This window comes from Pseudomonas sp. SDO5522_S412 (genome assembly GCF_054071215.1).
The window spans coordinates 1-55,360 of sequence record NZ_JBSVWQ010000014.1; the positions used below are offsets into that span (position 1 = coordinate 1).

Here is a 55,360-nt window from a genome sequence, read left to right on the forward strand (position 1 = left end):
GTGGTTCAGTCGGGGTGTTTGGTGACTGTTACACCGCTTTCGCGAGCAAGCCCGCTCCCACATGGGTTTTGCAGTGATTGCGAGACTTCAGCCAGCCTTGGTGGCGGCACTTTCGTCCTTGATCTCGGCGAAGTCTTCCTTGCGCAGCTCAGGCAGATCCTTGGCGCAGTAGCTGCTGCCGAGGTCTTTCAGGGCACCGCACATACCGTCCAGCTTGCCGTCCACCGCTTGCAGGTGATCCAGCAACTGACCGATGGCACGCGCTACCGGGTCAGGCATGTCTTCGCTGACGCCATAGGCATCGAAGCCGATCTTCTCGGCCATGGCCTTGCGCTTGGCCTCCTGCTCATCACCCACTTCCGGCTTGACGATGATCCGCCCCGGAATACCGACAACCGTTGCGCCAGGCGGTACAGCCTTGGTCACCACAGCATTGGAGCCGACCTTGGCGCCCGCACCCACGGTAAACGGACCGAGCACCTTCGCGCCCGCCCCTACTACAACGCCATCTTCCAGCGTAGGGTGGCGCTTGCCTTTGTTCCAGGTTGTGCCACCCAGGGTCACGCCCTGGTACAGGGTCACGTCATCACCAATCTCGGCGGTCTCGCCAATAACGATGCCCATCCCGTGGTCGATAAAAAAGCGGCGGCCGACCTTGGCGCCCGGATGAATCTCAATCCCGGTCAACCAACGGCCGAAGTTCGACACCAGCCGCGCCAGCCATTTCCAGCCCATGCCCCACAAGGCGCCGGACAGGCGATGGATCCAGATCGCATGCATGCCCGGGTAGCAGGTCAGCACTTCAAAGGCGTTGCGCGCCGCCGGGTCACGGTGGAAAACACTCTGGATATCTTCTCGCAAACGCTCGAACATTTTTAATCCTTCCGTTTAAGAAGCTCGCCACGGGCCGCTTTCTGGGTTTCCGTGAGGATGCCACGCAATATATTCATTTCTGCCCGGCTGACCGAGCTGCGTCCGTACAACCGACGCAGGCGCGCCATCAAGTGCCGCGGTTTTTCCGGATCGAGGAACTCGATGGCCACCAGGGTTTGCTCCAGGTGCTCATAGAATCGCTCCAGCTCGTCCATGGTGGCCAGTTCGCCACTCTTGGTCGAAGCAACCTCATCCTTTTCAACCTTGCTTGGCTGGCCTTCAGCGGCCAGCCAGGCCATGCGCACTTCATAACTCAACACCTGCACCGCTGCCCCGAGGTTCAGCGAACTGAACTCAGGGTCTGATGGAATGTGCACGTGATAATGACATCGCTGCAGCTCTTCATTGGTCAGGCCGGAGTCTTCACGGCCGAATACCAAGGCGATTTCAGCGCCGCCGGCGGCCTCTTCCACGACTTTGGTCCCGCATTCGCGAGGATCCAGCAGCGGCCAGGGGATGCGACGGTCGCGAGCGCTGGTGCCGAGCACCAGGTTGCAGCCGACCAGCGCGTCTTCCAGAGTGGCAACGACCTGGGCTTTTTCGAGGATGTCATTGGCGCCGGACGCGCGCGCATCGGCCTCGTGGTGCGGGAACACACGCGGCTCCACCAGCACCAGGCGCGTCAGCCCCATGTTCTTCATGGCTCGCGCCACGCCGCCGATATTGCCGGGATGACTGGTATTGACGAGGACGACACGGATGTTTTGCAGCAAGGGAGGCGCTCTCGGACACGGGAAAGGGGAGCAAATCTTACAGAACAGCCTAAGGTTATGCCATGAAAGGTAACGTCGTCCTTCACCTGAAGAAAGTTTCTGCTAGAATGCTCGGCTTTCTTTAACAACCTTAGGTGACACATCCATGCAGCCCATGCTGAATATCGCGCTGCGCGCCGCCCGCAGCGCCAGTGAATTGATCTTCCGCTCCATCGAGCGCCTGGATACCATCAAGGTCGACGAAAAAGACGCCAAGGATTACGTATCCGAGGTGGATCGCGCCGCCGAGCAGAAAATCATCGACGCGCTGCGCAAGGCCTACCCTACCCACGGCATCCTCGGTGAAGAAACCGGCCTGCACAAAGGTAGCGGCGAAGGCGAAGACTACCTGTGGATCATCGACCCACTGGATGGCACCACCAACTTCCTGCGCGGTATCCCGCACTTTGCCGTGAGCATTGCCTGCAAATACCGTGGCCGCCTGGAACACGCCGTTGTGCTGGACCCGGTTCGCCAGGAAGAATTCACCGCCAGCCGTGGCCGTGGCGCCCAGTTGAACGGTCGCCGCCTGCGCGTCAGCGGTCGCACCAGCCTCGACGGCGCCCTGCTGGGTACCGGCTTCCCATTCCGTGACGACCAGATGGACAACCTGGAAAACTACCTGGGCATGTTCCGCGCCCTGGTTGGCCAGACCGCCGGCATCCGTCGCGCCGGCGCAGCCAGCCTGGACCTGGCGTATGTCGCTGCCGGTCGTTTTGATGCGTTCTGGGAGTCGGGCCTGTCCGAGTGGGACATGGCTGCAGGCGCACTGCTGATTCAAGAAGCGGGCGGCCTGGTGAGCGACTTCACCGGTGGTCACGACTTCCTGGAGAAGGGTCACGTGGTTGCCGGCAACACCAAATGCTTCAAGGCAGTCCTGACGGCGATCCAGCCGCATCTGCCGGCTTCGCTGAAGCGCTAAGCGAGCGAGCACAAAAAAGCACCCCTCGGGGTGCTTTTTTTATACCTGGGATTACTGCTGCGGCTGGTTCTGACCGATAACCAGGCGCCCTTCCTTGTCGACGGGGATCTGGTTGCCCGGATCACGATCCATGCGCACGGAGCCTTCCTTGCCGTCCAGGGTGTAACGTACGTCGTACCCGACAACCTTGTCGCTGATGTCATTAACGGTATTACAACGAGTTTGCGTGGTGGTGTAGGTATCGCGGTTCTGCATGCCTTCCTGAACCTTGTTACCAGCGTAACCGCCACCGACCGCACCGGCCACGGTGGCCAGCTTCTTGCCATTACCGCCGCCGACCTGATTACCCAACAGGCCGCCCGCCAGCGCACCGACCACCGTACCAACGATCTGATGCTGATCCTGCACAGGTTTCTGCCGGGTTACGGCAACATCCTTGCAGACTTCACGCGGGGTTTTAATCTGGGTTTTCACCGGCTGCACCGCCAGCACTTGCGCATACTCAGGGCCGCTTTTTACCAGGCTGTAGGTGGCAACAGCACCCCCGGCAGTCACACCGACAGCACCCAATACCGCACCAACCAGTAACGACTTGTTCACGTGAACCTCCTGACCATCACAAACGGACCGAACGATCCGCGCTATACCCAGCCTTGGAGCAAAAAAAAAGGCGCGAGTTCAATACTCGCGCCTTATTTGTAACAGCAGATCAACAATCACCCATCAAGGGCGGTCGTCGACCTCCTTGCCGGTGCTGGCAGGAGGGATCAAGTCTTCGCTGTTGAGGTTCAGCCAGATCAGTACCACGTTGGCGATGTAGATCGACGAGTAGGTACCCGCCAGCACGCCGATGAACAGCGACAGCGAGAAGCCCCACAGGTTGTCGCCACCGAACACCATCAGTGCGGCAATCGCCAGCAAGGTGGAGATCGACGTCGCCATGGTGCGCAGCAGGGTCTGGGTGGTGGAGATGTTGATGTTCTCGATCAACGTCGCCTTGCGCAGCACCCGGAAGTTCTCACGAACCCGGTCGAATACCACGATGGTGTCGTTGAGGGAGTAGCCAATGATTGCCAGCACCGCCGCCAATACCGTCAGATCGAAGGTGATCTGGAAGTAGGCCAGGATGCCCACGGTCACGATCACGTCGTGGATCAGCGACACAATGGCGCCGACACCGAACTTCCACTGAAAGCGGAAAGCCAGGTAGATCATGATGCCGACCAGCGCCATCAGCATGCCGAGGCCGCCCTGGTCGCGCAGTTCTTCACCCACTTGCGGGCCCACGAACTCGACGCGCTTGACCGACGCCGGGTTGTCGCCGCCGACCTTCTGCAAGGCCTCGGCTACCTGGTGACCCAGTTGCGGGTCTTCGCCGGGCATACGCACCAGCAGGTCGGTGGTTGCACCAAAGCTCTGCACGATAGCTTCGTGATAGCCGGCCTTGACCAGCTCGTTGCGCACCAGGCTAACGTCGGCCGGCTTCTCGTAGGTCAGCTCGATGAGCGTACCGCCGGTGAAGTCCAGACCGTAGTTCAGGCCCTTATGGAACCAGCTGAACAACGCCAGAACGGTAAGGAGCATGGTGAAGCCGAACGCAACGTTGCGAACGCCCATGAAGTTGATTGTACGTAACATGGCAGCCCCTTAAATCCACAACTTCTTGAAGTCACGTCCGCCAAAGATCAGGTTGACCATTGCGCGGGTCACCATGATGGCCGTGAACATCGAGGTAAAGATACCGAGGGACATGGTCACCGCAAAACCTTTGACCGGGCCGGTGCCCATGGCAAAGAGAATCCCGCCGACCAACAGGGTGGTCAGGTTGGAGTCGAGAATTGCAGTAAATGCCCGGCCGAAGCCTTCGTTGATTGCCCGTTGCACGGTCATGCCCGCAGCAATCTCTTCACGAATCCGCGAGAAGATCAGTACGTTGGCGTCAACCGCCATACCCATGGTGAGTACGATACCGGCGATACCTGGCAGGGTCAGCGTTGCACCCAGCAGCGACATCAGGGCCAGCAGCATCACCATGTTGCCCGCCAGCGCGACGGTGGCGATGACGCCGAAGAAGCGATAGATGGCGATGATGAACAGGGAGACGAACAGCATGCCCCACAGTGCAGCGTCGATACCCTTGGTGATGTTGTCAGCACCCAGGCTCGGGCCGATGGTACGTTCTTCAGCGAAGTACATCGGGGCGGCCAAGCCACCGGCACGCAGCAGCAGCGCCAGTTCGGACGACTCACCCTGGCCGTTCAGGCCGGTGATGCGGAATTGAGCACCCAGCGGCGACTGGATGGTCGCCAGGCTGATGATCTTCTTCTCTTCTTTAAAGGTCTGTACCGGTACGTCTTTCTCGACGCCGTCAACCACTTGCTTGGTGTAGGTGGTGACAGGACGCTGCTCGATGAAGATCACCGCCATGCTGCGACCGACGTTGCTGCGGGTTGCGCGGCTCATCAGTTCGCCGCCGTGGCCATCCAGGCGGATGTTCACTTCAGGCGTACCGTGCTCGCCGAAACCAGCCTTGGCGTCGGTCACCTGGTCACCCGTAATGATCAAGCCACGCTCGATCAGTGCAGGAGGACGATTGCCTTCACGGAACTCGAACTCTTCTGCAGTAGCACGGGTAGCACCCGGCTCAGCCGCCAGGCGGAATTCCAGGTTGGCTGTTTTACCCAGGATACGCTTGGCTTCAGCGGTGTCCTGCACGCCCGGCAGTTCAACCACGATGCGGTTGGCACCCTGGCGCTGAACGATCGGCTCGGCCACACCCAGTTCGTTGACGCGGTTACGTACCGTGGTCAAGTTCTGCTTGATCGAGTATTCACGGATTTCCGCCAGCTTGGCCGGGGTCATCGCCAGACGCAGTACCGCCTGACCATTGAGGTCGGCCGGAACAATGTCGAAATCGTTGAAGTTCTTGCGGATCAGCGCACGGGCCTGTTCGCGGGTTGCTTCGTCAGCAAAGCCCAGTTGGATGGCACCGTTGAGCTGCGGCAGGCTGCGATAACGCAGGCGCTCTTTACGCAGCAGGCTCTTCACATCGCCTTCGTAGACTTTCAGGCGAGCGTCGAGGGCCTTGTCCATGTCCACTTCCAGCAGGAAGTGCACACCACCGGACAAGTCCAGACCCAGCTTCATCGGGTGTGCGCCGATCGCGCGCAGCCATTTTGGCGTGGTCTGTGCCAGGTTCAGTGCGACGACGTAGTCATCACCCATGACCTTGCGCACAACGTCTTTTGCCGGCAATTGGTCTTCTTGCTTGGTCAGGCGCAACAAGCCGCCCTTCGCATCAGCAGCCAAACTTGCCGCTTTAACCTGGATACCCGCGTCGGTGAGCGCTTTGCTCGCACGGTCCAGATCAGCCTGATTGACCTGCAGCGCAGTGCTGGCGCCAGTGATCTGGATAGCCGGGTCATCAGGATAGAGATTGGGAGCGGAATAAATAAAACCGATCGCCAGCACCGCCAGGATCAGTACGTATTTCCACAGAGGGTATTTGTTCAGCATCACGCCGCCCGCTTATAACGCGGGGCGCCTTGCGCGCCCCGTCGATTGGTAAAGGTTGTTACTTAGATCGCTTTGAGCGTGCCTTTTGGCAGCGTGGCAGCGATGGCGCCCTTCTGGAACTTCATTTCTACGGTGTCGGAGACTTCCAGAACCACGAAAGCGTCGGACACTTTAGTGATCTTGCCGGCGATGCCGCCAGTGGTCACAACTTCGTCGCCTTTCTGCAAGCTGCCCAGCAGGTTCTTCTGCTCTTTGGCGCGCTTGGCCTGTGGACGCCAGATCATCAGGTAGAAGATGACCAGGAAGCCGACCAGGAAAATCCACTCAAAACCACCGCCCATAGGACCGGCAGCGGCCGGTGCAGCGGCATCAGCCATGGCATTAGAGATAAAAAAGCTCATTTAGCACTCCAGTTGCAAATAGTGAATCTTAGGGTCGGAAAACTCAGTCCAAGGGCGGCACAGGCAGCCCGCGCTTGGCATAGAAGGCATCGACGAAGGCGGCCAATGTACCCTGTTGAATAGCCTCGCGCAAACCAGCCATCAGGACTTGGTAGTGACGCAAATTGTGGATGGTATTCAACATGCTACCCAGCATTTCCCCACACTTGTCCAGATGGTGCAGATAAGCGCGCGAGAAGTTCTGGCAGGTGTAGCAGTCACAGGTAGGATCCAGCGGCGATTCATCATGGCGATGGAACGCGTTACGGATCTTCAGCACGCCTGTATCGATGAACAGATGCCCATTGCGGGCATTACGGGTTGGCATCACGCAATCGAACATGTCCACACCGCGGCGCACACCCTCTACGAGATCCTCCGGTTTGCCAACGCCCATAAGGTAACGAGGTTTGTCAGCCGGCATCAGGCCCGGCAGGTAATCCAGCACCTTGATCATCTCGTGCTTGGGCTCGCCCACCGACAGGCCGCCGATGGCCAGGCCGTCGAAGCCGATCTTGTCCAGGCCTTCCAGCGAGCGCTTGCGCAAGCTTTCATGCATGCCGCCCTGCACGATACCGAACAGGGCAGCGGTGTTATCGCCATGGGCGTTTTTCGAGCGCTGGGCCCAACGCAACGACAGTTCCATGGAAATCCGCGCGACGTCTTCATCGGCCGGGTACGGCGTGCACTCGTCGAAAATCATCACGATGTCGGAGCCCAGGTCACGTTGCACCTGCATCGACTCTTCCGGGCCCATGAACACTTTGGCGCCGTCCACCGGGGAGGCGAAGGTCACGCCCTCCTCCTTGATCTTGCGCATGGCGCCCAGGCTGAACACCTGGAAACCACCGGAGTCAGTGAGGATCGGGCCTTGCCACTTCATGAAGTCATGCAGGTCGCCATGCTTCTTGATCACTTCGGTGCCCGGGCGCAGCCACAGGTGGAAGGTGTTGCCGAGGATGATCTCGGCGCCCGTGGCGACGATGTCACGCGGCAGCATGCCTTTTACCGTGCCGTAGGTACCGACCGGCATAAAAGCCGGGGTCTCGACGGTACCGCGAGGGAAAGTCAAACGGCCGCGGCGAGCTTTACCATCCGTGGCCAGCAATTCAAACGACATACGACTCATGATTGTTCCTCTGGGCCGCGCGGCGCCGGATTACGGGTGATAAACATCGCATCACCGTAGCTGAAAAAACGGTATCCGTTATCGATGGCGGCTTGATAAGCGGCCATGGTCTCGGGATAACCGGCAAATGCCGACACCAGCATCAACAGCGTGGATTCCGGCAAATGGAAATTGGTCACCAGAGCATCGACCACATGAAACGGCCGGCCCGGGTAGATAAAGATGTCTGTGTCGCCACTGAACGGCTTGAGCACGCCATCGCGCGCCGCGCTTTCCAGCGAGCGCACGCTGGTCGTACCGACCGCCACCACCCGCCCGCCGCGCGCCTTGCACGCTTCAACCGCATCCACGACGTCCTGGCTGACTTCCAGCCACTCGCTGTGCATATGGTGGTCTTCGATGTTATCCACACGCACCGGCTGAAACGTGCCGGCCCCCACGTGCAGGGTCACATAGGCCGTTTCAACGCCTTTGGCGGCAATCGCATCCAGCAGCGGCTGGTCGAAATGCAGCCCCGCCGTCGGTGCAGCCACCGCGCCCAGTCGCTGGGAATACACCGTCTGATAACGCTCGCGGTCCGAGTCTTCATCCGGACGGTCTATATAAGGAGGCAACGGCATATGGCCGACGCGTTCCAGCAGCGGCAACACTTCCTCGGCAAACCCAAGCTCGAACAACGCATCATGACGGGCCAGCATTTCTGCTTCGCCACCGCCATCGATAAGGATCTTCGAACCCGGTTTCGGCGACTTGCTGGAGCGCACGTGGGCCAGCACGCGATGGCTGTCCAGCACCCGCTCCACCAGAATTTCCAGCTTGCCGCCGGATGCTTTCTGGCCAAAAAGGCGAGCCGGAATCACCCGGGTATTGTTGAAAACCATCAAGTCGCCTGGGCTTAAATGCTCAAGCAAATCAGTGAATTGACGGTGTGCGAGGGCACCGCTGACCCCGTCCAGGGTCAGCAGTCGACTGGCGCGACGCTCGGCCAAAGGATGGCGAGCGATCAGCGAATCAGGGAGCTCAAAAGTAAAGTCAGCAACGCGCATGATGGGGTTCGTCTAGCAGGGCCGGGAAGTCTAGCGGAAATAGTGAAAATTGACCATGAAACGTGATTGACCAACGGTAATCTCATCTCTATACTTCGCCGCCATTGAGCCCTGATGGCGGAATTGGTAGACGCGGCGGATTCAAAATCCGTTTTCGAAAGGAGTGGGAGTTCGAGTCTCCCTCGGGGCACCATCTTAAAAAAAGACCTTGAAATTCAAGGTCTTTTTTTTCGCCTGCAGGAAAGTGATGATGGGCGGGCGAACGCGAGAAAAGAGGAACCTTGGCCATGGAACAGACGCTGGAAGCTGTAGCGCTTTTTGCGCTCAAGCTGGTGCATGAGACCGAAGGCGCGAGCCCGATTCTGCGGGACGACCTGGTCATGGACGGCTATGAGCGGGAGGTGTTTGGCTTGCTGGTGCGCAAGGGCGATATCAACGTCATCCAGCATAAGATCGACGAGTGCCTGGCATTGGCCCTCGAATCCCTGGGCGGTGCACACACCGTGATGGGCCGCGAGCTGCAACGGCTTGCGGTGGATGCGCGCCAAGCGACGACACTCGAAGAACTCAATGCCCCGCTCAACGCACTCAAGGATTACCTGAAGGCGATCCTTTAACGCCTGCCTTCGACCGCCATGCGTACAGCCAGGCCCATCAGCACCGAGCCCATCAACCAGCGCTGTACGGTTTGCCAGACCGGTTTGCGGATGAAGAACCCCGCGATCGAGCCCGCCATCAGAGCGATCAGCCCGTTGACGCTCACGCTGATCATGATCTGCGTAAAGCCCAGTACCAGCGATTGCGACAGCACACTGGCGTGCCCGTTGGGGTCGATAAACTGGGGCAGCAACGACAGATACATCACTGCCACTTTGGGATTCAGCAGGTTGGTGACAAAGCCCATCATGAACAGCTTGCGCGGGCTGTCCTTGGGCAAGTCCCGCACCTGGAAGGGCGACCGGCCACCCGGCTTCACCGCCTGCCAGGCCAGGTAAACCAGATACAGCGCCCCGCCGAGCCGCAGCGCGTCGTAGGCATAGGGAACCGCCATCACCAACGCGGTGATACCCAATGCCGCGCAGAACATATAGACGACAAAACCCATCGCAACGCCGCCCAGGGAAATCAGCCCGGCCAATCGCCCCTGGCAGATCGACCGCGAAATGAGGTAAATCATGTTCGGGCCGGGCGTCAGTACCATGCCGAGCGAGATCAGGCCGTAGGCAAGCAGGCTGGAGAGTTCGGGCATGGTGTGGCTCCTTGACGACGTAAAACCTTGTGATGGCCGGCGGGTTGTTGGCGCCATGGTAGGTCGATAAAAGGAACACCGTTAGATACAGATCCGCGAGCAAAACGTCATACACCGGTACCGGCATCTGCTGCACCACTCACCCAAGGAAAGGCACATGATCGACTTCAACAACAAAGGCTTCTTCAAGCTCAAGCAGAACAACGAATACGCCGAGCGCGTTTCGTCATTGCTGCTGGATGATGAGCAGGTCATCGATTCCTATAAGGCCATGCGCGATGGGGTGGTGTTCACCACCAAGCGCATCATCGCCGTGAACGTGCAAGGGATTACCGGCAGCAAAAAAGACTTCACGTCCCTGCCGTACAAAAACATCGTCGCGTATTCGGTGGAAACCTCCGGGACGTTCGATCTGGATTCGGAGCTGGAGATTTACTTTTCGGCGGTGGGGAAAGTGAAGTTTGAATTCACGGGAAAGACGTCGATTGTTGAGATATCGAGGGTGATTTCCAGGCATGTGCTTTGAACCGTTACGAAAACTCCGCTTTTAAGGATTTCCCACTATGGGCCCAAAAACCGCAGAGCTAATCGATGTGCTTGAGGAACTTGCCATCCTGCTGGAAAGCGATGGGGACAATCACTGGAGCCGATGGATGCGTAAGGCCAAAACCTTATTGCAAGCATCCGATTACTCCGGAATCACCTATTTGCGCTCTGCATACGGCGGAATGGGCTCGTTCAATGACCTCGTTCTTGGACAAAGCAGCGAAGGCGGCGTTTTTTTCTGGAAGCCTGGATACAAGGAGTTGAACGACCGGTTGGACGGGTTACGTAATAAAGCCGCGCAGTTGGGCGCGCAGATACAGCGCTCTCAGGCAGAGTAAACGTGCTTGAATCAATGTAGCGATTGCTAAAGTGACTTTTCCCACACCTCCCATCGAACAACGAGAATTTCAGGTTCTTCTCCGCTCTCATAGGCTCGCTTCCTTGCACAGGGAAGTGAGCAGCCATGACAGAGCGCGCGTATCCAATTACCGAAGAAGAGCAGCTGAAGCGGCGAATCCTGACGCCGCAGCCTAAGCAGATTCCGTATTCACCGTTCATTGATTTGTATGAAGCCCCTCCCGCGCCCACGCCTGAACCCGCGAGAATTCCAGGTCATGTATTCGCCAAGTCGTGCCAACTGCCCGACGGGATCATCAGCTACAACAACCCCACCGGTTATGTGCCGCTTGAGCTGATCAAGGATTACGGCCACTTCACGCTGTTAGGCGGACGGGAAGTGGACAGCCAAGGCGGCGTATCCCTCAGGAAAATCAGCGGTAGTGCCCTACCCGTTGGGCTTGGCCAGCTTGTGCTGCGTACATCCGCGTTGGAGTCCGCGGCTGCGGCGGTCGGTGCCGCCGCTGGGGGTTTGCTTGCAGGGCTGGTGGCGCTGGCCTGGCCGTCGGAGCTTGGCGACAGTGCGCTCTATAGCGAAGAGCAGCTTCGTCACCTGCAAAAAGCCCGTTCGCGGATGCGGTTGCATATCGAGCAACGCGCCGATGGGACGCTGAAGGGATATGGGTTTTACACCGGTAAAAATACCGACTGGCAGATGATCGATGTGGTGCAGTTTCAGCGTCGTGACAGTCAGTTCGTGGCGGATCTTGGCGAGGGTGTGGAGCTGATTTGGACGCCGGCCATTGATCCTGGCGACACCCTTGGCATACCGGCATTGGAGGCTGCACCACAAGCGCCGGTGATGTGGATTTATCCGCCGACGGAGGCGGCCAAACAGATGCTGGTGAACCCGATTTATCCGCCGGAGTATCGGGATTTTATTCTGGTTTTTTCGGTGGAGTCGGGGGTTCGGCCGCTGTATGTGGTGGTTAACGAACCACGAAAGGGGCTTAAAAACCCGGACCATGATTATTTCCCGGCCCCCAACGCTGCAGACATAACAGGCTTTCCAGGTCTGATAGACCAAAGACCCGTGACACCTAGAAAAGGCGGTAGCGGCTTACGCGAGCGCTGGATAGATGCCAAAGGGAGGAAAATATTTGAGTGGGATTCCAAGAAAGGCGAATTAGAAGTCTATCGAAACAGTGACCTTGCCCACCTAGACGCATTCGATCCCTACACCGGTGAGCGCCGAGGTCGAGCAAAACCCGAACGCCGCATATACAGATAAGTGGAAAACACATCATGGTTATGAAAGTCAGATTGCGTTGGTACGACAAGCAAAGCAATTACGTGAAGGCAGATGAATACTCGGCAGATTTTGATGATGCGGAGAGCTTTTTTGAAAGCCTCGGGTTGAGTCAAGAAACAGCCATATACGCGGACGTGTTCAATGTTCTCCCAGGCTGGATGGCGATTATCCAACCGCATTTCAAACACATAATTGAACCCGCGAACTTCGATTACCAAATCTCTTTCAGCTACCAAGGCACATGGCCGCCCCAATCCTCCAAGAAACCATAAAGGAATCCAATGAAAAAGCCCCCTCTCTACCGCTCAGTCAACACCCGCACGCACAACGTGCGTCACGGCAGTTGCCGCACCTACAGGCAACAACGCCATAGTAAAAGTGAAAAGAATTCCATGCTCAGCCGTGGATCAATGCATAGCCATCACCGGCACGGTCTCGATTACACGCCACTATTTCAGTTTCTTCTGTCCAAGGTCGGCCATCATTGGGATGGTGTGTTCAGCGAAGCCAACGCCCGCCTGGACCGCCCGGAACCTGTGTTCTGGATGGTTGCTCTGCATGAAAGCGACAAAAAAGAGTACGTACGAACGGACGAATCCAGTTACTACAGCGGCTTGTATGTCGACGAGGCTGGCCTGCTGCAAAAGGTTAACCCACAACTGACACCCGCGTTCATGAAGCCGTTTTGCGACTGCTGCACCCACACCTTCAACGGTGTGGTATTCCCACCGGTTCCACCCCACAGGCGCTAAAACTCAACCGCGCACACAACCCACCCACCTCCCGGTTATACAACTCCAACCGCCCCCCAATCTTCCCCACGATCATCTGCACAATCGCCAACCCCAACCCCGCCCCATTCGCATTCCCACGACTATAAAACCGCTCGAACAACCGCCCAATCTCCCCTTCATCAATCCCCGGCCCCGCATCCTCCACACACAGCTGCACCACGCCCGAATCCTCCTCCCGCACCACCACCCTCACCTCACTCCCCGCCGGCGAGAAATTCAGCGCATTGGTCACCAGGTTCTGCAGCGCAATCGCCAACGCTATCGGGTCCGTTTCAATCCAGCATTCCTCATCCCCTTCCAGCACCAACTCAACGCCTTTCTCCATCGCCAGGGGCGTCAGTTCCGCAAGTTCTTCGCGCACCAACTCCGTCAACGGCACACGCACTCGTACGGTGTTGTTCAACTGCGGCTCGATGCGCGCCATGGTCAGCAGTTGGCTGCCAATGCGCGTCGCCCGGTCCACGCCATTCACCAAGAAGTCCAACGCCTCTCGCCGCTCCTCCCCGGTACCCGCGCTCTGGGCGTTCTGCGCGTGAATGCGCAATATCGCCAACGGCGTGCGCAGTTCATGCGCCGCGTCCGCGATAAACCGACGCTCCCGCTCCAGCAGGTCATCCACCTGCACCAGCAGGCGGTTCAGCGCGGTTTGCATCGGTTCCAGGTCCGTGGGCAATGGCTCAAGTTGCAGCGGTCGCAACGTATTGCTGTCCCGCCCGCGAATGGCCTGGGCCATGGCGCGCAGGGGCTTGAGGCCCCAGCCGATGGTCAGCCAGATCAACAACGCCAGCAGCGGCACGCCAATCAGGATGGGCCAGAGGGTGTGGCGGATGATGCGCTGGATCACGTCCTGGCGAATGTCGTCGCGCTCGCCCACCCAGATCAGCAGGCCTTGTTGCATGTCGGCGAGCATGAACGCGCACCAGTCATTGCCGTTTTCCATCAGGTCGTGAGGCCCGAGGGTGGTGGGCGGTGCGTTGAGGATCGGCGCGTCGGTGGAGCGCACCAGCAGTTGGCCGTCGGCGCGCCATACCTGGAAGGTCAGGCGGGTTTCGTAGGGGTGCGCGGCGCCGTCTTCGCCGACACGGCTCATGGCTTGATCGAAAGCCTGGTAGAGGCGGTCCCAGTCGGCATCGCCGGGATCGCGCTGGCGCAGTACGCCTTGCAGCAAACGGGCGCTTTGGGCGAGTTGGGCGTCGTAGACTTCTTCGATTTCGTGGTGGCTGTCCCGCAGCACGAGCCAACTGATCAGGCCATCACCCAGCAGGATCAGCACCAGTACCGGAATGAGGATGCGCGCGCGGACCGAATTCATGGTTTGAGTTCCACCATGTAGCCCACGCCACGCACGGTGCGGATCAGTTCGGTGGAGAGTTTTTTGCGCAGGTTGTGGATAAGGACTTCGAGGGTGTTGCTTTCGACGCGGTCCTGCCAGCCGTACAGCGCGCGGGACAGACGTTCGCGGGTGACGACTTTGCCGGGGCGCACCATCAGTTGGTGCAGCAGTTGGTATTCCATCGGCGTGACCACAACGTCCTCGCCTTGATAACTGACCTGTTGGGTCACCGGGTCCAGGCTCACGCCCGCATGTTCCAGCAATGGTTGCGCGCGGCCCTGGCTGCGGCGCAACAGGGCGCGCACACGGGCCTTGAACTCTTCGACGTCGAAGGGTTTGACCAGGTAGTCGTCGGCGCCGGCGTCCAGGCCGGCGATGCGCTCGGCGGTGCCGTCGCGGGCGGTAAGGATCAGCACCGGCAGGTCGTATTGCTCGGCGCGCAGGGTTTGCAGGAGTGTGAGGCCGTCAAGGCGCGGCAGGCCGAGGTCGAGCAGCAGCAGGTCGAAGCTTTCGGTGCGCAACGCGTGCAAGGCGCTGACGCCATCCTGCAACCAGTCCAGGGTGTAGCCTTCGGCGCCCAGGGCCACGCGGATCCCTTGGCCAAGGGCACGATCATCTTCGACAAGGAGCAGGCGCATAACTGATTCTCTGGAGTAATCGGCGGCATGATGCCGTGTAACCGTCGAGGCTATTTCGGGAAAGATGTTACGGGCCGTTGCCAACTAAGCTTTCGCTAAGGTTGGTTTTGCACAGTGAAATCTCCCACATCTGCTGAGAGTGCTTCCATGCGCAAAATTCTCTTGCTGTCGCTGATTATCGCCAGCCCCATGGCCTTCGCCGGCCCGCAATGCACCACTGCCGAGCGCTCGCAATGGCAGGACCAGAAGGCCTTTCAGGAGCAACTCAAGGCCCAGGGCTACGAGATCAGCAAGTTCAAGGTTACTGACGGCAACTGCTACGAGATCTATGGCTTTGACAAGGACAAGCGCAAGGTCGAGATCTACCACGATCCAGTCACCGGAAAGGCCGTGAAGACAGAGATCAAGGGCTGATGCCAGCCACCTCCCTGCGCCTCTGGGACCCGGTGGTGAGGGTGTTTCACCTCTCCATCGCCGGCGTCTTTGTGGCCAATTACTTCTTCAACGAAGCAGGCGACGACTGGCACGTATGGCTGGGCTATTACGCCATGGCCTGGTTGCTGGTGCGGTTGGTGTGGGGATTTGTCGGTCCGCGCAGCGCGCGCTGGGCGGACTTCTGGCCAACGCCGGAACGGCTCATGGGCCATGTGCGTTCACTGCTCAACCGCCGGCCGCAGCACCGCCTGAGCCATTCGCCCATTGGCGCGCTGGTGATGATTCTGATGTTGCTGGCGCTGCTGGCTATCGGTGCCAGTGGCTTTTTGATGCAGGAAGTCGACGCCCTGTGGGGCGCCGATTGGCCGCTGCTGTTGCACGAAACTGCCGCCAATGTACTGGCCGGCCTGGTAGGCGTGCATGTGCTGGCGGCGTTGTTTGAAAGTATCCAGGTGCGGGACAACCTGCCGTTATCCATGCTCACCGGCCGCAGGAGGCGCCTGCCGGATGACCGTGCGCAGTAATCCTTTTTCCCGACAGGTTCTCTATGCGCCCGCTTTTAATGATCTGCAGTCTGCTGGTGGTGTTTTTCGCTGCCTGGCAAAGTCATCCGCCCCACGTATTGGCGCCGTTTGCCCAAGGCCCCAAGGACAGCTCGCCAACAGAGGCCGCCCCGCAATACAGCAGCCGCTTTGTCTCCTCGCAGCTCAATGACTTTGTGCATTCCTCCTCGGTCACCGCCCTGCCCGGCGGCGACCTGATGGCCGTGTGGTTTGCCGGGTCCCGCGAGGGCGCCGCCGATGTGCAGGTGCGCACCGCGCGCTTTGACGCGAAAAGCGCCGAGTGGGGCCCGGAGCACGTATTGGCCACCCGTGAAAGCACCCGCGACGGCACGCACCGCTACATCCGTAAACTGGGCAACCCGGTGATCGCCCTGGCACCGGACAATCGCCTGTGGATGTTCTACGTTTCGGTGTCGGTAGGCGGCTGGGCCACCAGCGCGATCAACGTGATGGTCTCGGATGACCTGGGGACGAACTGGTCGGCCCCTCGGCAACTGATCACCTCGCCTTTCTTCAATATCAGCACGCTGGTGCGCGCCGCACCGGTATTCCACGCCGACGGTTCCATCGGCGTGCCGGTGTACCACGAGTTCATGGGCAAATTCGCCGAGTACCTGTACTTGAGCCCCGACGGTGCGGTGGTCGACAAATTCCGTATCAGCCGTGGGAAGAACTCGCTGCAGCCGACCATCGTCCCGCAGGACGGCCAACGCGCCATCGCCATGCTGCGTTACGCCGGCGAAACCCATCACCGAGTCCTCGCCAGCCGCACCGAAGACGCCGGCCAAACCTGGAGCGAGCCTTACCCATTGGAACCGTCCAATCCCAACTCCTCGCTGGCAGCCGTCAGCACTGAAGGCGACGGTTTGCTCGTGGCCCTCAACGACCTGCAGGACGGCCGCTTCAAGCTCAGCCTGTACGGCACCGATGCCAAGCTCAATCAGTGGCGCACCGTGGTGGAACTGGATCAATCCCCCGACCCCTTGGGCCAACCGTTCTCCCCCGAGGCCTACAAGGAAATCATCGGCGAAGGCTTCCGCGCCTCCAGCGGCGCCCTGCGCCTGCCGCTGGAACAACGCTTCCTCAGCAACCTGGACTACCGGGTGTGCAAGCCCCGTGGCTGCGATTTCGAATACGAGTACCCGTACTTCAGCCGCAGCCCGGACGGCATGTACCACCTGGTGTACTCGTGGAATAACACCTTTATCAAACATGTCAGCTTCAACGAAGCCTGGCTGTCGGAGCGCCTGTGATGGTTTCTGTATGGCAAGCGCATTTGAGTTTTGTGCTGTTGGGTTTTGTGCTGCTCAGCCTGTTGCGCGTCACAACACCCTGGCGCCCCTGGCTGCTGCCGGTGTTGGTGGTGGTGAGTTTTATCCCGGTCAACGAACTGCCGTTGGCGGCGTATGTGCGCAGCTTCACCGATGACCTGGCCATCAGCACCCTGGTGTTGTTGGTGTGGGTCAGCCTGTGCCGGTTGGGCGTGGTGCAGCCGCTCCAGCGCCCGCAGAAGGTCCAGGTGCTGCTGCTGTTTGGCATCCTGAGCCTGGTGCTGTACCCGGCAACGATGGGCCTGACGTATTTCGACCCCTACCGCTGGGGTTTCAACCCTCGGCCGATGATCGTGCTGATAGGCGCGGCAGCACTGTTGATGCTCTGGCTGCGTAATACGCTGGCGGTGTGGATGCTCGCGGCGGGCACCCTGGCGTTCGCACTACGGCTCAAGGCCTCGGAAAACTACTGGGACTATCTGATCGACCCACTGCTGACGGGCTACTGCCTGGTGGCCGGGTTGTGGATGCTGGCGATGGCTGCCTGGCGCCCTCTTTTAAAATTGCACAGAGGTCAATGATGGGATGGTTGCACTCGCGCCGCCTGCGCTACGGCGTGGGCGCGATCGGTTTGGTATTTGCGTTACTGGCGGCACTGCGGCTGGTGTTTGTATGGGGATTTTCCGGGGTCGACCTAAGGGACCCCGCACTGCTGGAAACCGTGGGCATCGGCCTGCGTTTCGACCTGCGCCTGGCGGTGCTGATCCTGTTGCCCCTGGCACTGCTCGCCTGGCTGCCACGCTGGAACCTGGTGACTGTCCCCGCCCTGCGCTGGCTGGCACGGGGTTATCTACTGCTGGCGCTGGCCATCGTCGGGCTGGTGTACATCATCGATTTCGGCCACTACGCCTACCTCGGTGTGCGCATCAACGCCACGGTGCTGCGTTACCTGGAAGACGCGCAGATTTCACAACAGATGGTGTGGGAAACCTACCCGGTGCTGTGGATAACCTTGAGCTGGCTTGCCGCCGTCGGCCTATGGACCTACGCCCTGGTTCGCCTTGAACGCATCACCCTGGATGGCGAACGCAAACCCATTGGCAAGTTGGCCATCGCATCCGTGGCCACCGTCGGCGTGATCGCGGTATTGCTGGCCCTGCTCGGCCGCGTCGCCAACCTCAATATCGAAAACCCGGTGCCCCTGCGCTGGAGCGACGCGTTCTTTTCCGGCAACAACCAGATCGCCGCCGCGGGCCTCAACCCGGTGCTGTTTCTGTACGACACCCTCAAGGTCGGCCAGTCGCAATTCGATGAGGCGCGGGTGCGAGAGCATTACCCGCAAGTCGCGAATTATCTGGGGGTCAGCCAGCCCGACCCCGAGCAGTTGAACTTCGCCCGTGAACAAGCCGTGCAGCCTTATCGGCTCAAGGGCGAGCGCCCGCCGAACGTGATCTTCGTGATGCTCGAGTCCCTCGGCACCAGCGCCGTGGGCGCCTATGGCAACCCGCTGAACCCCACGCCGAACCTCGACAAGCTGGCGAAGGAAAGCTGGTTCTTCAAACACTTCTACGTGCCCGTCACCGGCACCGCCAAAACCGTGTGGGCGAGCATCACCGGCGTGCCCGACGTTACCCGCCAGGAGACGGCGACCCGCAACCCGCTGATCACCCGGCAACACACCTTGATCAATGCGTTCGAGGACTACCAGAAGCTCTACATGATCGGCGGCAATGCCGGCTGGGCGAATATCAACGCCTTGATCCGCCAGAGCATCGACGGCGTGAAGCTGTATGACGAAAGCCACTGGCGCTCGCCACGGGTGGACGTGTGGGGCGTTTCGGATCTGGACCTGTTCAAGGAAGGCGACGAACTGCTGCGGGCCATCCCCAAGGACCAACCGTTCTTCGCCTACCTGCAAACCTCCGGCAATCACCGCCCGTTCACCATCCCCAAGACCAACGATGGCTTCAAGGTGCATGACCTCACCGTGGAACAAGTCCAGGCCGCAGGCAGCCGCAGCGTCGAGCAGTACAACGCCGTGCGCCTGCTGGACTTCAACATCGGCCGCCTGATGGAAATCGCCAAGGCTGGCGGTTACTACGACAACACCATCTTCGTGTTTTTCGGCGACCACAACACCCGAATCAGCCAGATTCCGCACATGGCGCCGGCATTCGAGCAGCTTGGGCTGGAAAGCAACAACGTGCCGATGATGATCCACGCGCCCGGCCTGCAACCCCGGGTGATCGAAGAAGCCGTCGGCCTGGCGGACCTGCTGCCGACCGTGGCCGGCATGGCGGGCATACCGTTCCGCAATGGCGCGATGGGCCGGGATATCCAGCAACCTGCGCCGGAAGGCGAGCGCGTGGTGCCGCTGGTATTGCGCGAGGGCACGTTCCCGCTGATCGGCGGCGTGACCAAGGACTTCCTGCTGCAAATGGAGCACGACGGCAGCTCGCCGACCCTGCATGACCTGGCGTCGCAAACGCCGAGGGACAATGTGGCTCAGCAGTATCCCGAGGAGTTTGAGCGGTTGCAGGGGCTGACCCGTGGCCTGCATGAGAGTGCGCGATTGATGTTGTTCCGGAACGTGCGCTGAAGTCACCTGACGGTCGGGCTGTACTATCGGCCCAGCCAATCCATCCCCACAATCTATCGATTTGAGGTCCACCTCACCCTCCCCGACTATGGCGGCACTTCCAATAACAAAAACCAGGAACCCGCCATGACTGCCCGCTTCCACAACCCGGTAGACACCCGCTTCGGCTGGGGCTGCCTGCAAGAACTCGCCGCTCTTACCGAAGGCCAGAGCGTCGCCCTCGTGACCTTTCCCGAAGCCCGCGGGCTCGGTTTGGTAGACCGCATCCAGGACCTGCTGGGTGAGCGCCTGGTGTACGTCATTGAAGACGTACAGCCCAACCCTGACGTGGCCCAACTGCGCGACACCTACGAGCGTTTCTGGCTGCAGGCCGGTGACTGCCAGGTGGTGGTCGCCGTCGGCGGTGGCAGTGCAATTGATACGGCAAAGGCCCTGATCGTCGGGACCGAGTCCGGGGATTTCGACGAGCTGCTGGCGTTGCTGGCCACCGGTAAACCTTTCGCGCCGGCCCGCCACAAGCTGTTGATTGCCGCACCGACCACCGCCGGCACCGGCAGCGAAGTCACGCCATGGGCGACGATCTGGGACTCCGCCAGCCTCAAGAAGTATTCGCTGCACCTGGACTGCACCTGGCCGACAGTGGCGATCATCGACCCGCAGTTGATGCTGACGGTGCCGGCCGGGGTCACGGTGTCCACCGGGCTGGATGCCTTGTCCCATGCGCTGGAATCGATCTGGAACGTCAACGCCAACCCGGTCTCGGACACCTTCGCCATCTCCGCCATCGAAGACATCCTGGAATGCCTGCCGCGCTTGCGGCGTGACCTCGGCAACCAGGAATTGCGCTCGCGCATGGCCTTGGCGGCGCTGAAAGCCGGCCTGGCTTTTTCCAACACCAAGACCGCCCTCGCCCACTCCATCTCTTATGAGATGACTCTGCACCACGGCCTGCCCCATGGCATCGCCTGTTCCTTCACTTTGCCGCTGGTACTGGGCCTGGCATGGGGGCACGACGCCGCGCGGGACCGCACTCTGCAACGGGTATTCGGCACCGACCTGCAGCAGGCCCAGGCGCAGTTGCGCGACTTCCTCCACAGCCTGGACGTGAAGACCGAATTTGCCGACTACGGCGTGAATGCCACCGAGGCCGAGGCGATGATCCGCTTCGCCCTGCAAGGCGCACGCGGCAAGAATTTCATCGGCGCGCAAGCGGCCTAGACTCACCGTAATTCAGTCGTTTCCTGTTGCACCTATCAAGAGTGCCCCCCAGCGGCTGCGGTCGCCGGGGCGAATAACAATAAGGAAAACATCATGAATCGTGCACACGTGCTGCCTGTTCCTGCCGTCCGTACCTCATCGTTTCGCGTAGCCCAGTGGCGCATGCTGCTGGCGGCGATGTTTTGTTATCTGTTTTTCTACACCGGCCGTCAGACCTTCGGCTTTGCCATCCCCGGGATCCAGGCCGAGTTCGGCCTGACCAAGGAAACCCTCGGCTGGGCCTCCGCGGCGATGCTTTGGGCCTACGCGATTGGCCAGGCGATCAACGGCAACCTCGCCGACAAGTTCGGCGGCCGCCGCATCATGACCCTGGGCGCGGTGCTGTCCTGCGCGGCCAACTGGGTCACCAGTTTCGCCAGCGGCTTTGCCGGGCTGATCCTGCCGTGGGGCATCAACGGTTACTTCCAGGCCCTCGGCTGGGCACCCGGCAGCCGGTTGATTTCCAATTGGTGGAGCGCCGGCGAGCGCGGCAAGGTGTATGGCTTTTATGTGTTCGCCGCTGGGTGCGCCTCGGTCCTGTCGTACGTCACCTCCATCGTGGTGCTGGAAGTGTTCCAACTGGAATGGCGCTGGATCTTCCGCCTGCCGGTGCTGTTGATGTTGGCGGGCGGCATTATTTTCTACCTGGTGGCCCGCGAGCGGCCTCAAGACATGGGCTTCGAGCCCCTGGCCGATACTGGCGTGGCGAATGCCGAAGACAAGAATCATGAAGTGGCCCACGGCGAAGTCGAATCCTCGGCGCAGCGCTACAAGGCGGTGCTGAAAAATCCGCGGCTGATCATCGCCGCGATCTCCCTGGGTTTCCAGAACGCCGCCCGCTACGGCCTGATCGTCTGGGTGCCGGTGCACTTCCTCGGGGCCAACTGGAAAAGCGGCGACAGCATGATCGACCCCAAGTGGATCACCGTGGCCCTGCCGGTGGGCATGGCCATCGGCGCCCTGAGCAACGGCTGGGTCTCGGACAAGCTGTTCGGCTCCAAACGCTACCTGGCGATCATGCTCTACATGTTCCTCGGCGCCGCCACCAGCCTGTGGATGTGGAGTTTGCCGCCCCACAGCGCAATCGGCCTGGTAGCGTTGTTCCTCTGCGGGTTCTTCGTGTATGGCCCGGCGTCGAGTTTCTGGGCGCTGTGCCCGGACCTGGTCGGCGCCAAGCGTGCGGGTACGGCCACGGGCGTGATGAATTTCTCATCCTATCTGTTCGCCGGCCTGGCGGAACCGCTGATCGGCAGTATGCTCGACAGTACCGGCAATACCTCGCTGATCTTCATCGTCGTGACCTCGGCCTGCCTGTGCAGCGCAGCGGTGGCGTTGTTTATCCGACGTTGATGACCGGCCCGGCGGACCTCAGGAACAGGACTCGTTATGTACCAGTACCACAAGTGGCTGCGCTCGTTTCATGCGGTGGCGAAGACCGGCAGTTTCACCCTCGCCGCCGAATACCTGAGCGTCGGCCAGCCGACGGTCAGCGAGCAGGTCAACGGGCTGGAGAAGCAGTTCTCGGTGGAGCTGTTCCACCGTCGCGGGCGGTTTATCGAGATGAGTGCCGCCGGGCACGCCCTTTACGGGATCACCCAGGGGCTGTTCGGCCAGGAGGATGAAGCCATGCAACTGTTGCAGAGTTTCAAGCAGCGCAAGACCGGGCTGCTGCGCCTGGGCGCGGTGTCGCCGCCGATCGCGATGAACCTGACCTACGAGCTGATGCAGCGCCACCCGGACATCGAACTGGAAACCTCGTTTTCCCCGGAAAAGGAAACCCTGGACCGGCTCTTCAACTTCGATATCGACGTGGCGATCCTGGCCCTTTCGGAGTTCGACCAGCGCTTCGATACCCAGCTGTACCGGCGCTATCCGATTATTGCGGTGGTGCGCGATGACCACCCGTGGGCCCGGCAGAAAGAGGTGCACGTGGAACAGATCAGCCGCGAAAAGTGGGTGATGCGCGAGAAAAGCTCACGCACCCGGCAACTGGTGGAAGAAAGCTGCAAGCGCCAGGGCATCGCCGTGAACTGCGTGATGCAGCTGAACAGTCGCGAAGCCATTGTGCACGCGATCACCAAGGGCATCGGCATCGGCTTTGTGTCTGCCGTGGAATACGCCGAAACCCCGGGCACCACGCCGATCACCTTCGTCGACCATCCGTTTTTCATCGACTACCACTTGTGTTGCCTGGGCATCCGCCGCAACCGACCGATGATCGCCGAGCTATTCGAGGCCAGCCCGATCCCGGCCACCTGATCGTCTTGACCGTTTAAACCCTCACCAGGCGCTTACCTCTTCTTTGAGAGAGGGACGGCCTGCTCACACCTGAAAATGGAGACTTGCCATGCACTACCAACAACCTTCCAAGCTGCAAGCCGTGGTCCTGGACTGGGCCGGCACCGTCGTCGACTTCGGTTCCTTCGCCCCCACGCAGATTTTTGTCGAGGCGTTCGGCGAGTTCGGCGTCGCCGTTTCCCTGGAGGAAGCCCGCGGCCCGATGGGCATGGGCAAGTGGGATCACATCCGCACCTTGTGCAACCTGCCGCAGATTGCCGAGCGTTATCGGGCGGTGTTTGATCGCTTGCCGACTGACGAGGATGTCACCGCACTGTATGAACGCTTCATGCCGTTGCAGATCGAGAAAATCGCGCTGCACTCGGCGGTCATTCCCGGCGCCCTTGAGGCGATCAACACCCTGCGCGGGCAGGGCTTGAAGATTGGCTCCTGCTCCGGGTACCCGGCGGTGGTGATGGCCAAGGTGGTCGAGCTGGCGCGACAGAACGGCTACGTCGCCGACCATGTGGTGGCGACCGACGAAGTGCCCAACGGGCGCCCGCATCCGGCGCAGGCACTGGCCAACGTGATTGCCCTGGGGGTCAGCGATGTGGCCGCGTGCGTGAAGGTCGACGACACCTGGCCGGGGATCCTGGAAGGCCGTAGCGCCGGCATGTGGACGGTGGCGTTGACCTGTTCCGGCAACGCACTGGGTTTGACCTACGAGCAATACAAGGCCCTGCCTGCTGCTGAGCTGGCGCTGGAGCGTGCGCGCATTACACAGATGTTCGAGGGCTCGCGGCCGCATTACCTGATCGACACCATCGTCGAACTGTCGGCGGTGATCGACGATATCAATGCGCGTTTGGCGCGCGGAGAAACGCCGCAGGGTTCTTGATGGGCCGATGGGGTCAGTGAGCTGACCCCACACTGCGGCCTATCGCCCTGCGACAAGCTGCTCGCTAAGTATCCACAGCCGCTGCGCCAACCCGGTATCCACCGCCCACGGCCTGACACCCAACTGCTCTTCCGATTCCGCACTCACTGCCGCCGCCACATCACAGTTCTCGCAATAGACCCCGCCCATTCCCGCCAACTGCCCACTCACCGCGCACCACACACTGGTGGCCGCGCCTTGCTCCGGGGTTTTCATGTTCCGCTCAGGGTCGATCACCGGTTTCCCGTGCTCGTCGACATAGCCTGATGCCTGCAAGACTTCAGGCTTCATGTGCCGCACCAGATCGGTAATGATTCCACCGGGATGCACCGCAAAAGCCTTTACCCCACTCGCCGCACCGAGCGTATCCAGATGCACGGCGAACAGCGCATTGGCAGTCTTGGACTGACCGTAGGCCCTCCATGGATCGTAGGCCTGGCGCTCGAAATTCCAGTCGTCAAAGTCGACGGCGCCGTGCACATGCCCCCGTGAGGACAGCGTCACCACCCGTGCACCTTCGGCGCGCTGCAAGGCCGGCCACAGGCGCTGGGTAAGCAGGAAATGCCCGAGATGGTTGGTCGCAAACTGAGATTCGTAGCCCTGGGCATTGCGGCTCAACGGCGGCGCCATGATGCCCGCGTTATTGATCAGCAGGTGCAGCGGGCAGCCTGTCGCCAGAAAGCGCTCGGCAAACTGTTCGATGGACTGGGCGTCCATCAAGTCCAGGGGTTCAAGTTGCAGCTGTGGGTAAGGTTTGAGTGCGGCGCGTGCCTTGGCCAGGTCACGGGCCGGGATGATCACGCGGGCGCCCGCGGCAGCCAGGGTACGGGCGGTGACCAGGCCAATGCCGGAGTAGCCGCCCGTGACAATCGCCACCTTGCCCGAGAGATCGACGCCCCGGATGACTTCGGCGGCGGTGGTTGCTGCTCCATAGCCGCTGTGGATCGGTTTTTGTACTGTGGGCATGACAGAGTCTCCATTGGACGTGTGGTTAACACGCTACCCCTCGAAAGCCGTACTCTGAATACTCGATTATCCCATTTACATGCGTAAAAGTACGAGTATGCCCAGCGACCCGTTTTCCGAGATTCTCACGTTCGTGAATGCCCAATCGGTTATGACCGGCGGCTTCAGCGCGGGCGGCGCCTGGGCCCTGCGTTTTCCCGCGCCGGACAAGATCAAGTTTTTCGGGGTGGTGAAGGGGCAGTGCTGGTTGTGGATGGATGGCGAACTGGCGCCGGTGTTGATTGAGGCGGGCGATGTGTTCCTGCTGTGTGCGCAACGCTCGTTTGTGCTTGCAGGCGATGTGTCGGTCGCGCCTTTGGAAGCGCGGCAATTATTCGCTGACGCCGGCCGCTTCCCGCAAATCGGTGACGGCCAGGGCTGTGTGCAAATCGGCGGCTACGTGCAACTGGACCCGGAGAGTGGCGGCCTGCTGGCCAACGCGCTGCCACCCCTGATCCACGTGCGGGCCACGTCGCCGCAAGCGACAATTGTGCAATGGCTACTCGGCCAGTTGGCACATGAGGGGCAAGCCAATTTGCTCGGGGCAAGCTTGGCGTCGGCGCAACTGGCGCAGTTGATGTTTATCCAGATCCTGCGGGCCTATGTCGAGACCTCGGGCGTATTACCCGAAGGCTGGCTGCGCACGGTCAGCGACAAGCGCCTGGCCCCCGCGCTGCGCTTGATACACAGCGAGCCGGGGCGTGCCTGGACACTGGAAGACCTGGCTACGGCGGCTGCGATGTCGCGCACCACCTTTTCGCACTACTTCAAGAGCGTTGCCGGGGTACCACCGTTGGCGTACCTGACCGAGTGGCGCATGCGCCTTGCGCAACGAGCGTTGCGCGAGGGGAATCTGTCAGTGGGCGTGTTAGCGCAGTCGTTGGGGTACGGTTCTGAAAGTGCGTTCAGCAACGCCTTCAAGCGAGTGACAGGAAAGGCCCCGAGGCATTATCGGGACGCGTGCCGTCAATCCAGTAGCGCGGCGCCCTTGAGCAGCGCGTAAAGCCCTTCCGGTACCAGTGGCGACTGCGCGGTGAAGCTTGAGCTGCCCTTCCAACTCACCTTGAACGCAAAACCGTTGCTTTCAGCACCGTCAAGATACGGCTGCTCGTATAGGCTCTGATCCGCAAATTGACCATCGTAGACCTGGACGATCTCGTGTCCGGGGTGGCCGTCGTAGGTAAAGATGCTTTCAAGCGTGCCGAGCAGGCGCAGGCTGTGAATCGGCTGCGCCAGTTCCTCCTGGACTTCTCGCACGATGGCCTCGGCGCTGTGTTCACCGAATTCGATGCCGCCACCGATGGGGCGAAAGACTGTCTGCTGTTTCACCGCATCCTGGAATTCGTGAACCAGAATTCGACCGTTGCGGTGAAAGATACAAAGGGCAAGCGCCCGGATACGCGGTGCGACCATGGAGTGAAATCCTTGTCTTGGGATCGGTGTTTATTGCGCCTGAAATGTCGCAAGGTACGCCAGCAAGTTGTCGATTTTCTCCTGATCGCTGATCCCCCAGAAAATCATCCGGGTGCCGCTCACCACCTTTTTCGGCGCCTCGATATAGGCGGCCAGCTTGTCCCGCGTCCAGACCACGCCTGAATTTTTCATCGCATCTGAATACTGATAGTCAGTGGTGGTGCCAGCCGGTCGACCAATGATGCCGTTGAGTTGCGGCCCGAAACCGCCCCGTGCATTTTCGCCGACGCTATGGCAACCGCCACAGGTTTTACTGAACAGCTTTTCACCGGCTTGGGCATCGCCTTCTGCGAGAGCCTGGAGACTGAAGGCCCCACCGATCAAGGCAATGGCCAGTAAAGCGGCGTATTTCATGAATGAGTCCCCACAGGTCGTTCGCCCAACCGCTGCACCAGACGCACCAGGTAGCCGTCCGGGTCTTGCACGATGAACTGCCGCTGCCCCGCTTCCACCTCACCCGCCCGGTACCAAGCGTCCTCAACGTCGCGGAACAGCGGCCAGCCGATGGCAGCCAGACGCTGCAGAACAGGCGCCACGGCAGGCACATCGATTTGCAGGTTAATGCCTCGTCCCAAGGGTTTTTCCAAGGGTGCGGTCAGCCACTGGCCGGCATCCGGATCGTATTGCTCCAGCATGATTTGCGCGCCTTGCAGGTCGAGGTAGGCAAAGCCTTCTTCGGAGCGCTGATAACCAATGTCGAATCCCAACTGGGTGACCCAGAAGTCGAGGCTGCTCGTGAGGGCCGTCACGATGAGTTCGGGGACGAGGGGGTTTCGGATAAACATGAGAATCCTTGGGGTGCCTTTACTTACCGCGCTACGACCTGCCATGACATGGCACAGCGACTGCCCGGCGCAAAACCGTGACGATACTCCTCACGCAGAGCCTCTGCCAAACGATGATCCGGCGCCAGCGAATGTGCTTGCTCAAATCCCAGCCGCTGATAAAACGGGCTGTTCCAGGGCACGTCGCAAAATGTGGTCAAGGTGACTGCCCGCAACCGGCGCGAGCGAGCCTCATTCATCACGGCCTCAAGCAATTGCCGCCCTGCGCCACGGCCCTGCATGACCTGCGCCACCGACAGTTCATGGATGTGCAGGTCGTCATCAAGCATCTGTGCACTGAGAAAACCCTGGACCTGGCCAGCAGCATCCACCGCCACCCAACACGTACCCCACGCGATCAACTGCAGATGACGTTCAACACTCATGACCTCGGCATCGGCCAGCCAGCTCAAGGATTCGATCGCACGAAAGGACTGGGCCGCACTGCGCTCTATTGCAGGTAAACACACTGCGTCGGGTGCGGCGGCAAGTCGGATAACAGTCAGCATGAGGCAACCCGGGATCGTTGAAACACCTGAGATTAACATCTGGAAACAGCCACTCAATTGATATCACCCCACCACTCTGCTTGCATGCCCGCTCCTCTCGGCACAGCGGTTCAGGAGACAAGCGATGAAAACCATGGTGGTCGGTGCAAGCAAAGGATTGGGCAGGGCCTTGATGGAAGGGCTGGGCGGGGTTGGGGATACGCTGATCGGGGTGTCCCGCAGTCGCCCTGATCCCTTGATGTGCAGCACTGGCGCCGAGGTGCGCTGGGTGGAAGCAGACCTTGGCGTGCCTGGCCAAGCGGCGCACGTCATCGAGCAGGCGGTGGCGGCAGGCGGGCTGGACACACTGATCTATAACCTGGGCATCTGGGAGGCGCGGGCGTTTGATCCGGCGTACAGCTATCTCACCGACGAGGACACGCAACTGGAAGCCATCGTCAGTTGCAACATCACCGCACCGCTGTTGTTGATCAAGCGGCTGCTGCCGGTGTTATTGAAGAGCCCACAGCCGCGCATCATCCTCACAGGCTCGACCTCGGGACTGCCCCAGAGCGGCCGGCCCGAAGTGGCGTTCGGCGCCTCGAAATTCGCCTTGCGCGGCATCGCCGATGCGCTGCGTGAAGGCTATCGCCAGCAACGCCTGGGTGTCACTTGCCTGAACCTGGGCTATCTGAATACCGAAGATTCCTTGAGCACCTCACGCACCCAGGCCGAACAGCGCGGTGAGGGCCAATTGATTCCGGTGCATGACGTGGTGCAGGTGGTGCGTATGGTCTTGAGCCTGTCCGGCGCCAGTTTCGTCAAGGAGCTGACGTTGCCGGCGCTGCTGGATGAACGCTTCTAGCAGGTTTCGCCAGTGGAGCGCCCTGCCCTGACGCAATTCAAAGACAACCAAATGACCACCCATCGCAAAAAAAACATCCAATCGAACCTAATCGACGGCGCCCCACTCCACCTTACTTAACCCGGATGGTGGAGTAAGGATCATGGCTCAGCCATCGATATTGGTGCTGGAAGACGACGAAATCATTCGCTCGTTGATGGTAGATGTACTGGAGGATTTCGGCGCGGTGGTGACCTCGTTCCCGTCCGCAGACGAAGGAATGATTTTTCTTGAACGAGCCAGTGATCCGGTAGACTTGATTGTCAGCGATATCCAGATGCCCGGCCTGCTCAATGGCTACGACTTGAGCAAAGTAGTCGCCCATCGCTGGCCGACGCTGCCGGTGGTGCTGACCTCGGGCAACACCGCAATGGCCTCGCAGTTGGGCAGCACCGTGCGGTTCCTGCCCAAGCCGTGGACCACCAAGCGCCTGATCGACTGCGTGCAGTCGGCCCTGGTGCAGGGTTCGCCCATGCACTGATAGCATCGCGATATCAGCCAAGGCGAACTTCACGGCGACTCCTGCGGTCAGTTATTAAGCAACCTTACATGGCCAGCAGGCCCCCAGTTCGAGTTTACTGAATGCATTCACAGGCCCATGACGTTGGTGCGCCCCCTGTACTTGAAGCCCTGCGCTCGGGTACCGCTTTACTGCACGTCGCCCTGGAAAAGCGCTTGCCGTTTTTCTCCCCGCAGCTCGATCACACTCGGTATAAACGCCTGCTCCAGGCCTATTACGGGTTCTACAACCCTCTGGAAACGACGCTGAACGACAGCGGCTTGATCCCCGTGGGGTTTGATCAGGTGCTGCGTCGCAAAACTCCCACCTTGCTGACGGATCTTCACGCTCTGGGCCTGGACGCCCGAGCCATCGCCGCCCTTCCCCATTGCCTGTCGCTACCGCTCCTCGACACGCCGGCCGCCTGCCTGGGCGCGCTGTATGTGTTGGAAGGCGCCACCCTGGGCGGGCAAATCCTGCGCCGGGAAATGGCCCAGCGCCTGGGACTGGATGCCGACAACGGCGGCGCGTTTCTCAACGTGTACGGCGCTGAAACCGGTCGGCGCTGGAAAGACTTTCTCGACTACCTGAGCCATGTGCCCCTCGATGCGCACGCCAAACTGCGCGCCGTGAACGCGGCCCGCTCGACATTCAGCTGCTTTGAGCAATGGCTCGACAGCCAGGAGGTACTGCTATGAAACCCGAAGATTTTGAAGAGTTGCTTGCCAACTGTGCAGACGAACCCATCCGCTTCCCGGGGGCCATCCAGCCCCACGGTGCGCTGCTGACCCTGTCCGAGCCGGAACTGCATATCGTGCAGGTGAGCGCCAACGTAGCCGAACTGTTCAACCACTCACCGGAATCCTTGCTAGGCCAGCCGCTGCACACATTGATCGGCATTGAACATGCCGAAGCCGTCCGGGCCATGGTCACGCAAAACAGCTTTTTCGACGCCGCACCGCTGCACATGACCCTCAACGGCGCCGAGTTCGAAGGCTTGCTGCACCGCCATCAGGATGTGCTGGTGCTGGAGTTCGAACCACGGCTCAAGGACTTCCAGCCGCGGGCACTCAATGGTCGGACCAGCAACCTGGGCAAGATGCTGCAACGCCTGCAGGCGGCGAAAACCCTGCAAGCCTTGTATGAAATCAGCGTCAACGAAATCCAGGCCATGACCGGCTACGACCGGGTGCTGATTTATCGTTTCGAAGAGGAAGGCCACGGCCAGGTGATCGCCGAAGCGTCCGCCCCGTCGATGGAATTGTTCAACGGCCTGTTCTTCCCGGCGTCTGACATCCCCGAACAAGCCCGGGAGCTGTACCGCACCAATTGGCTGCGGATCATCCCCAATGCCGATTACGAGGCAGTGCCGCTGGTGCCCAGGTTGCGCCCGGACACCGGCCAGCCCCTGGACCTGAGCTTCGCCACCCTGCGCAGCGTGTCGCTGATTCACTGCCAGTACATGAAAAACATGGGGGTGCTGTCGTCCATGAGCATCTCCCTGATGGCCGGCGACAAACTCTGGGGCCTGATCAGTTGCGGCAACCGCCAGCCGCTGCTGGTGCCCAATGATTTGCGCACCGCGTGCCAGACTATCGGCCAGGTGCTGTCGTTGCAGATCAGCGCCATGGAGGCCCTGGACCTAAGCCGCCAGCGCGAAGAAAAAGTCGAGGCCCTGGCCTTGCTCAGCCAGGCCATGCAGGCCTCGCCCGCAAACGTCTTCGATGGCCTGGCGCAGCGTCCGCAATTGCTGATGGACCTGACCCTCGCAGGCGGTGTGGCAATCATCGAAGACAAGCAACTGCACCGCTACGGCAATTGCCCGGAACCTGCGCAGATTCGCGCCCTGCACAAGTGGCTGCAAGAGACCGGGCAGCCGGTGTTTGCCAGCCATAACCTGGCCTCGGTTTACCCGCCGGCGGCTGAATACCAGCACGTAGCCAGTGGCGTGCTGGCCATGAGCTTGCCCAAGCCGGTGGACAACGGCGTGTTGTGGTTTCGTCCCGAAGTGAAGGAAAACATCAACTGGAGCGGCGACCCGAACAAACCCCTGGACCTGGAAAGCACCGACGCGGGCCTGCACCTTCGCCCACGCACCTCGTTTGAAATCTGGAAGGTGGAGATGGCCGGCATTTCCACCAAATGGAGCCACGGTGACCGCTTCGCCGCCAACGACCTGCGCCGCTCGGCCCTGGAAAATGACCTGGCCCGCCAGGTGCTGCGTGAACAACAGGCGGTGCGCGCCCGGGATGAACTGGTGGCGGTGGTTTCCCACGACCTGCGCAACCCGATGACGGTGATCTCGATGCTCTGCGGCATGATGCAAAAGGCCTTCAGTTCCGATGGCCCACACACCTCGCGACGGATTTCCTCGGCCATCGATACCATGCAACAAGCCGCCGGGCGCATGAATGTGCTGCTGGAAGATTTGCTCGACACCTCGAAGATCGAAGCCGGGCGCTACACCGTCAAGCCGGTGGCCCTGGACGTGAGCCAGATGTTCGAGGAGGCCTATTCACTGCTCGCGCCCCTGGCGATGGAAAAGGGCATCGACCTGTCCTTCAATGCCGAACCCGGGCTGCAAATCCATGCCGACCCGGAACGGTTGTTCCAGGTGCTGTCGAACCTGATCGGCAACGCCATCAAGTTCACCCCGCGCCAGGGCAATATCGGCATCAGTGCGTTGAGCAATGGCGAAGAGATCGTGTTTTCGGTACGTGACTCCGGCGAAGGGATCGCCCCTGATCAGTTGCCTCACGTGTTTGATCGCTACTGGACGCAAACCGAAAACAATCCCACCGGCAGCGGCCTGGGCTTGTACATCACCCAAGGCATCGTGCAGGCCCACGGCGGGCGGATCGAGGCTGAGAGTGAGTTGGGGCGAGGCAGCGAGTTTCGGTTTACGGTGCCCAAGCCGGCTTGAAACGGCGCCTCATCGAGACGGCGAAGCATATGGAAACCCAAAGGCCCGGAACGCCGGACCGGGCCAGGGCCACTGATCAGGACGCACTCAAAGGGAGGTGAATGCGCACACTTCACGTCCTTTCTAATGAGAGCCAAAATCTATGTCCTTTCCAATCATTGGCAGCGCTTTCCATATCCAATCCTTCAATGGGCCCACTCATTCGCCTCAAGCCACTCAACCCGTCCAACCTGTTCAGCCGGCCCCCAAACCAAACGATGAGCCCTCGCGTAGCAGCTCCAACCAGCAAATTTTTCAGTCGAATAGCGGTAATCTGACTGATCTGGGAAAAGGCAATTTGCCGTGAGGGTTTAAGCCTTCCTAAACCGGCAACACCACCACGGCGACCAACCCGCCACACGGGCGATTCTCCAACGTCAGCGTTCCACCGTGTTCCAGGACAATCGCCCGTGCCGTGGAAAGGCCCAAACCGACCCCGCCGGTACTTTTATTGCGTGAGCCTTCCAGCCGAAAGAACGGCAGGAACACCTGCTCATGCTGCTCCTGCGGGATGCCCGGGCCACGGTCCAGTACCCGTATCGTCACCACGCCCGGACTCTGTTGCAGTTCGATTTCCGGCGCCCGCCCGTAGTGGATCGCATTGTCCATCAGGTTGGTCATCACTCGCTTGAGCCCCAGCGGACGACCGAAATACACCAGCCGTGGCGGGCCATTGAAGCCGATGTCGATGGACTGATCGCGGTAGTCGTCAATCAGCGTTTGCAGCAACTCCGCAAGGTCCAGTTGGGTGGCCTGTTCCAGGCGCGCATCGTCGCGAAAGAATTCCAGCGCGGTGTTGATCATCGCCTGCATCTCGTCGACATCCCGGAACAGGCGGTGCTGCTGGTCGGCATCTTCGATGAATTCCCCCCGCAGGCGCAGGCGGGTCAGCGGCGCACGCAGGTCATGGGAAATCGCGGCGAGCATCTGGGTGCGGTCCTGGATGAAGTGCTGCAACTGCGCCTGCATGCCGTTGAACGCGAGAATCGCCTGGCGGATTTCCTGGGGGCCGACCGGCTCGATAGGCGGCGCACGAAAGTCGGCGCCGAAACGTCGCACACCCTGGGCGAAATACTGCAGCGGCCGGGCCAGGCGCCGGGTGGCGATCAGCGTGACCAGCGCGGTGGAAATCAGTACCAGCATCAGCACGATCAGGCTTCGCGGGCCTTCCGCCAGGCCCCAGCTGCGCGACGGCGCGCTGAACATCAGCCAGGATTCATCCACCAGTTGCACCACCAGCGCATAGCGCCCGCCGGGGCCAGGCCAGTCGGACGGTTCGTAGGCTTCCATCCGCCGCTCCGGCCCCTTGAGCAGCTGCTTGAACACCTGGTCGGAGTGAAACCCCGGGTCTTCCAGAACCGGCACATCAATGCCTGTGCGGGTGGCCGACCAACTCACATTGAAGCTGTCATCGGCCACTGCCCGAGTCAGTTGCGCGCGCTGGGACGGCTCTGCCGCTTCGATCATCCGCACGATCACCGCGACCTTCTCCAACAGGCCGGTTTCACCCAACGGCGGCCTGGCCCAAACGCCAGCCAGTTGCACAAACAGCGCATTGAAGGCCAGCGCAGTGAGCATCGCAATCAGGATAGTCAGGGCAATCCAGCGGGCCACGGTGTCCCGAGGTTTGAAGCGGCTCATGAGCGGGTCACCGCGACGGTGAACTGGTAACCACCGTTGCGCACGGTACGAATCATCGCCGGGCGCTTGGTGTCGAACTCCAGCTTGCGTCGCAGGCGGCTGACCTGCACGTCGATGCTGCGGTCGAAGGCGTCGTGGCTATGGCCCCGCGCCAGGTTCAGCAATTGCTCGCGGGTCAGTACGCGCTGCGGGTGTTCGACGAACACCAGCAGCAGGTCGAACTCGCCGGACGACAACGGGATCATCACCTGGTCCGGCGAGCGCAACTGCCGGCGCGTCAGGTCCAGTTGCCAACCGGCGAAGCGAATCAACGGGCGCGACACATCCCCCAACGTCGGCCGGTTTTCACCCGCCCGACGCAGTACGGCGCGCACCCGGGCAAGTAATTCACGGGCATCGAAAGGTTTGCTCAGGTAATCATCGGCGCCCATTTCCAGGCCCACCACGCGATCACTCAGTTCGCCCATGGCGGTCAGCATGATCACCGGTGTTGCGTATTGCTGGCGCAGGCGCTGGCACAGCAACAGGCCGTTATCCCCCGGCAGCATCAGGTCGAGGATGATCAGGTCGGCAGGTGTACGCTCCATGGCCGCCCACAGCTCGGCGCCATTGGCGGCGGTCTCGACCGTGTAGCCATGTTGCAGGAAGAATTTCTTCAGCAGGGCGAGGACCTCGAGGTCATCGTCCACGATTAAAAGATGGCTCACCGATGGGCATCACTTGGTCTTGTCGATGCGCCATCTAAAACCATTCGACGCGGCCCGTCATATATTTCAATCGTGCAATAAAGCGTCAACGGCGCAATAAAGCAGACATCTTTGCGCAAGCTGCGGCTGCCAGCATCGGCTTCCTTTTCCCGGAGACTGACCCCATGCGCTCGCTGACGTATCCCCAGCACCTGGCTCGCCAGGCGGTGTTGTTGCTGACTGTGTCTTACCTCACAGGCTGCGCGGGCCCGGCCAACGTAACGAGTACCACACGCTGCGCACAGGTTTCCTACCCGGTGTATGACCCCGCCGAACCAGTCAACCGGGGCGTGTTCGCCTTCAACCGCGCGGTGGATGACTACGCCCTGGCGCCTGTAGCCCGAGGCTACCGATACATGCCGGAGTTTTTCCAGCAGGGTGTGCATAACTTCGCCAGCAACTTCAGCGAACCCAAGGTCTTCATCAACGACCTGCTGCAAGGCAACCCACGGCGCTCGATCAACACCCTGGGACGTTTTGCGGTGAACACCACCGTGGGGATCGTCGGCTTGATTGATGTCTCGGACCCGCTGGGCATCCCTCGCCACACCGCCGACTTCGGCCAGACCTTTGGCGTGTGGGGGATTGGCAACGGGCCGATTGTCGAACTGCCGTTGCTGGGCACCGGCAACAGCCGCGATGCGGCGGGCAAGGTCCTGAACTTCCTGGTGGCGCCGCTGGGCGACAGCGATACCGTGCAAACCCTGGGCACCATCAGCCTGGTGGGTGGCACAGTGGACACGCGCGCCTCGTTGCTGCCGCTGACCGACAGCCTGCAAAAGCTGCCGGACTACTACAGTGCCTTGCGTAACGTGGTGGCCGAACACCGCGCGGCCTTTGTGCTGGAGGGCAAGCAGGGGGCGACGTCGCCTCAGGCCGATAATTGTGCACAGGGAGCCGGCGATGATTTCTGAATCAAGCTCACTGGTCCTGCAACGTCAGGTTCGTAAACGCGGGACCAGCGCCCTGCTCTGCCGGGAGACCCGCCTGAGCCTGTCGTCGGAGCAGGGCCGCCTGGTGCTGAGCCGCTATGTCGAACGGTACAGCCCGCAGGGTGTGCGCTGGGTCGAGCGCCAGCACAGTGTGGCCCTGGCCGAAGTGCTGCGCTGGATGATTGCCGAAGGCGAGACCTGCGCCACGCAGTCATGATTTGAGATGAAAGGTTTATAGCCCGGGCCAGTGGGCGCCGGGTAATTTGCCGCTCGCCCGGGTATCGCGCCTTAACAAAACGCTGACATTCAATGCGTTACCTTTTCGGCCCAACCTTGCCCAGAGCCGTTGCCTTGATGCCTCACCCCGACACACTTCCCGCTGTACTCGCCGGCCCGTTGCTGCGACGCCTGGAACCGCGGCGCCTGGTGATGTGGCTGGTGGGAAGTCGTCCCCTGGCATTGACCCTGAGGCTGCAAGTCGCCCAAGGCGCGGCGCTCGATATCGAGTTGGACGCCAGCCAATGCAAGGTGGTGCCCGTCGGGCGCCAGGCCTTTATCCACCTGATCGACGTACCGCTGGCGGAAGCCCTGCCCCAGGACGTGAGCATAGGCTACGACCTGCTGGTAAACCGTGCCGGTATCGCCGAATGGGCGCCGCACCTGCTCTACCCGGGCGCACAAGGCCCGCATTTCGTCCTGCACAGCCGCATCCACCAATTGGTCCACGGTTCCTGCCGCAAGCCCCATCACAGCGCAGCCGACGGTTTGCTGTGTGTCGACCGGCTGCTGGCCGAATCGAACACCCTGGAGGAACGCCCGGCCTTGTTGATGATGAGTGGCGACCAGGTCTACGCCGACGATGTCGCGGGGCCGATGCTGCGGGCCATTCATGCGCTGATCACGCGCCTCGGCCTGTTCGACGAACACCTCGACGGTGCCGTCGTCGACAACAGCGCCGCGCTTTATGAGCATGCCGCCAGCTACTACCATCGAGCCGACCTGTTGCCCGCCCTGAAGAGCAACGAGACCCTGCGCGAGCGTTTTTTTGGCGGGGTGAAGAAGCCTATTTTCACCAGCAGCAGCGCCGACAACCACCTGGTGACTTTTGCCGAAGTCATGGCGATGTACCTGCTGGCGTGGTCGCCCGTACCGTGGCAGTTGATCACACCGCAAGCGCCGCAACTGCGCGCCGAAGGGCACGTACGCTATGGGCACGAGCAAGTGCAGATCGACACGTTCCGTGACGGCCTGGGTGGCGTGGCCAGGGTGTTCGCCCACCTCTCCTGCCTGATGATCTTCGATGATCACGACATCACCGACGACTGGAACCTCAGCGCCCAATGGGAAGAAACCGCTTACGGGCATCCGTTCTCCAAGCGCATCATCGGCAACGCACTGCTGGCCTATATGCTGTGCCAGGGCTGGGGCAATAACCCGGATGCGTTCGATACGGTGATCGGCAAAACCCTGGCGCTCACCACACAGGCCCACGACAACTACCTGCAGCCTGACGCTCAAGATGAGCTGGTGGATGACCTGCTGAAGTTCCAGCAATGGCATTACGTGCTGCCCACCACCCCCGCACTGGTAGTGCTCGACACCCGTACCCGGCGCTGGCGCAGCGAGTTCAACCTCAAGCAACCCTCCGGCCTGCTGGACTGGGAAGCACTGAGCGAACTGCAACAGGAGCTGCTGGATCACCCTTGCGCGATAATCGTTTCACCGGCGCCGATCTTCGGCGTCAAACTGATCGAAACCGTGCAGAAGGCCTTCAGCTGGTGCGGCTACCCGCTGCTGGTGGACGCGGAAAACTGGATGGCCCACCGCGGCGCAGCACAGGTGATCCTCAACATCTTTCGTCACTCCCGCACACCGGGCAACTACGTGATCCTCTCGGGAGACGTGCACTACTCGTTCGTCTATGAAGTGCTGATTCGCCACCGCAATGCCGGTCCAAAAATCTGGCAGATCACCAGCAGCGGCATCAAGAACGAATTCCCGCCGCGCTTGCTGGAATGGTTCGACCGTCTCAATCGATGGCTCTACTCACCGCGCTCACCGCTGAACTGGTTCACCCGTCGCCGACTCATGCAGGTAGTGCCGCATATTCCGGAACACGCTGAAGCGGGCGAACGGCTCTGGAATTCTGCCGGGATCGGGCAGGTGTTTTTTAACCGGCAGGGGCAGCCTGAGGCGATTTATCAGCACAATGCCAATGGGGCGCCCAGGACCAGGATGGCGGCGCCTGATCAGAAGCTGAACCCAAGCAAGTAGTGGCTTTTAGCCACACTCTCACTAGACCAAAGACCCCCTTCTAAGCGCCAAGGCGCCGTTGTACAGTACCGCCAGCCACGGAGTATCGGCATCAATTTTGGCTGGCCCCAGGAGCCAGTCCACGCAGGGAGTGCGCAATGGACGATACATCCGGCAGCGAACCGTCAAGGAAGGACTTTTGCGACCTTAACGCCGACATGCTGCATGCCATCATGGAGCTGGTCAGCGACGGGATCTGGGACTGGAACGCCAACACCGGGTTCGTCTACCGCAACCCCGGCTGGTACGAAATGCTCGGCTATGCCCATCACTCCCTGGAAAACAGCGTATTCACCTGGGAAAACGTGATTCATCCCGATGACTATCCCCAAGTGATGGTGCTGTTTGATAACTACATCAACCGCCGCACCACTCACTATCAAGCCGAATACCGCTGCCGCAAGAAAGACGGCTCCTACCTGTGGATCGAAGACCGCGGCTACGTGATCGCACGTAACGACGACGGCTCGGTGGCACGCATGGTCGGCGCCCACCGCAGTATCCAGGCGCGCAAACAGTCCATCGAACAGCTGGAGCGCCGCAATCAATCCCTTGAAGCCCTGGTGGCCGAGCGCACCCGCGAGCTGTCGCGGGTCAATCAACAACTGCAGTTGCAACTGGACGAGAATCGCTCCCTGGCCGAACGCGACGCCTTGACTCGCGTGGCCAATCGTTACCGCCTTGAACGCGTCCTGCTGGAAGAGTGCGCTCGCGCCCAACGGTTTCGCCTGCCGCTGTCGCTGATCGCCATGGACATTGACGACTTCAAGCCCATCAACGATCAGCACGGCCATGCCGTAGGCGATGAAACCCTGGTGCGCGTGGTGGAATGTCTGGAGGCCTGCATTCGCCACGGCGACTTGCTGGCCCGCTGGGGCGGCGATGAATTCATGGTCATCGTGCCCAAAAGCACGTTGGAGACCGCGCGGGAATTGGCCGAGCGAATGCGCTGTGCGCTCAAGGACTTGCCCGCCGTGGGCAGCTTCAAGGTGACGTTGAGCCTCGGCGTGGTAGAGCGACGCAACGATGAGTCACCCGCCTGCCTGATGGCCAGGGCCGATCAGGCGTTGTATCGCTCCAAGGCGGCGGGCAAGGACACGGTTTCTTCGTGAAACCTCAGCGAACCGGCGGCGCGTACTGGATCCCGCCGTTGCTCCACAGGGCATTAAGGCCGCGCTTGATCTTCAGCACGCTGCCCTGGCCGATGTTGCGCTCGAACATCTCGCTGTAGTTGCCCACTTGCTTGACGATCTGCACGACCCAGTCCTTGCGCAGTTTCAGGTCCTTGCCGTAGTCACCGTCTGCGCCGAGCAAACGGGCGACGTCCGGGTTCTTGCTGGACTTGGCTTGCTCTTCAACGTTCTGCGAAGTGATGCCCATTTCCTCGGCATTGAGCATGGCGAACAACGTCCACTTGACGATGCTGAACCACTCGTCGTCGCCCTTGCGCACCAGCGGGCCCAATGGCTCCTTGGAAATCACTTCCGGCAACACCACGAACTCATCCGGGTGAGCCATCTTGATCCGCTGGGCGTACAGCCCCGACTGGTCGGTGGTGAGCACGTCGCAGCGGCCCGCTTCGAGGCCCTTGGCACTTTCGTCAGCAGTGTCGAAGGTAATCGGCGTGTACTTCAGGCCGTTGGCGCGGAAGTAATCCGAGACGTTCAGCTCGGTGGTGGTGCCGGCCTGGATGCAGATGGTCGCGCCGTCCAGGTCCTTGGCGCTCTTCACACCGAGCTTGGTGTTCACCAGGAACCCGATGCCGTCGTAGTAGGTCACGCCGGTGAACACCATGCCCATGCCCGCGTCACGGGAACTGGTCCAGGTGGTGTTGCGGGAAATCAGGTCGATCTCGCCGGATTGCAACGCAGTGAAACGCTCCTTGGCGGTCAACTGGCTGAACTTCACCTTCGACGCATCACCAAAGAGTGCTGCAGCGACGGCGTGGCACACGTCCACATCAATGCCGGTCATCTTGCCGTTGGCGTCCGGCACGCCAAAACCCGGCAACCCATCACTGACCCCACACTGGATAAAACCCTTCTTCTGGATCGCATCCAGGGTCGCCCCTGCGTGGGCGCTCCCTGCCAGTCCCAGTAATGCTGCGGCGGTGAATGCCGCCAACGTGGATTTCATGTGCTTCATGCAAGGCGCTCCCTGTCGGTCTTTATTATTCGGCGCCACAAACCCGCGCCGTTTATAGTGTTGCCGGTCAGTATCAACGGCTTTACACCTTGGCCACAAACGACGTTTAGGCAAAGGCTCCTTCCGATTTGGAATGAACTTCTCATGATCTCGAAACGCTTGACCCCTTCGATGACCGCCCTGCAGTGCTTCGAAGCCGCCGCCCGCCACCTGAGTTTCACCCGCGCTGCCGAAGAACTGCACCTGACCCAGAGCGCGGTGAGCAAGCAGGTGGCACAGCTCGAAGAGATGCTCTGCCACCCGCTGTTCCAGCGAGTACGCCAGCGCTTGTACCTGTCGCCGGCGGGCTCGCTGTACCTGGAGGAAGTACGCAAGATCCTCAACCAGGTAGATATTTCCAGCCGCTACATCCTCACCTACGGTGGCGAGACCGAAGTGCTGCGCATCGCCACCCAGCCGACCTTCGGTGACCGCTGGCTGGTGCCCAAGCTCAAGGATTTTGCCGCGCGCCATCCCAATATCCACCTGGACGTGCGCAACGAACTGGAGCCATTCGACGTGTTGCAGGCCAAGGCGGATATCGCGTTTTTCTTCGGCCAGGGAGCGTGGCCGGGGGCAACTTGCATCGAGTTGTTTCGCGAAGCCGTGGTGCCGGTCTGTGCCCCCGGGTTTGTTGCCGCTGGCAGCGACGCCTCGTCCCGCCACACCTTGCTGCAATGCACCTCGCGCCCGGAAGCCTGGCACGAGTGGTTTCTGGAACAGGGCCTGCACTCGCAAAACAGCTACCACGGGCCGCGTTTCGACACGTTCTACATGTGCATCCGCGCCGCGCAATCGGGGTACGGCGTGGCGTTGGTGCCGCAGTATCTGGTGGCCGAGGAATTGGCGAACGCCAGCCTGATGATCCCCTGGGATTACAGAATGCCGAGTGCCGGCGCGCACTTTATCGCCCATGCCGAACATGCAGGGGAGATCCCGAAAGTGAAGGCGTTCCTGAACTGGATGGTGGATGTGGCGAAGGAGCTTGCTCCCTCGCCATAGCACATCCCGACTTTTAATAATGACCCGGCGACTTTATTTCGTTTGCGGGGCAAGGCGGCTCACGGCTTAGATAAAAGGACGCATCCTATTCTTGAGTCCCGGATCCATGAGCCGCGAAACCATCAGCCAATCGATTTCCATCGTCCACCCCATCAGCCTCAGCCATGGCCGGAACGCCGAAGTCTGGGACACCACCGGCAAGCGCTTCATCGATTTCGTCGGCGGCATCGGCGTGCTCAACCTGGGCCACTGCCACCCGCGTGTGGTGGAGGCGATCCGCGACCAGGCCACCAGGCTCACCCACTACGCCTTCAATGCCGCGCCTCACGCGCCCTACATCGAACTGATGGACCGTCTTACCGCATTCATCCCGGTGGATTACCCGGTCAGTGGCATGCTCACCAACAGTGGCGCGGAAGCGGCGGAAAACGCCCTGAAAATTGTCCGCGGCGCCACTGGCCGCACCGCCGTCATCGCCTTTGACGGTGCGTTTCACGGGCGCACGCTGGCGACGCTCAACCTCAATGGCAAGGTCGCGCCATACAAGCAAAAAGTCGGCGTATTGCCGGGGCCGGTGTTCCACCTGCCCTACCCCAGCCGCGACAACGGCGTGACCTGCGGCGAAGCACTCAAGGCGATGGACCGCCTGTTCAGCGTGGAAATCGACGTCGACGACGTGGCCTGTTTCATCATCGAACCCGTGCAGGGCGAAGGTGGTTTCCTGGCGCTGGACGTGGAATTTGCCCAGGCCCTGCGACGCTTCTGCGATGAGAAAAACATCCTGTTGATTGCCGATGAAATCCAGTCCGGCTTCGGCCGCACCGGCCAGCGCTTCGCCTTCTCACGCCTGGGCATCGAACCGGACCTGATCCTGCTGGGCAAAAGCATCGCCGGCGGTGTGCCGTTGGGTGCGGTGGTGGGTCGCAAGACATTGCTCGACAACCTGCCCAAAGGCGGCCTCGGCGGCACCTACTCCGGTAACCCGATTGCCTGCGCGGCGGCCTTGGCCACCCTGGACGAAATGACGGACGAGCACCTGCAAGGTTGGGGCACGCAGCAGGAAGAAGCGATCGTCAGTCGCTATGAATCATGGTGTTCGAAAAGGCTCTCCCCCTACCTCGGACGCTTGACCGGCGTGGGCGCCATGCGTGGCATCGAACTGGCCAACGCCGACGGCAGCCCGGCGCCACAACAACTGGCCCAACTGCTGGCACTGGCCCGCGAGGCGGGTTTGTTGCTGATGCCCAGCGGCAAATCGCGGCATATCATCCGCCTGCTGGCGCCGTTGACGATTGAAGCGGCGGTGCTGGAGGAAGGGCTGGATATTCTTGAAGAGTGTTTGGCGAAGTTGGCTTAAAAACCAGAAAGCCCGGCGGGAAGCCGGGCTTCGAACGGAAAACGTCAGTGGACGAGTCGGGCGACGCCAAAGGCGATGGCAGACAAGGCGCCAGCTGTTCCGACAAACCATTTCAGCAGTCGGGTTTCCAACGATTGCATATCCGTTCTGAAATTGGCGATTGAGAGATCCAACCTGGAGGTTGCTTCGAGCAGGTCGATTTTGGTCTGCATCAGATCGGACTTGGTGGCCATGTGCTCCTGCATGCCATCCAGCTTCGTCTCGACGCGCTCCAATCTTGCCTCAACTTGTGAAATACGCTTTTCCAAATCGTTTTCTCCTCCGTTGCCCCCACCGCCTGCGCCGCCTTTGCGGTCGTAGCCTGATGACGAACCTTGACGGTACTCCTGGCGAAGATAGCTCACATTATCCTTGAGGTCATTCGCCATTTCAGGCCTCCTTCTTTTGGGTCAAAGCATTCAGTCCATCAGCTACACCTTCCATGCAGTCGATAAACTCATTCAGCTTCACCCATGCTTCATCTGCCGCCTGTTTTACATCCACGTCTTCACTATGTTTGAGCGCACCGGACAAGCTAATGATGCCGGAGCCGAGCCTAGCAATTGCACTGTGATACTGACCGAGAATAATGACTAGTTCCCCGGCTGTTACGGCCTTTGCCTCACCCACGTTGTCGTCGCCTTCCATGTCGACCCCCCATCTGTTTTGGTGACGCAGATAACCACGCCCTCAAACACAAACCAACGCACAGATTGCTACCAAATCCGACGATCCAGCGCACTATTACCAAATCCGAAAGAATCCATCTTCCGTTTAGCCCTTTCTCTCCCCGCGCCAGGGCTTTATCCTTGTCAGCAACAAACTGAAACGTTTCATCATTCCACCAAACCATCGACCGCCCGTGTTCAACGCCCTTGTGCGAACGCGCCAGGCCGCTGTTTGCGTTTCAAAACCATAAAATATTAAGACCCCATTTTGCCTATGCCTGCTTTCCCAAACCTGCGCCTGTGCGCTGCGCTGTTACCGTTCGGCCTGATCAACTGTGCCCAGGCCGCACCTGCCTTTGACGCTGAATCACCGTGGATGCTGGGTGATTTCGGCGGCACTCGGACAGCGCTGTCTCAACAAGGCTACGACTTCAAATTCGACTACACCGGCGAAATGGGCAGCAACCTGCACGGCGGCTCGGATCACGACCGCACTGCGCGCTACAGCGACCAATTCGGCCTGGGCACGCACCTGGATCTGCAGAAGATCCTCGGCTGGCACGACGCCGAGTTCCAGTTGACGGTGACCGAGCGCAGCGGCAACAACATCACCAATGACCGGGTCAACGATCCGCGTGTGGGCGGTTTTACCTCGTCCCAGGAAGTCTGGGGCCGTGGCCAGACCTGGCGCCTGACGCAGATGTGGTACCAGCAGAAATTCTTCGACCAAAAGCTCGACATCAAGGCCGGGCGCTTTGGCGAAGGTGAAGACTTCAACAGCTTCCCCTGCGACTTCCAGAACCTCGCATTCTGCGGCTCGCAGGTCGGTAACTGGGTTGGCAGCATCTGGTACAACTGGCCGGTGAGCCAGTGGGCGATGCGGGTCAAATATCACCTGACGCCCGAGTTGTACGCCCAGGTCGGCGCCTACGAACAGAACCCGTCCAACCTCGATCGCGGCAACGGCTTCAAGCTCAGCGGCAGCGGCACCCAAGGCGCCCTGCTCCCGGTTGAGCTGGTGTGGACGCCTACGCTGAACGGCCTGCCCGGCGAATACCGCGCCGGCTACTACTACAGCAGCGCCAAGGCCAGCGATGTGTATAAAGACCGCAACGACCAGCCGGCAGCCCTCAGCGGCGAGGCCTATCGCAGCGCCTCCAGCAAGCACGGGGTGTGGCTGGGGGTGCAGCAGCAAGTCACCAGCCTGGCCAGCGACCATTCGCGGGGCTTGAACGTGTTCGCCAACGGCACGATGCACGACAAGAAAACCAACGCTGTGGATAACTACGTGCAAGCCGGCGTGGTCTACAAGGGCCTGTTCGACGCTCGCGCCAAGGACGATATCGGTTTCGCCGTGGCCCGGGTGCACGTCAACCCGGCCTACCGCAAGAATGCCGAGGCAAGCAACCAGGCCCACGCGGTATACGACTTCGATGACCCATCCTACCTGCCGATTCAACACACGGAATACAGCGCTGAGCTCTATTACGGCATCCATGTCACCCAGTGGCTGACGGTGCGCCCGAACCTGCAATACATCCGTCACCCCGGAGCCGTGGCCCAGGTGGATGACGCGCTCATCGGCGGGATCAAGCTGCAAAGCTCATTCTGACGTTGTAAGTAAATTCTGAAGAAAACGAATTAGCCCTGAACCAAGCCTGCGCCGGAACGTCATCTACAGTGAACTGTGCGCAATCAATTCAAAACGTAACGGAGAACCACACTATGAGCACTGATGGTGCTTCAAGTCCAAGTCGCCTGCTGCCCAGGCTGCTGGGGATCTTGCTGCTGATAATGGGCCTGGCCTTGTTGGCCGGGGGGATCAAGCTGAGCATGCTCGGCGGGTCGCTGTATTACCTGCTGGCCGGTCTCGGCATCACCGTCACAGGCCTGTTGCTGCTGGCTACACGCCGTGCGGCGCTGGGCTTGTACGCACTGGTGCTGTTTGCCAGCACCGTATGGGCGCTGTGGGAAGTCGGCCTGGACTGGTGGCAACTGGTACCGCGCCTGGCCCTGCTGTTTGCCCTCGGCATCGTCATGCTGCTCCCGTGGTTCCGCCGTCCGTTGCTGCGTGGCCAAGCCTCGCCGCTGGGCACTGGCGCGCTGAGCGTCGCCGTCGTACTGGCCGGCGCCGCTGCATTGGCCAGCCAATTCACCGACCCGGGCGCCATGGTCAAGAAAGGCCAGCTGGACCGCGATGCGGTACCGGGCATGGCCAGCACTGCGCCGGCCCAGGCTGATGGTGACTGGAACTCCTACGGCCGTTCGGCCTTCGGTGATCGTTACTCGCCACTCGCACAGATCACTCCGGAAAACGCCCACAAGCTGGTTCCAGCCTGGACCTTCCGTACTGGCGACATCCCTGGCCCAGGCGATCCCGGTGAAACCACCGCGGAAAACACCCCGCTGAAAGTCAACGGCATGCTCTACGTGTGCACGCCCCACAGCCAGGTGATTGCCCTGGACCCGGACACCGGCAAGGAAATCTGGCGTTTCGACCCGAAGATCAGCACCGAAGGCGCTGCCAACTTCAAGGGTTGGGCGCACATGACCTGCCGTGGCGTGTCGTATCACGATGACGCGGTCTATGCCTCGGAACAGAGCCCGACTGGCAGCGCCAGCCCGGCCGCCGCGCCGAATGCCTGCCCGAAACGCATCTTCGTCCCTACCGCCGACACCCGTCTGATCGCCCTGAACGCCGACACCGGCAAGATGTGCGAAGACTTCGGTGACAAAGGCCAGATCGACTTGCGTGCCAACATCGGCACCTTCGCCCCGGGCGGTTACTACTCCACCTCGCCACCGGCCGTCACCAAGAACCTGGTGGTAATCGGCGGTCACGTGACCGACAACGTCTCCACCGACGAGCCTAGCGGCGTGATCCGTGCGTTCGACGTGCACACCGGCAAGCTGGTGTGGAACTGGGACAGCGGCAACCCGGACGACACCACCCCGTTGGCCGAGGGCAAGACTTACACCCGCAACTCGCCAAACATGTGGTCGATGTTCGCGGTGGACGAAAAACTCGGCATGCTCTACCTGCCGATGGGTAACCAGATGCCCGACCAGTACGGCGGCGACCGGACTCCGGACTCCGAGAAGTACAGCGCCGGCCTGACTGCCCTGGACATCGACAGCGGCCACGTGAAGTGGACCTTCCAGTTCACTCACCATGACCTGTGGGACATGGACGTGGGCGGCCAGCCTTCGCTGATCGACATCAAGACCGCTGACGGCGTGAAGCAAGCGGTGATGGCGTCGACCAAGCAAGGCAGCATCTACGTGATCGACCGCTCGAACGGTCAGCCTGTAGTGCCGATCAATGAAATCCCTGTACCGCAAGGCGCAGTGGCCGGCGATCACACCGCACCGACCCAACCGAAGTCCGACCTGAACTTCATGCCACCGCCCCTCAAGGAGCGTGACATGTGGGGCGTGACGCCGTTCGACCAGATGCTGTGCCGGATTGACTTCAAATCCATGCGCTACGACGGTCCGTTCACCCCGCCGTCGCTGCAGGGCTCGATCGTTTACCCAGGTAACTTCGGCGTGTTCGACTGGGGTGGCATTTCCGTCGACCCGGTTCGCCAGATCGCGTTCGTGAACCCGAGCTACATGGCGTTCAAATCGAAACTGATCCCGGCCGCCGACATTGCCAAGCAAGGTCCGCGTGTCAGCGAAACCGAAGGCGTGCAGCCGAACAAAGGCGCGCCATACGGTGTGATCCTCGAAGCCATGCTGTCGCCACTGGGCCTGCCGTGCCAGGCGCCGGCGTGGGGTTATGTGGCCGCGGTCGACCTGACCAACCACCAGACCATCTGGATGCACAAGAACGGCACCGTGCGTGACAGCTCGCCGGTTCCGATTCCACTGACCATGGGCGTGCCAAGCCTGGGCGGGACTTTTACCACCGCCGGTGGCGTGTCCTTCCTCAGCGGTACCCTTGACCAGTACCTGCGTGCCTATGACGTGAAAAACGGTAAGCAGTTGTGGGAAGGCCGCCTGCCAGCAGGCGCGCAAACCACACCAATGACCTACACCGGCAAGGACGGCAAGCAGTACGTGCTGGTCATGGCCGGCGGTCATGGTTCCCTGGGCACCAAGCAGGGTGACTATGTGATGGCGTTCAAACTGCCGGATTAAGCAAAACCGGCAGTAAGAAAAAGGCGGCTACCTAAGTGGGTAGCCGCCTTTTTTTATGCGTGAAATAAAGCGATCCGATAGCGCCGATGTATTTAAAAGTTTACTCGGAAAAGTCCTATACCTCCCCAAAAGTCTTTCCCTCAACTTTGGCCCTGCGCCATCCGACGCTCACTGTCGCCAGTAAATCCCCAGCCAAACAAACGTTATCTATATGACGTGCTGTAACTAACATGGAGTTTTCATCATGACGGACCTCAACAGCGTTGAATCAATACCTGCAGTCCCGCATAGCCAGGTGCCCGGGATCCTGGCGCTTGAGCAACTCGACACACTCAGCCTGGAAAAACTTATTCGCGGAGAAATACTTGCCATCCGGGTACCTGACTACGCGAATGAACAAACCAGCGAAGTACTAAATAAACATATCAACGAAACGGCGACGCTCCAGGAATATAACCACGAGACCTATGAGCACGGAAAAGTTGTCCAGCATTTCTATGGTGTCCATCGCTGGGGAACACCGTTCAACTCCACCTACGGCAAGGCCGCAGACAGCTATTCGCAACAGAAATACTACGCAGACGCCACCCACATGCGCTGCGTGATCGATGACCTCTGTGCCCCGCGCAAACCACCCATCCATCTACTGATGGAGCATATCCGGCAGGTGTGGCCAGAAGGTGCGACAACCGCGGCGTTCCAGGGCCAGCCGATGTTCTGCGGCATTATCCGCGCCATGTTCCCGGAGACAGCCCACCTCTCCGAAACAGTCCCCCATGTAGATTGCCTGCCCTTGTCGATTGCCGAACTGGAACATCAATTCAGCGCGAATATTTACCTCGAAGTACCACCTTCGGGAGGTGAACTGGTCATTTGGGATACCGAGGCGTTTACCTACGACGAGGTCATCCGTTTCGAAGGGGCGGAACTGCCCGAAGATCGTTTGCAAAAACCGCTGCGCATCCAGCCGCAGAAAAACGAACTGGTGATTATCAATACTCGCCGTCCCCATGCCATTTGCGGTTTCGATTCAGGCAAGCGCATCAGCATCCAGTCGTTTATCGGCTATACCACTGGCCAGCCGTTTTACTTCTGGTGCTAACGCCTTTATTTCTCTTCCTGACGGACACCCTGATATGACACCTGAAGAATTCCGCCGACATGGCCACGCCATGATCGACCTGATTGCAGACTATCGACAAAACATCGAGCAACGCGGTGTGCAACCCACCACGGCCCCGGGCGAAATCAGGTCCGCATTGCCGGCCAGCCCGCCTGAGACAGCCGAACCGTTCGAACAGATCATGGGCGACGTCGAAACACTGATCATGCCCGGTCTGTTGCATTGGCAGCATCCAAGTTTCTTCGGGTTCTTCCCGTCGAATGTGGAACTGTCCTCCGTCCTCGGCGATTGCTTGAGTACCGGCCTGGGCGTGGTGGGATTGTCGTGGCAATCGAGCCCGGCCCTGACCGAAATAGAGGAAGTCACCACCGATTGGCTGCGCGACATGATCGGCCTGAGCGCCAACTGGAGCGGAGTGATCCAGGACTCGGCCTCGACCTCCACCCTGGTGGCGCTGATCAGCGCCCGCGAACGCAGCTCCCACTACGCGCTGATGCACGATGGCCTGCAAAACAGCGGCGCCCCCTTGATCGTCTACACCTCGGCCCACGCCCATAGTTCAGTGAACAAGGCCGCGATCCTGGCGGGGTTCGGCCAGAACAATATCCGTACCGTGGCAACCGACGAACACAATGCAATGTCACCGCATGCATTGGAGCGGGCAATCGAACAAGACCTGGCTGCCGGGAACAGACCCTGTGTGGTGATTGCGACCACCGGCACAACGGCAGCCATGGCCATCGACCCCCTGGAAGCCATCGGCGCCCTGACGCAACGCCACGGCCTGTGGTTGCATGTCGACTCAGCCATGGCCGGGGCCGCGATGATCCTCCCGGAATGCCGCGCGCTGTGGCACGGCATCGAGAACGCCGACTCGCTGGTCCTCAACCCTCACAAATGGCTGGGGGCGGCGTTTGATTGCTCGGTGTACTTTGTACGCGACCCCGAGCACTTGATTCGCATCATGACCACCAACCCCAGCTATCTACAGTCCAAGGCTGACGGCCAGGTCAGGAACTACCGCGACTGGCGGATCTCCCTGGGCAGCCGGTTCCGCGCGCTGAAGCTGTGGTTCCTGATCCGCGAGCAAGGCGTCAGCGGCCTGCAGGCCCGGCTGCGGCGTGACCTGGAGAATGCCCGCTGGCTGGCAGAACAGATTGAAGGCAGCAAACACTGGAAACTGGTAGCCGCCGTCACCCTGCAAACCTTGTGCATTCGCCACGAGCCACCAGGCCTTGATGGTGAGGCGCTGGATAACTACACCCGGGCCTGGGCGGAAAAGCTCAACCATTCAGGCAGCGCCTACGTCACTCCCGCGGTGCTCGACGAGCGCTGGATGGTACGCGTGTCCATTGGCGCGCTGGGGACGGAGCGCCACCACGTCGAAGGCTTGTGGGAACGGTTGCAAACCCTGGTCGATGCAACGGTTGACCACTGAAAGACCGGCGTCGGTGCAGCCACCGACGCCCTAGACCGGCACGCGCTCGCGGCGCATCCACATCTCAAACGCCATGGCATTCAACGGCCGGCTGATCAGATAGCCCTGGGCCGTGTCGCACTTCCAGAGCTTGAGCAGCTTGAGGCTGGGCTCGAATTCCACCCCTTCGGCCACCACCTTGAGCCCCAGGTTGTGGCTCATTTCGATGGTCGAGCGCACGATCACGCCGTCGCCGGAAGTGCTGTCGAGGTTGCGCACAAACGACTGGTCGATCTTCAATTCCTGCACCGGCAGGCGTTGCAGTTGCGCCAGGGATGAATAGCCGGTGCCGAAGTCATCCACCGACAGGCTGATGCCACAAGCGCGCAGTTGCTCCAGCACGCTGAGGGCCTGGGCCGGGTTGTGCATGATCGCGCTTTCGGTGATTTCGAAAATCAGTTGCCGGGCCGATACCCGGTAGTGCGCCAGCAACTCGGTCACCCGCGGGGCCAGGCCGTCATCGGCCAGGTCATCCACCGAGATGTTCACCGACAACTGCACCTCCAACCCGCGCACCGCCCACTCGGCCAGTTGGCGAATGGCTTCTTCGATCACCCACTGGGTCAGGCTGCCCATGCTGCCGGTGCGCTCGGCCAGGGGAATGAACTCGGCCGGCGACACCAGGCCCAGGGTCGGGTGCTGCCAGCGCAACAGCGCTTCGGCCTGGCGCACATGGCCATGGTGCAGGTCGAGCTTGGGCTGGTAACACAGGTACAACTCGCCCTCCGTCGGCGCCCGGCGCAGGTCACGAATCAGGCTGATCTGGCGTTGATGGGCGAGGTCGCGGTCCTGCTGGTAGATCTGTAAGTAACCCGGGAACGCTGCCGCATCGTGGCGGGCAATCGCGGCGCGGCTGATCAGCTCTTCAACCTGCTGGCCGTCGGCCGGGTAGGCGGCGATGCCGATGCTCACTTCGTGGCGCAATTCATCGCCACCAATGCGCTGGGGTTCGGTGAGCAGCCCATACAAGCGGTCAGCCAGGGCCACCGCGCGGTCGATCGCAGTGTTTTCCAGCAGCAGCAAAAACTCGCTGCCGGTGATGCGCGCGGCGGTGTCGCTGGCCGACAGGCTCGACAGCAGGCAGCGGCTGGCTTCGCGGAGCATTTCTTCCACGCCTTCCGGGCCGTAGCCTTCGTTGATCACCCGGTAGTTTTCAATCCCCAGGTACAGCAACACCACCGGCCGGCCAGCGCTGATGGCGCTGCCCAGGCGCTCCATGGCCAGCGCGCGGTTAGGCAGGCCGGTGAGCGGGTCGTGCAAGGCGTTGTGGGCCAGTTGTCGCTCGCGTACCGCGATCCCGGTTTGCATGGCGTTGAAGGCCTGGGCCAGCAGGCCGAATTCATCGTGGCTGCGCACCTGTACCGGTGTGCGGTAGTCACCGGCCCCGATGCGTTCGGCCGCCTGCACCAACGCATTGAGTGGGCGTGAAACCCGCCGCGCCAGAAACAACGCACCCGCGAGCGACACCAGCAGCACCACCAGGGCGATCGCGAGAAATTGCCGGTCCAGCGGCGCGAAGGATTCAAGGGCGTGGTCCAGCGGGCTTTGCAGCAGCACCCGGACCTCGCCACCGTCTGCCGTGTTGCCCAACGGCAGCACCTGGCTGAGATAGCGCTGGCCGTGGAACAGGTTCAATTGCGCCACCGGGTTGATGTACGCGCCCTGCAGGTCGCCGGCAATCGACGCCTGTAGCGCCTCGGGCTGAGTACTGAACAATTCGCCGGGCTGACCATGCTGCGCGCTGATGAACGACACTTCCAGGTTGCTCATGGAGCGCAATTCACTGGCAAAGATTTCGTCCATGGGAAAGCCCATGGCGACACGGGCGATCGGCGCGGGGTCGACGACTTCCTGTTGCACCAGCAGGAAAGGCCGGCCATCCAGGGCCACGATCAACATTTGCAGGCCGCTGCGCCGGGCCTGGCGCAAGGCATCGTTATAGGGAAAGGCCTGGCCGGACGTCAGCGCCGGTAACGTGCTGACCATCACGCGGCCGTCGAGCCCCAGCACAAATACCTCGCTGGAACTCAGGCCGGTACCATGCCGGCGCAGGGTCGCGAGAATCGCGTCGGGCTCGCCATCGGCGACAGCCTGGCGAAACGGCAGGTCCGCCGTCAGCCAGTTCAAGCCGTATTGCAGGCGCCGGCCACGCAGGTCGAGCAGGCGTTCGAACACCTGGCTGCCGGTTTCCAGCTGCACCTGGGCCTGGTTTTCCACGGCGCGATTGGTGGCGGTCTTCACCGCGAAATACACCGCCGCCACGACCACCAGCAACAGCAGCGCCAGCACCCCGGCAATCCGGGTTTGAAACGTATGGCGCCACTTCATTCTGTTGCCCTCTGGCAGCGCCTGCCCCCTCCAGCCGAAACGTCCCTTCGTCATACGCGTCCCTCGCGACAGCTGAACCGGCGTCAAATAAATATCCTTTTTACAGGGATATTTGAATTATCCAGATTAGCTGCGCAAGAGAAGAAGTGCACCCAATAAATACGGGAGTTTATATGTCATTAATTTGGCGACAGGCTGCCGTTACGACGTTCGCGCCCGCATGAAGTCCCCCCAACGCCGCACGAGATAGTTGTGCTCATCCATCACCGAGTTCCACACCGCGATATGCCCCATGCGCTGTTCATAGGAACCGCCGTCGCGCACGTCACCCACATCGATCAGCGGCAAGCCATCGCTGCCCAACAGCTCTTCCCGGGCGGGCAGCCCGACGTACCAGTAGTCCCATTCGGCACTGCTCAGGTGATCTCGGCTGCGAGCCGGGTTGCCGATGTAATAACCCTGGCGCGCCATCACCGCACCCGGCCAGCCGGACAGCCACCAGTTGAGGTAGGCATAGGCCGCATCCAGCACCGGGCCCTTGGCATGGCGCGACAGCGACAACCCGCCGAACCAGGCGCGATAGCCTTCACGGGGCACCGCCAGGCGGTATTTGACCCCGGCCCGATGCAGGCGCATCAGGGTCGGTGACCACAGGCTCTGGATATCGATGCTCGGGCTGAGCATCAGTTGCGCGGCTTCCTCGTCATCGGACCAGAACGCCGCGAAGTGGCCTTCCTTCTGTTTACGCACCAGGATATCGGCCAGTACATCGATCTCTTCGATGCTCATGTTGCCGATGTCCTTGAAGCTCGCGAGGCCCGCACCTTGCACGGCCAGCGCCGCGTCCAGGGCGCCGATGGCGGCGTCGCTCTGCAACGCAGTGCGTGCGCCCCAGGCCGGGTCCAGCAACCAGCCCCAACTCTCGTTGCCGCGGTTGAACCCTTCGGGCAAGCGCTCGGGGCGGTAGGCGAAACTGTCGGCATTGTGGGTCAGGGGCAGCATGCTGATGCGTTCGGTGACGGTGCTGCCGAGGCTGCCGTCGTGCTGCACGAAGAGGCGCTCGCTGGGCACACTGCCGCTGCCCAGACGGTCGTTGGCGGACAAGCGTCCGCGCTTGGGCAGGTCGTTGATCTCGTGCCACAGCGCGATGCGCCGGGTGTCGATCGGCTGGATCGCCCGCGCCGGCCACACGAAGTCGACGTTGTGAAACCACTGGTCGTAGAGGTCGTAGCTGTCAGGCTGCATCACCGCAATGCGCTGGGCCTGCTCGACATCATGCACCTGGTACACCAGGCGAATGCCCAGCTCTTTTTCCGCTCGCACACGCAAGGTTTCGAGCAAGGTCACCGAGGTGCCGAGGACGCGAAGCGTGATCATGCGGCGAACCTTCTGGAGAACACTTCAAAGGAGCGCCGCAGCAGAGCCGGGTCGAGCCCGCGCAGGATAAACACCAGGCGCGATTGCCGATCGGTCCCCGGCCAGGCAGGCAGGTGAACCGGGGCATGCAGGCAATGCTGCACGCCATGAATGACGATGGGAGCGTTACTGGCGTTCACGTTGAGCAGTCCTTTGACGCGAAGAATACGTTCGCCGTGGCATCTTAACAGCATCGATAACCAGACCCCGAAACCGACCCAATCCAGCGGCTGATCGAAGGTCAGGCAACAGACTTGCGCAGCGCCGTGGTTGGCGGCGGTGGTTTGATGGAGTTTCCAGCGGCGGACTTCTGCAGCGGGCTCGGCACTGCGCAGGCCTTCGCCAAGCAGCAGTTGTTCACCGCTGTCGATATCGCAGGTATTGAGGATCGGCGTACCGGCGTTCAGTGCCTGCAAGTGCAAGCGCAACGGGCCACAGTCTTCGACGAGGTCGGTCTTGCTCAACAGCAGGCGATCGGCAGCGGCCACTTGCGCCAGCCATTCCGGGTGCAGGCGCTCTTGCAAAGCGGCGTGGCTGGCGTCCACCAGCGTCACCACCAGGCCGATATGAAAGCGCCCGCGCAGTTGCACGTCGTTGTTCAAGGTCGCGAGGATTGGCGCCGGGTCGGCCAGGCCGGTGGTTTCCAGGATCACCCGCTTGAAAGCCGGAATCTCACCCCGCTCACGACGCTGCAACAGGCCGAGCAAGGCGTCTTTCAACTCGCCGCGAATCGAACAGCACACGCAGCCGCTGGGCAGCAGCACCGTGTCCGGCGCGACTTCCTCCACCAGCAGGTGGTCGATGCCGACGTCGCCGAACTCATTGATCAGCAACGCCGTGTCGCCGAGGCTTTCACCTTGCAGCAGGCGCTTGAGCAAGGTGGTCTTGCCGCTGCCGAGGAAGCCGGTGATGACGTTTAGCGCGATGCTCATAGTTCTACCTCAATGATGCCCCTGCAGGAGTCCGGCTTGCCGGCGATGGCGATATCAAGGACGCCATCGCCGACAAGCCGGGCTCCTACAGTTCCAGATGATCGAGCAGGCGCGGGTCCAACGGGTCCAGCGGTCGACCGAGCATGGTCTCTGCCGCCTGCCACAGTTGATCCAGGCCGCTGGCCAGTTCCTGTTTGCCGGTGGCGCCCAGCAGCAGATAGGACGCGCCCTGGAAGTCTTCGACCTTGAGCCGGAACACCGCCAGCACTTGGTTGATCGCCGCGATGCGGCGCAGGCGTTCGCGTCGGCGCGGCAATTCATCGCCCAAAGGGTCGCTCCAGTGCAGGTCTTCGCCCAGCAGGCCGCAAAGTCCGCACATGCTTAGTACCCGCTCATGGCATGACGTCGCCGGAGTTCGGGCCAAGGGTCTGGCCGACGAACAGATTGCCGCCCGGCTCGCTGGCCAGCAGCACGGCAGTCGGCGCGACTTCGTCCGCCAGGCCGAAACGACCCAGGGGCAACTCGGCGGCCTTGGCGCGTTTCCAGGTGTCGCTGATGCCGCCTACCAATGGCGTTTCGATAGGCCCGGGTGCGATAGCGTTGACCAGTACGTTGTCCT

At 60.9% G+C, this 55,360-nt stretch carries 57 protein-coding genes and 1 tRNA gene (1 of these 58 cut by a window edge); 32 read left to right on the forward strand and 26 right to left on the reverse strand.

Translation table 11 applies throughout. The annotated features are described in order from the left end of the window. Positions 1-87 precede the first annotated feature (87 nt). Together cysE and trmJ are read right to left on the reverse strand one after the other, a co-directional pair. Positions 88-873 carry a serine O-acetyltransferase gene (gene cysE, locus ACW9I6_RS05565; RefSeq protein WP_008438291.1) on the reverse strand — a complete coding sequence of 262 codons (786 nt, stop codon included), beginning with the start codon at positions 871-873 and terminating at the stop codon, positions 88-90. A gap of 2 nt (positions 874-875) precedes the next feature. After that, positions 876-1,646, reverse strand: a complete 771-nt coding sequence (gene trmJ, locus ACW9I6_RS05570) for a tRNA (cytosine(32)/uridine(32)-2'-O)-methyltransferase TrmJ (protein WP_003210307.1) — start codon at positions 1,644-1,646, stop codon at positions 876-878. Positions 1,647-1,791: 145 nt separating this feature from the next. On the opposite strand from trmJ, the gene suhB reads away from it, so the two are divergent. After that, positions 1,792-2,607 carry a type III secretion system regulator SuhB gene (gene suhB / locus ACW9I6_RS05575; RefSeq protein WP_003175971.1) on the forward strand — a complete coding sequence of 272 codons (816 nt, stop codon included), beginning with the start codon at positions 1,792-1,794 and terminating at the stop codon, positions 2,605-2,607. Between the two features lie 51 nt (positions 2,608-2,658). On the opposite strand, the gene ACW9I6_RS05580 is transcribed toward suhB, so the two are convergent. From ACW9I6_RS05580 to queA, 6 genes are all read right to left on the reverse strand, one after another. Further along, complete coding sequence (locus tag ACW9I6_RS05580) at positions 2,659-3,207, reverse strand: glycine zipper 2TM domain-containing protein (RefSeq protein ID WP_003210309.1); 549 nt, start codon at positions 3,205-3,207, stop codon at positions 2,659-2,661. Positions 3,208-3,330: 123 nt separating this feature from the next. Next, positions 3,331-4,245 (reverse strand): protein translocase subunit SecF, encoded by a 915-nt coding sequence (secF, locus tag ACW9I6_RS05585; RefSeq protein WP_003210311.1) that lies wholly within the window; start codon positions 4,243-4,245, stop codon positions 3,331-3,333. Positions 4,246-4,254: 9 nt separating this feature from the next. Then, positions 4,255-6,123, reverse strand: a complete 1,869-nt coding sequence (gene secD, locus ACW9I6_RS05590; RefSeq protein ID WP_003210312.1) for a protein translocase subunit SecD — start codon at positions 6,121-6,123, stop codon at positions 4,255-4,257. 62 nt (positions 6,124-6,185) lie between these two features. Further along, entirely contained in the window at positions 6,186-6,524 is a 339-nt protein-coding gene (yajC, locus tag ACW9I6_RS05595) for a preprotein translocase subunit YajC (protein ID WP_003175975.1), read from the reverse strand. A gap of 43 nt (positions 6,525-6,567) precedes the next feature. Then, on the reverse strand, positions 6,568-7,683 hold the full coding sequence (gene tgt, locus ACW9I6_RS05600) for a tRNA guanosine(34) transglycosylase Tgt (protein WP_003210314.1): 1,116 nt from the start codon (positions 7,681-7,683) through the stop codon (positions 6,568-6,570). A 5-nt stretch (positions 7,684-7,688) separates the two neighbouring features. Further along, the gene (gene queA, locus ACW9I6_RS05605) at positions 7,689-8,738 is read right to left on the reverse strand and encodes a tRNA preQ1(34) S-adenosylmethionine ribosyltransferase-isomerase QueA (protein ID WP_457339027.1); all 1,050 of its coding nucleotides are present in this window, start codon (positions 8,736-8,738) and stop codon (positions 7,689-7,691) included. A 108-nt stretch (positions 8,739-8,846) separates the two neighbouring features. Between queA and ACW9I6_RS05610 the strand changes: the two genes are divergently transcribed. Together ACW9I6_RS05610 and ACW9I6_RS05615 are read left to right on the forward strand one after the other, a co-directional pair. Continuing rightward, positions 8,847-8,931, forward strand: a tRNA-Leu gene (locus tag ACW9I6_RS05610). 94 nt (positions 8,932-9,025) lie between these two features. Beyond that, a complete protein-coding gene (locus ACW9I6_RS05615; RefSeq protein ID WP_008438439.1) occupies positions 9,026-9,355 on the forward strand; it encodes a hypothetical protein in 330 nt (109 codons plus the stop codon). Here ACW9I6_RS05615 and ACW9I6_RS05620 read toward each other — a convergent pair. Next, positions 9,352-9,987, reverse strand: a complete 636-nt coding sequence (locus ACW9I6_RS05620) for a LysE family translocator (RefSeq protein ID WP_102605677.1) — start codon at positions 9,985-9,987, stop codon at positions 9,352-9,354. The two genes, ACW9I6_RS05615 and ACW9I6_RS05620, sit on opposite strands and share 4 nt — an antisense overlap. Positions 9,988-10,144: 157 nt before the next feature. On the opposite strand from ACW9I6_RS05620, the gene ACW9I6_RS05625 reads away from it, so the two are divergent. The 5 genes from ACW9I6_RS05625 (at position 10,145) to ACW9I6_RS05645 (ending at position 12,933) form a co-directional block, all read left to right on the forward strand. Further along, positions 10,145-10,513 carry a PH domain-containing protein gene (locus tag ACW9I6_RS05625; RefSeq protein ID WP_003210321.1) on the forward strand — a complete coding sequence of 123 codons (369 nt, stop codon included), beginning with the start codon at positions 10,145-10,147 and terminating at the stop codon, positions 10,511-10,513. Positions 10,514-10,550: 37 nt separating this feature from the next. Then, the gene (locus ACW9I6_RS05630; protein ID WP_008438441.1) at positions 10,551-10,871 is read left to right on the forward strand and encodes a DUF6966 domain-containing protein; all 321 of its coding nucleotides are present in this window, start codon (positions 10,551-10,553) and stop codon (positions 10,869-10,871) included. Between the two features lie 125 nt (positions 10,872-10,996). Next, complete coding sequence (locus ACW9I6_RS05635; RefSeq protein ID WP_214499328.1) at positions 10,997-12,160, forward strand: S-type pyocin domain-containing protein; 1,164 nt, start codon at positions 10,997-10,999, stop codon at positions 12,158-12,160. Between the two features lie 14 nt (positions 12,161-12,174). Next, a complete protein-coding gene (locus tag ACW9I6_RS05640; RefSeq protein ID WP_457339028.1) occupies positions 12,175-12,453 on the forward strand; it encodes a colicin E3-like toxin immunity protein in 279 nt (92 codons plus the stop codon). A 9-nt stretch (positions 12,454-12,462) separates the two neighbouring features. Continuing rightward, on the forward strand, positions 12,463-12,933 hold the full coding sequence (locus ACW9I6_RS05645) for a hypothetical protein (protein ID WP_457339029.1): 471 nt from the start codon (positions 12,463-12,465) through the stop codon (positions 12,931-12,933). Here ACW9I6_RS05645 and ACW9I6_RS05650 read toward each other — a convergent pair. Beyond that, positions 12,890-14,287, reverse strand: coding sequence for an ATP-binding protein (locus ACW9I6_RS05650; RefSeq protein WP_457339030.1), 1,398 nt, complete (start codon positions 14,285-14,287; stop codon positions 12,890-12,892). The two genes, ACW9I6_RS05645 and ACW9I6_RS05650, sit on opposite strands and share 44 nt — an antisense overlap. Further along, positions 14,284-14,946, reverse strand: coding sequence for a response regulator (locus tag ACW9I6_RS05655; RefSeq protein WP_177021394.1), 663 nt, complete (start codon positions 14,944-14,946; stop codon positions 14,284-14,286). The genes ACW9I6_RS05650 and ACW9I6_RS05655 overlap by 4 nt, the downstream gene beginning before the upstream one ends. Positions 14,947-15,093: 147 nt before the next feature. On the opposite strand from ACW9I6_RS05655, the gene ACW9I6_RS05660 reads away from it, so the two are divergent. The 9 genes from ACW9I6_RS05660 to phnX all read left to right on the forward strand — a co-directional run bounded on the left by ACW9I6_RS05660 (position 15,094) and on the right by phnX (position 24,246). Then, entirely contained in the window at positions 15,094-15,360 is a 267-nt protein-coding gene (locus ACW9I6_RS05660; protein WP_003210334.1) for a PepSY domain-containing protein, read from the forward strand. Beyond that, positions 15,360-15,905, forward strand: coding sequence for a cytochrome b/b6 domain-containing protein (locus ACW9I6_RS05665; RefSeq protein WP_457339031.1), 546 nt, complete (start codon positions 15,360-15,362; stop codon positions 15,903-15,905). The genes ACW9I6_RS05660 and ACW9I6_RS05665 overlap by 1 nt, the downstream gene beginning before the upstream one ends. 23 nt (positions 15,906-15,928) lie before the next feature. Next, the gene (locus ACW9I6_RS05670) at positions 15,929-17,197 is read left to right on the forward strand and encodes a sialidase family protein (RefSeq protein WP_256348682.1); all 1,269 of its coding nucleotides are present in this window, start codon (positions 15,929-15,931) and stop codon (positions 17,195-17,197) included. After that, a complete protein-coding gene (locus ACW9I6_RS05675) occupies positions 17,197-17,796 on the forward strand; it encodes a hypothetical protein (RefSeq protein ID WP_177040137.1) in 600 nt (199 codons plus the stop codon). The genes ACW9I6_RS05670 and ACW9I6_RS05675 overlap by 1 nt, the downstream gene beginning before the upstream one ends. After that, positions 17,796-19,814: an LTA synthase family protein gene (locus tag ACW9I6_RS05680; protein WP_301051461.1), complete on the forward strand. Its 2,019-nt coding sequence runs from the start codon at positions 17,796-17,798 to the stop codon at positions 19,812-19,814. The genes ACW9I6_RS05675 and ACW9I6_RS05680 overlap by 1 nt, the downstream gene beginning before the upstream one ends. Positions 19,815-19,940: 126 nt before the next feature. Beyond that, a complete protein-coding gene (psrA, locus tag ACW9I6_RS05685) occupies positions 19,941-21,032 on the forward strand; it encodes an iron-containing alcohol dehydrogenase PsrA (protein WP_457339032.1) in 1,092 nt (363 codons plus the stop codon). A gap of 93 nt (positions 21,033-21,125) precedes the next feature. Next, positions 21,126-22,421: an MFS transporter gene (locus ACW9I6_RS05690; protein ID WP_003210345.1), complete on the forward strand. Its 1,296-nt coding sequence runs from the start codon at positions 21,126-21,128 to the stop codon at positions 22,419-22,421. 36 nt (positions 22,422-22,457) lie between these two features. Continuing rightward, positions 22,458-23,330, forward strand: coding sequence for a LysR substrate-binding domain-containing protein (locus tag ACW9I6_RS05695; protein ID WP_087695146.1), 873 nt, complete (start codon positions 22,458-22,460; stop codon positions 23,328-23,330). Positions 23,331-23,418: 88 nt separating this feature from the next. Continuing rightward, on the forward strand, positions 23,419-24,246 hold the full coding sequence (gene phnX / locus ACW9I6_RS05700) for a phosphonoacetaldehyde hydrolase (RefSeq protein ID WP_457339033.1): 828 nt from the start codon (positions 23,419-23,421) through the stop codon (positions 24,244-24,246). Between the two features lie 39 nt (positions 24,247-24,285). Here phnX and ACW9I6_RS05705 read toward each other — a convergent pair whose 3' ends face one another. After that, positions 24,286-25,251, reverse strand: coding sequence for an oxidoreductase (locus ACW9I6_RS05705; RefSeq protein ID WP_457339034.1), 966 nt, complete (start codon positions 25,249-25,251; stop codon positions 24,286-24,288). Positions 25,252-25,348: 97 nt separating this feature from the next. Between ACW9I6_RS05705 and ACW9I6_RS05710 the strand changes: the two genes are divergently transcribed. Continuing rightward, entirely contained in the window at positions 25,349-26,293 is a 945-nt protein-coding gene (locus tag ACW9I6_RS05710; RefSeq protein ID WP_102606355.1) for an AraC family transcriptional regulator, read from the forward strand. Here ACW9I6_RS05710 and ACW9I6_RS05715 read toward each other — a convergent pair. The 4 genes from ACW9I6_RS05715 to ACW9I6_RS05730 are packed head-to-tail and all read right to left on the reverse strand — an operon-like array spanning position 26,257 to position 28,096. Further along, positions 26,257-26,703, reverse strand: coding sequence for an NUDIX hydrolase (locus ACW9I6_RS05715; protein WP_087695149.1), 447 nt, complete (start codon positions 26,701-26,703; stop codon positions 26,257-26,259). The genes ACW9I6_RS05710 and ACW9I6_RS05715 overlap by 37 nt on opposite strands. Positions 26,704-26,733: 30 nt before the next feature. Further along, entirely contained in the window at positions 26,734-27,117 is a 384-nt protein-coding gene (locus ACW9I6_RS05720) for a c-type cytochrome (RefSeq protein WP_087695150.1), read from the reverse strand. Then, positions 27,114-27,548 carry a bleomycin resistance protein gene (locus ACW9I6_RS05725; protein ID WP_087695151.1) on the reverse strand — a complete coding sequence of 145 codons (435 nt, stop codon included), beginning with the start codon at positions 27,546-27,548 and terminating at the stop codon, positions 27,114-27,116. Before ACW9I6_RS05725 ends, ACW9I6_RS05720 begins: the two co-directional genes overlap by 4 nt. Before the next feature lie 23 nt (positions 27,549-27,571). Then, a complete protein-coding gene (locus tag ACW9I6_RS05730) occupies positions 27,572-28,096 on the reverse strand; it encodes a GNAT family N-acetyltransferase (RefSeq protein ID WP_143495556.1) in 525 nt (174 codons plus the stop codon). A 124-nt stretch (positions 28,097-28,220) separates the two neighbouring features. Between ACW9I6_RS05730 and ACW9I6_RS05735 the strand changes: the two genes are divergently transcribed. From ACW9I6_RS05735 to ACW9I6_RS05750, 4 genes are all read left to right on the forward strand, one after another. Then, the gene (locus ACW9I6_RS05735) at positions 28,221-28,940 is read left to right on the forward strand and encodes an SDR family NAD(P)-dependent oxidoreductase (protein WP_102607495.1); all 720 of its coding nucleotides are present in this window, start codon (positions 28,221-28,223) and stop codon (positions 28,938-28,940) included. 142 nt (positions 28,941-29,082) lie between these two features. After that, the gene (locus ACW9I6_RS05740) at positions 29,083-29,460 is read left to right on the forward strand and encodes a response regulator (RefSeq protein ID WP_003210361.1); all 378 of its coding nucleotides are present in this window, start codon (positions 29,083-29,085) and stop codon (positions 29,458-29,460) included. A gap of 101 nt (positions 29,461-29,561) precedes the next feature. After that, positions 29,562-30,176, forward strand: coding sequence for a biliverdin-producing heme oxygenase (locus tag ACW9I6_RS05745; protein WP_177069715.1), 615 nt, complete (start codon positions 29,562-29,564; stop codon positions 30,174-30,176). Continuing rightward, positions 30,173-32,401 carry an ATP-binding protein gene (locus ACW9I6_RS05750; RefSeq protein WP_457339035.1) on the forward strand — a complete coding sequence of 743 codons (2,229 nt, stop codon included), beginning with the start codon at positions 30,173-30,175 and terminating at the stop codon, positions 32,399-32,401. The genes ACW9I6_RS05745 and ACW9I6_RS05750 overlap by 4 nt, the downstream gene beginning before the upstream one ends. A 360-nt stretch (positions 32,402-32,761) precedes the next feature. Here the strand turns inward: ACW9I6_RS05750 and ACW9I6_RS05755 are convergent, their stop codons facing one another. Beyond that, positions 32,762-34,081 carry an ATP-binding protein gene (locus tag ACW9I6_RS05755; RefSeq protein WP_457339036.1) on the reverse strand — a complete coding sequence of 440 codons (1,320 nt, stop codon included), beginning with the start codon at positions 34,079-34,081 and terminating at the stop codon, positions 32,762-32,764. Beyond that, a complete protein-coding gene (locus ACW9I6_RS05760) occupies positions 34,078-34,788 on the reverse strand; it encodes a response regulator (RefSeq protein WP_457339037.1) in 711 nt (236 codons plus the stop codon). The genes ACW9I6_RS05755 and ACW9I6_RS05760 overlap by 4 nt, the downstream gene beginning before the upstream one ends. A 164-nt stretch (positions 34,789-34,952) precedes the next feature. On the opposite strand from ACW9I6_RS05760, the gene ACW9I6_RS05765 reads away from it, so the two are divergent. The 4 genes from ACW9I6_RS05765 to ACW9I6_RS05780 all read left to right on the forward strand — a co-directional run bounded on the left by ACW9I6_RS05765 (position 34,953) and on the right by ACW9I6_RS05780 (position 39,184). Further along, positions 34,953-35,741 carry an MlaA family lipoprotein gene (locus ACW9I6_RS05765; RefSeq protein WP_457339038.1) on the forward strand — a complete coding sequence of 263 codons (789 nt, stop codon included), beginning with the start codon at positions 34,953-34,955 and terminating at the stop codon, positions 35,739-35,741. Next, entirely contained in the window at positions 35,731-35,976 is a 246-nt protein-coding gene (locus ACW9I6_RS05770; RefSeq protein ID WP_003210371.1) for a hypothetical protein, read from the forward strand. The genes ACW9I6_RS05765 and ACW9I6_RS05770 overlap by 11 nt, the downstream gene beginning before the upstream one ends. Before the next feature lie 137 nt (positions 35,977-36,113). Beyond that, on the forward strand, positions 36,114-38,033 hold the full coding sequence (locus ACW9I6_RS05775) for an alkaline phosphatase D family protein (protein WP_177008172.1): 1,920 nt from the start codon (positions 36,114-36,116) through the stop codon (positions 38,031-38,033). 137 nt (positions 38,034-38,170) lie between these two features. Further along, on the forward strand, positions 38,171-39,184 hold the full coding sequence (locus tag ACW9I6_RS05780) for a diguanylate cyclase (RefSeq protein WP_023659140.1): 1,014 nt from the start codon (positions 38,171-38,173) through the stop codon (positions 39,182-39,184). Between the two features lie 4 nt (positions 39,185-39,188). Here ACW9I6_RS05780 and ACW9I6_RS05785 read toward each other — a convergent pair whose 3' ends face one another. Further along, positions 39,189-40,217 carry an amino acid ABC transporter substrate-binding protein gene (locus ACW9I6_RS05785; protein WP_457339039.1) on the reverse strand — a complete coding sequence of 343 codons (1,029 nt, stop codon included), beginning with the start codon at positions 40,215-40,217 and terminating at the stop codon, positions 39,189-39,191. Between the two features lie 144 nt (positions 40,218-40,361). Between ACW9I6_RS05785 and ACW9I6_RS05790 the strand changes: the two genes are divergently transcribed. Further along, a complete protein-coding gene (locus ACW9I6_RS05790) occupies positions 40,362-41,258 on the forward strand; it encodes a LysR substrate-binding domain-containing protein (RefSeq protein ID WP_102605928.1) in 897 nt (298 codons plus the stop codon). A 106-nt stretch (positions 41,259-41,364) separates the two neighbouring features. Beyond that, positions 41,365-42,615, forward strand: coding sequence for a 2-aminoadipate transaminase (locus tag ACW9I6_RS05795; protein ID WP_008438489.1), 1,251 nt, complete (start codon positions 41,365-41,367; stop codon positions 42,613-42,615). A 44-nt stretch (positions 42,616-42,659) separates the two neighbouring features. Here the strand turns inward: ACW9I6_RS05795 and ACW9I6_RS05800 are convergent, their stop codons facing one another. Together ACW9I6_RS05800 and ACW9I6_RS05805 are read right to left on the reverse strand one after the other, a co-directional pair. Next, complete coding sequence (locus ACW9I6_RS05800; RefSeq protein ID WP_003210382.1) at positions 42,660-43,043, reverse strand: DUF1640 domain-containing protein; 384 nt, start codon at positions 43,041-43,043, stop codon at positions 42,660-42,662. 1 nt (position 43,044) lies between these two features. Then, positions 43,045-43,302, reverse strand: coding sequence for a hypothetical protein (locus tag ACW9I6_RS05805; protein ID WP_003210383.1), 258 nt, complete (start codon positions 43,300-43,302; stop codon positions 43,045-43,047). Between the two features lie 294 nt (positions 43,303-43,596). On the opposite strand from ACW9I6_RS05805, the gene ACW9I6_RS05810 reads away from it, so the two are divergent. The 4 genes from ACW9I6_RS05810 (at position 43,597) to ACW9I6_RS05825 (ending at position 50,026) form a co-directional block, all read left to right on the forward strand. Further along, positions 43,597-44,934, forward strand: coding sequence for a carbohydrate porin (locus tag ACW9I6_RS05810; RefSeq protein ID WP_177069703.1), 1,338 nt, complete (start codon positions 43,597-43,599; stop codon positions 44,932-44,934). 113 nt (positions 44,935-45,047) lie between these two features. Beyond that, positions 45,048-47,465 (forward strand): glucose/quinate/shikimate family membrane-bound PQQ-dependent dehydrogenase, encoded by a 2,418-nt coding sequence (locus tag ACW9I6_RS05815; RefSeq protein ID WP_003210387.1) that lies wholly within the window; start codon positions 45,048-45,050, stop codon positions 47,463-47,465. A 244-nt stretch (positions 47,466-47,709) separates the two neighbouring features. Next, on the forward strand, positions 47,710-48,567 hold the full coding sequence (locus tag ACW9I6_RS05820; protein WP_003210388.1) for a 2OG-Fe(II) oxygenase: 858 nt from the start codon (positions 47,710-47,712) through the stop codon (positions 48,565-48,567). 34 nt (positions 48,568-48,601) lie between these two features. Further along, positions 48,602-50,026 carry a pyridoxal phosphate-dependent decarboxylase family protein gene (locus tag ACW9I6_RS05825; RefSeq protein ID WP_177035658.1) on the forward strand — a complete coding sequence of 475 codons (1,425 nt, stop codon included), beginning with the start codon at positions 48,602-48,604 and terminating at the stop codon, positions 50,024-50,026. A 30-nt stretch (positions 50,027-50,056) separates the two neighbouring features. Here ACW9I6_RS05825 and ACW9I6_RS05830 read toward each other — a convergent pair whose 3' ends face one another. The 5 genes from ACW9I6_RS05830 to ACW9I6_RS05850 form a co-directional block, all read right to left on the reverse strand. Next, the gene (locus ACW9I6_RS05830; protein WP_457339040.1) at positions 50,057-52,393 is read right to left on the reverse strand and encodes a putative bifunctional diguanylate cyclase/phosphodiesterase; all 2,337 of its coding nucleotides are present in this window, start codon (positions 52,391-52,393) and stop codon (positions 50,057-50,059) included. Between the two features lie 201 nt (positions 52,394-52,594). Next, positions 52,595-53,770, reverse strand: a complete 1,176-nt coding sequence (locus ACW9I6_RS05835) for an ABC transporter substrate-binding protein (protein WP_457339041.1) — start codon at positions 53,768-53,770, stop codon at positions 52,595-52,597. Continuing rightward, entirely contained in the window at positions 53,767-54,741 is a 975-nt protein-coding gene (locus ACW9I6_RS05840) for a CobW family GTP-binding protein (protein WP_177021380.1), read from the reverse strand. The genes ACW9I6_RS05835 and ACW9I6_RS05840 overlap by 4 nt, the downstream gene beginning before the upstream one ends. Positions 54,742-54,826: 85 nt before the next feature. Further along, positions 54,827-55,120 (reverse strand): hypothetical protein, encoded by a 294-nt coding sequence (locus tag ACW9I6_RS05845; protein WP_003210398.1) that lies wholly within the window; start codon positions 55,118-55,120, stop codon positions 54,827-54,829. Positions 55,121-55,133: 13 nt separating this feature from the next. Then, a protein-coding gene (locus tag ACW9I6_RS05850; protein WP_218263878.1) for an SDR family NAD(P)-dependent oxidoreductase crosses the window boundary here: on the reverse strand, positions 55,134-55,360 show its end. 523 nt of this gene lie beyond the right edge of the window; only the last 227 of its 750 coding nucleotides appear in the window; its start codon lies off the right edge, out of view — the gene reads right to left on this strand; it ends in the stop codon at positions 55,134-55,136.

Excerpts from the sequence above, each read along its gene's own strand:
- cysE (WP_008438291.1), bottom strand. The coding sequence starts at position 873 with ATGTTCGAGCGTTTGCGAGAAGATATCCAGAGTGTTTTCCACCGTGAC.
- suhB (WP_003175971.1), top strand. The coding sequence starts at position 1,792 with ATGCAGCCCATGCTGAATATCGCGCTGCGCGCCGCCCGCAGCGCCAGT.
- secF (WP_003210311.1), bottom strand. The coding sequence starts at position 4,245 with ATGTTACGTACAATCAACTTCATGGGCGTTCGCAACGTTGCGTTCGGC.
- secD (WP_003210312.1), bottom strand. The coding sequence starts at position 6,123 with ATGCTGAACAAATACCCTCTGTGGAAATACGTACTGATCCTGGCGGTG.
- yajC (WP_003175975.1), bottom strand. The coding sequence starts at position 6,524 with ATGAGCTTTTTTATCTCTAATGCCATGGCTGATGCCGCTGCACCGGCC.
- tgt (WP_003210314.1), bottom strand. The coding sequence starts at position 7,683 with ATGTCGTTTGAATTGCTGGCCACGGATGGTAAAGCTCGCCGCGGCCGT.
- queA (WP_457339027.1), bottom strand. The coding sequence starts at position 8,738 with ATGCGCGTTGCTGACTTTACTTTTGAGCTCCCTGATTCGCTGATCGCT.
- ACW9I6_RS05615 (WP_008438439.1), top strand. The coding sequence starts at position 9,026 with ATGGAACAGACGCTGGAAGCTGTAGCGCTTTTTGCGCTCAAGCTGGTG.
- ACW9I6_RS05620 (WP_102605677.1), bottom strand. The coding sequence starts at position 9,987 with ATGCCCGAACTCTCCAGCCTGCTTGCCTACGGCCTGATCTCGCTCGGC.
- ACW9I6_RS05625 (WP_003210321.1), top strand. The coding sequence starts at position 10,145 with ATGATCGACTTCAACAACAAAGGCTTCTTCAAGCTCAAGCAGAACAAC.
- ACW9I6_RS05630 (WP_008438441.1), top strand. The coding sequence starts at position 10,551 with ATGGGCCCAAAAACCGCAGAGCTAATCGATGTGCTTGAGGAACTTGCC.
- ACW9I6_RS05635 (WP_214499328.1), top strand. The coding sequence starts at position 10,997 with ATGACAGAGCGCGCGTATCCAATTACCGAAGAAGAGCAGCTGAAGCGG.
- ACW9I6_RS05640 (WP_457339028.1), top strand. The coding sequence starts at position 12,175 with ATGGTTATGAAAGTCAGATTGCGTTGGTACGACAAGCAAAGCAATTAC.
- ACW9I6_RS05645 (WP_457339029.1), top strand. The coding sequence starts at position 12,463 with ATGAAAAAGCCCCCTCTCTACCGCTCAGTCAACACCCGCACGCACAAC.
- ACW9I6_RS05650 (WP_457339030.1), bottom strand. The coding sequence starts at position 14,287 with ATGAATTCGGTCCGCGCGCGCATCCTCATTCCGGTACTGGTGCTGATC.
- ACW9I6_RS05655 (WP_177021394.1), bottom strand. The coding sequence starts at position 14,946 with ATGCGCCTGCTCCTTGTCGAAGATGATCGTGCCCTTGGCCAAGGGATC.
- ACW9I6_RS05660 (WP_003210334.1), top strand. The coding sequence starts at position 15,094 with ATGCGCAAAATTCTCTTGCTGTCGCTGATTATCGCCAGCCCCATGGCC.
- ACW9I6_RS05665 (WP_457339031.1), top strand. The coding sequence starts at position 15,360 with ATGCCAGCCACCTCCCTGCGCCTCTGGGACCCGGTGGTGAGGGTGTTT.
- ACW9I6_RS05670 (WP_256348682.1), top strand. The coding sequence starts at position 15,929 with ATGCGCCCGCTTTTAATGATCTGCAGTCTGCTGGTGGTGTTTTTCGCT.
- ACW9I6_RS05675 (WP_177040137.1), top strand. The coding sequence starts at position 17,197 with ATGGTTTCTGTATGGCAAGCGCATTTGAGTTTTGTGCTGTTGGGTTTT.
- ACW9I6_RS05680 (WP_301051461.1), top strand. The coding sequence starts at position 17,796 with ATGGGATGGTTGCACTCGCGCCGCCTGCGCTACGGCGTGGGCGCGATC.
- psrA (WP_457339032.1), top strand. The coding sequence starts at position 19,941 with ATGACTGCCCGCTTCCACAACCCGGTAGACACCCGCTTCGGCTGGGGC.
- ACW9I6_RS05690 (WP_003210345.1), top strand. The coding sequence starts at position 21,126 with ATGAATCGTGCACACGTGCTGCCTGTTCCTGCCGTCCGTACCTCATCG.
- ACW9I6_RS05695 (WP_087695146.1), top strand. The coding sequence starts at position 22,458 with ATGTACCAGTACCACAAGTGGCTGCGCTCGTTTCATGCGGTGGCGAAG.
- phnX (WP_457339033.1), top strand. The coding sequence starts at position 23,419 with ATGCACTACCAACAACCTTCCAAGCTGCAAGCCGTGGTCCTGGACTGG.
- ACW9I6_RS05705 (WP_457339034.1), bottom strand. The coding sequence starts at position 25,251 with ATGCCCACAGTACAAAAACCGATCCACAGCGGCTATGGAGCAGCAACC.
- ACW9I6_RS05710 (WP_102606355.1), top strand. The coding sequence starts at position 25,349 with ATGCCCAGCGACCCGTTTTCCGAGATTCTCACGTTCGTGAATGCCCAA.
- ACW9I6_RS05715 (WP_087695149.1), bottom strand. The coding sequence starts at position 26,703 with ATGGTCGCACCGCGTATCCGGGCGCTTGCCCTTTGTATCTTTCACCGC.
- ACW9I6_RS05720 (WP_087695150.1), bottom strand. The coding sequence starts at position 27,117 with ATGAAATACGCCGCTTTACTGGCCATTGCCTTGATCGGTGGGGCCTTC.
- ACW9I6_RS05725 (WP_087695151.1), bottom strand. The coding sequence starts at position 27,548 with ATGTTTATCCGAAACCCCCTCGTCCCCGAACTCATCGTGACGGCCCTC.
- ACW9I6_RS05730 (WP_143495556.1), bottom strand. The coding sequence starts at position 28,096 with ATGCTGACTGTTATCCGACTTGCCGCCGCACCCGACGCAGTGTGTTTA.
- ACW9I6_RS05735 (WP_102607495.1), top strand. The coding sequence starts at position 28,221 with ATGAAAACCATGGTGGTCGGTGCAAGCAAAGGATTGGGCAGGGCCTTG.
- ACW9I6_RS05740 (WP_003210361.1), top strand. The coding sequence starts at position 29,083 with ATGGCTCAGCCATCGATATTGGTGCTGGAAGACGACGAAATCATTCGC.
- ACW9I6_RS05745 (WP_177069715.1), top strand. The coding sequence starts at position 29,562 with ATGCATTCACAGGCCCATGACGTTGGTGCGCCCCCTGTACTTGAAGCC.
- ACW9I6_RS05750 (WP_457339035.1), top strand. The coding sequence starts at position 30,173 with ATGAAACCCGAAGATTTTGAAGAGTTGCTTGCCAACTGTGCAGACGAA.
- ACW9I6_RS05755 (WP_457339036.1), bottom strand. The coding sequence starts at position 34,081 with ATGAGCCGCTTCAAACCTCGGGACACCGTGGCCCGCTGGATTGCCCTG.
- ACW9I6_RS05765 (WP_457339038.1), top strand. The coding sequence starts at position 34,953 with ATGCGCTCGCTGACGTATCCCCAGCACCTGGCTCGCCAGGCGGTGTTG.
- ACW9I6_RS05770 (WP_003210371.1), top strand. The coding sequence starts at position 35,731 with ATGATTTCTGAATCAAGCTCACTGGTCCTGCAACGTCAGGTTCGTAAA.
- ACW9I6_RS05775 (WP_177008172.1), top strand. The coding sequence starts at position 36,114 with ATGCCTCACCCCGACACACTTCCCGCTGTACTCGCCGGCCCGTTGCTG.
- ACW9I6_RS05780 (WP_023659140.1), top strand. The coding sequence starts at position 38,171 with ATGGACGATACATCCGGCAGCGAACCGTCAAGGAAGGACTTTTGCGAC.
- ACW9I6_RS05785 (WP_457339039.1), bottom strand. The coding sequence starts at position 40,217 with ATGAAGCACATGAAATCCACGTTGGCGGCATTCACCGCCGCAGCATTA.
- ACW9I6_RS05790 (WP_102605928.1), top strand. The coding sequence starts at position 40,362 with ATGATCTCGAAACGCTTGACCCCTTCGATGACCGCCCTGCAGTGCTTC.
- ACW9I6_RS05795 (WP_008438489.1), top strand. The coding sequence starts at position 41,365 with ATGAGCCGCGAAACCATCAGCCAATCGATTTCCATCGTCCACCCCATC.
- ACW9I6_RS05800 (WP_003210382.1), bottom strand. The coding sequence starts at position 43,043 with ATGGCGAATGACCTCAAGGATAATGTGAGCTATCTTCGCCAGGAGTAC.
- ACW9I6_RS05805 (WP_003210383.1), bottom strand. The coding sequence starts at position 43,302 with ATGGAAGGCGACGACAACGTGGGTGAGGCAAAGGCCGTAACAGCCGGG.
- ACW9I6_RS05810 (WP_177069703.1), top strand. The coding sequence starts at position 43,597 with ATGCCTGCTTTCCCAAACCTGCGCCTGTGCGCTGCGCTGTTACCGTTC.
- ACW9I6_RS05815 (WP_003210387.1), top strand. The coding sequence starts at position 45,048 with ATGAGCACTGATGGTGCTTCAAGTCCAAGTCGCCTGCTGCCCAGGCTG.
- ACW9I6_RS05820 (WP_003210388.1), top strand. The coding sequence starts at position 47,710 with ATGACGGACCTCAACAGCGTTGAATCAATACCTGCAGTCCCGCATAGC.
- ACW9I6_RS05825 (WP_177035658.1), top strand. The coding sequence starts at position 48,602 with ATGACACCTGAAGAATTCCGCCGACATGGCCACGCCATGATCGACCTG.
- ACW9I6_RS05830 (WP_457339040.1), bottom strand. The coding sequence starts at position 52,393 with ATGAAGTGGCGCCATACGTTTCAAACCCGGATTGCCGGGGTGCTGGCG.
- ACW9I6_RS05835 (WP_457339041.1), bottom strand. The coding sequence starts at position 53,770 with ATGATCACGCTTCGCGTCCTCGGCACCTCGGTGACCTTGCTCGAAACC.
- ACW9I6_RS05840 (WP_177021380.1), bottom strand. The coding sequence starts at position 54,741 with ATGAGCATCGCGCTAAACGTCATCACCGGCTTCCTCGGCAGCGGCAAG.
- ACW9I6_RS05845 (WP_003210398.1), bottom strand. The coding sequence starts at position 55,120 with ATGTGCGGACTTTGCGGCCTGCTGGGCGAAGACCTGCACTGGAGCGAC.